The organism is Halorubellus salinus (assembly GCF_020567525.1).
Lineage (GTDB): Archaea > Halobacteriota > Halobacteria > Halobacteriales > Natrialbaceae > Halorubellus > Halorubellus salinus.
This window is the reverse complement of the sequence record NZ_JAJCVI010000002.1, coordinates 1-56,493: the sequence shown is the minus strand read 5'-3', so window position 1 is coordinate 56,493 and position 56,493 is coordinate 1. Positions and strand designations below refer to the sequence as shown.

Sequence of the window (56,493 nt, the reverse complement as noted above, 5' to 3'; positions counted from 1 at the left end):
GAACGTCGTGTGCGGGCCGCGCTCGCAGACCGCCTCCGCGAGCGCCGGTGCGTCGCCGGGGCCGGGCCGGGTGCCGTCCGCGCCGGGCGTGATGCTCGCGACGTCGAACCCGGCGGCGGCGAGGTCCGCGGGCGTCGCCTTCACGACGTCCGCGAGCGCGAGCACCTGCTCGGTGACGGTCTGGAAGTCGTCGTCGGGCCACGCGGCCGGGCGAGCGTTCGGGTCGAAGACGAGCGTGCAGTCGGCGTCCGCGGCCGCCCGGGCGAGGTCGAGGACCGCAGACCGCGCGGGTTCGCTGGCGAGCGTGACGGCGCCGACGACGACGACGTCGACGTCGTCGAGTGCGTCCGTCGGCCGGGCCGCTGCCGGGCCCTCGCCGAGGTGTCGGTCGGCGCCGCGGTAGAACGTGAACGCGAGGTCGTCGTCGGCCGCGCGCTCGCGTGCCGCGAAAGCGACCGTCGTCTCGCGCTCGGGGTCGACCTCGACGAACCGGTCGGGGACGCCGTGCGCGTCGAGCGTGCGCCGACAGCGCTCGCCGAACCCGTCGTCGCCGACGCGCGTCCACAGCCACGCGGGTTCGTCGAGTGCCGCGAGCCCGGCGGCGACGTTCGCTGGCGCACCGCCGACGCGGGCGTCGAACGCCTCCGCGGTCGCGATCGACGCGTCCGGTGCGACGAGGTCGACGAGCGTCTCGCCGGCGACGAGGACGCGCGGGAGAGCGGTCTCGGTCATCAGTACAGCGAGAGGTGCCCGGTCGCGTTGTCGACGACGTCGTCCCGGCCGGGGCCGACCGCGCACGTCGTCGGCGTTCCCGGCTCCAGCTGGGTGTGGCCGGCGTCCCGGATGACGGCGTGCGGGAGGCCCTCGCGCTCGGCGCGACTCGCGACGTCGAACAGCTCGTCCTCGCCGCTCACCTTCACGACGATCTTCTTCTGTCCCTCGCCCTTCCACTGCTTGCGCGTCCGCGAGTCGGCGTCCTCGTACGCCGACAGCGACGCGTGCGCGACCTGCGCCGCGAGCTTCCCGCGGCCCATGTCGAGGTCCGTGCGTGCGGCGATGACCTGCTTCATACCGTGCCGAAGGCGGTCCTCGTTCAAAGTCACTCCCCTTCGCGTCCACCGGCCCGGGCGCCGTCCCGCGCTCGTGGATGCCGCGGGACTGGACGGCCTCGCCCGGTGCTCGCCCGGCTTACTGGTCGCGGTCGCCGTACCGGTCGTCGACCCAGAGCGACGCGGAGACGGCGTCGCTTCGCTCGAGTTCGTCGGCGAGCGCTTCGCGGACGGTCCGGCCGAGGTCCGCCAGCTCCGACCTGATGAGGGAGACGTCCGAGGAGTCCAGTCCGCCGGTCGCCGCGCGCTCTCGCCAGTCCGATGGGACGGTGGGGACGTCGTGGCGAAGCCGGTCGTCGGCTGGGTCCCAGTAGAAGTCAAGCGCCTGGAACAGCCCGAGCGCGGACGCGGCCTGGAAGTGGTCGTCGGTCAGGTCGGTTCGGTCGAGCCACTCCTCGAACCCGACGGTCCACGCGCTGTCGTGCAGGAGCGTCTCGAGGTCCTCGCGGTGGAAGTCCGGTGGGTCGTCGGCGTCGGTCGTCTCGAAGTCGCGGGGCGTCCCGCGGTTCGTCAGGTCTGGCGGGTCGGGTACCTCGACGTCGAGTGCCATGGGTGTGGATTCGACGGCCGGACGCATAAAGGAATACCGCGAGTTCGCGCGGCGTCGGCTGGTACGACCGCGTGGTTTTAGGAGCGCGCCGTCGTCGTCCCGAACATGATACTGTCGGACGCGGACATCACCGAACGGCTCGACGACGGCGACCTCGTCGTCGAACCGCTCGACGACCCCGAGCTCCAGGTGCAGCCGGCGAGCGTCGACCTGCGACTGGGCGCGCAGTTCCTCGAGTTCCAGCACGCGAACATCCCCTGCATCCACCCGAACGCCGAACAGGAGGTCGACGACTACGTCAGCGAGACCGTCGTCGACCCCGACCAGGAGTTCATCCTCCACCCCGGCGACTTCGTGCTCGGGACGACCTACGAGCGCGTGGAGATACCGAACGACCTCATCGCGCACGTCCAGGGCCGGTCGAGCATGGGGCGGCTCGCGGTCGTCGTGCACGCGACCGCGGGCGTCGTCGACCCCGGGTATCGCGGGCAGATCACGCTCGAACTCTCGAACCTCGGGACGGCGCCCGTCGCACTCACACCGGGGATGCGCATCAGTCAGCTCATCTTCACGGAACTGAAGACGCCCGCCGAGCGTCCCTACGGGAGCGAGCGCGGGTCGAAGTACCAGGACCAGGACGGCCCGCAGGCGTCCCGCATCGGGTCCGACAGCGAGTTCGGCGGCGACCAGCTCGCCGGCGACGACCGCGCCACCGGCGCGTCGGGTTCGTCGACGGACGACCGCGGGGCGCGGGGTGGCGAGCGATGAAGTTCATCGAGGAGGTCGTCGTCGACGAGTTCCTGCCGACGTACCGGTCGATGCTCGCCGCGGACCTCCGCGACCGCGGGTTCACGCAGAGCGAGGTCGCGCAGGCGCTCGGTATCTCGCAGTCGGCGGTGTCGAAGTACGCGCACGGCGACGTCGCACGGAACGACGCCATCCTCGACGACGACCGCGTCCAGGAGCTCGTCGGGACCGTCGGCGAGGGGCTGGCGTCGGGCGACATGAGCCCGGTGCAGGCGCTCGTCGAGGCGGAGGTCCTCATCCGGCGGCTGGAGCGCGGTGACCTGCTCGCGACCATCCACCGCGACGAGGTCCCGGAGCTCGCGGAGTACGGGAGCGACTTCGCCATCCACGACCCCGAGAGCGACCTGCGGACCGCCGAGCGCGTGCTCTCGTCGCTCCGTCGCGGGCTGCGCGTCCTCGAGAACGCGAGCGGGTTCGCGCGCCTCATCCCGAACGTCGGCACGAACCTCGTGGCGTGCACGCCGGACGCGGACTCCATCGACGACGTCGCGGGCGTCCCCGGCCGCATCGTGGACGTGAAGGGGCGGGCGACGGTGCCGGCGGAGCCCGAGTTCGGCGTGAGCGAGTACGTCGCGAGCGTCCTGCTCGCGGCGCGCGCGGCGGGTTCGGACGTGACCGCGGCGATCAACGTCCGGTACGACGAGGACGTGCTCGCGGCGCTCGAAGCGCAGGGCCACGAGACGGTGGAGTTCGAGGGCGAAGACGACATCGAGACGGCGGTCGCGGACGCGCTGGGCAAGCGCCCGGACGCGACGGTGCTCTACCAGACGGGGAGTTACGGCGTGGAACCCATCGTGTACGTGCTCGCGGAGGATTCGGTGAGTGCCGCGGAGGCGGTCCGGAACGTCGTGCGATGACGGCTCGTGGCGGCGGTGGCGGGCCGCGAGCCGACGAGCGCGGGGAACGCGCGGCGTCCGTGCAGTCGTTCTACGGACGGTGGGCGACGCTGTACGACGGCCTCGCGCGGTTCACGCCCGGTATCGGGCGACTTCGCCGGGAGGCGGTCGCGGCGCTCGACCTCGCTCGCGGCGACACCGTGGTCGACCTCGGGTGTGGGACGGGCGCGAACCTCCCCTACTTGCGCGAGGCGGTCGGCCCGACGGGGACGGTCGTCGGGGTCGACCTCACCGCGGGGATGCTCGCGCGAGCGCAGCGCCTCGTCGACGCGAACGGCTGGCGGAACGTCCACGTCGTCCAGGGGGACGCGACGCGACCGCCCGTGGACGGGCCGGTCGACGGCGTGCTCGCGTCGTTCGTCGTCGGGATGCTGGATGACCCGGCGAGCGCGGTCGCGGACTGGTGCGAGCTCGTGCGGCCGGTGGCAGGCGGCGACCCGGGCGGGGGCGTCGCGGTCGACCCCGGGCACGTGGTGCTCGTCGACGGCGCGCTCTCGGACCGGCCCGTCGCGCGTCCCCTGAACGCCGCGTTCCGCGCGCTCACGGTCGTCTCGACGCCGCCGACGTTCAAGTTCCGGTACGACCCCTCGCCACACGACGTCCTCCGCGACCGCGTCACCGCCGCCCGCGATGCCCTCAGAGAGCGTGCGAGCGCCACGTTCCACCGCGAGCACCTGCTCGGCGTCGTCCGCGTCACCGGCGGCCGTGTCCCCGCCGACGCCCAATCAACTTAGGAAAACGACAGGTCCGATGGGCTTTTGTGCACTGGGCCGCGAGCCGTAACCATGCGAACCATCGCCGTCCTCGCGGTGGCCGCGACGCTCGTTCTCGCCGGCTGCGCCGCCCCGAGCGGGCCCGGGACGACCGACGCCGAGCCCTCCGCGTCCGCGCCGGCCGCGGACAGCGAGTCCGTCACCGAACCGTCGACGGCATCGACCGACGCGACGACGGCCACGGCGACGACCACCGCCGCACCCACCACCTCCGGGAACGACTCCTCGTGGGACACCGACGACGCTCCCACCGGCGACGGGCTCCCCGCGAACGACACGGCGACGTTCCGGAACCTCACCGCACTCGTCGGCGTCGACGCGGAGCGGCCGGCGCTGACGGTGCTCGACGCGTCGCAGGACTACGGGACGCCGTTGACGCGGTACGTCCTACTCGGACTCGATGACGTCGACCCGCTGGGGTTGAACGAGACCTACGGGTACGCGACCCCCGGCGAGATCTACGTCGCACCCAAGGCCGCCTCCGAGCGCGCGGTGGAGCGCGTCCTCGTCCACGAGCAGTTCCACGTCGTCCAGTTCCAGCAGGGCTGGGTCGACCCCTACGGCGACCCGCCGACGACCGACGGCCGGGTCGCGTGGCGCGGCGTCGTCGAAGGGACCGCGGTCTGGGTGACCGACCGCTACGTCGACCGCCATCACGCCCCCGGCGCGACGGCCGGCCGCGAACGCCACGCCGCTGTGGTCGAAGACGGCCCCAGCTACAATCGGCTGTTCAGCGCACCGTACCTCTTCGGCGCGCGCTGGACCGACCACCACGTCGACGACCCCGCGAACGTCTCGTGGGCGTACGAGAACGTCCCGACCACCAGCGAGCAGTTGATGCACAACCGGACGCCAGCCGAGGAACCGATCGACGGCGTCGACCTCGCGATCCGCTCCGAGGACTGGTTCGACCGCGACGCCGACCGCCTCGGCGAGCTGTACGTCTGGGCGACGCTCCGCGGTGAGCTGTCCGCGAACCGCTCCCGGACCGCCGCCGCGGGCTGGGGTGGGGACGCGTTCACGATGGTCGCCGACACGAGCGGACGCACCGAGACCCTCGCGTGGGCGCTCCGCTGGGACGGCGAGCGCGACGCCGACGAGTTCACCGCCGCGGCGCGCGACTGGGCGGCCGCTCGCGACGACGACGTCGCGATCCGCGTGCTGCGCGTGAACGCGACCACGTCGGTCGTGCTCGCCGGCCAGGACGCGTTCGTCGGGAACGCGACGGCCGACGTCGAGGGCGGGACCGTCGTCGTCGCGCACGGGAACGCGACCGCCGCGACCGACGCCCGCGGCGTCGCGTAGCGACGGAACCGCGCAGGTTTTTTGTGGCGTGCCAAGAAGCGAATCGTATGCGAGGCCTCCCCGCGCTCGCGGTCGCCGCCCTCCTCGTCGTCGCCGGGTGTGCCGGCCCGACGACGCCGACGGACGCGCCGACCGCGACCACCGATGCGACCGAGCCAGAAGCGACCAGCGACGCGACGACCACCGCGGAGACGACCGACGCACCCTCGAACGTCGACGAGACGTCGACGAGCGCCGACGCGACCGACGACGGCGACGGCGTGCCCGACCCCGAATCACTGGCCGTGAACGACACGCGGACGTTCCGGAACCTCACCGCGATGCTCGGCGTCGACGCCGACCGGCCGACGCTCGATACGCGGAACCTCAGCCAGTTCTTCCGGAGCCGCGACACCCCGCGCAAGCGCCTGCTCGGCCTCGAGGAGTACGTCGAAGACCCGGCCGAGGATCCCCACGGGCTGGCGACGGGGAACGGCCGCATCTACGTCCAGCCGGCGGGCGCATCGCCCGGGGTCGTCGAGCAGGTCGTCGTGCACGAGCAGTTCCACGCGGTCCAGTTCCAGCAGGGCTGGACTGCGCCCAGTCGCCCGACCACGACCGACGGCCGGCTCGCCGTCGGCGGCGCCGTCGAAGGGGCGTCGGTGTGGATCGCGGGCGAGTACGCCGAGCGCTACCAGCGCGACGGCGTCGACCGCCAGGTGCGGATGGTCCGGGACGCGGTCGTGAACGGTCCGGACGGCTGGCGGGTGTTCCGTGCACCGTACTACTTCGGCGCGCGCTGGACCGAGCACCACCTCGACGACCCCGCCAACGTCTCCTGGGTGTACGCAAACCCACCGGAGACGACCGAGCAGCTCATGCACAACCGCACCGCGAGCGAGGAACCCGTGCGGCCGGTGTCCGTCGCGGTCGAGGGCGAGGGCTGGGTCGAGAGCGCGGGCGACCGGCTGGGCGAGGCGTACGTCTGGGGGACGCTCCGCGGGGAACTCGACGCGAACGCGTCCCGGAGAGCGGCGGCGGGCTGGGGTGGCGACGAACTCCGGATGGTCTCCGGGCCGGGCGGCGACACGCGCAACCTGACGTGGGCGATGCGGTGGGATACTGCAAGCGACGCCGACGAGTTCGCGGCGGCGTTCGCGGACTGGCGCGGTGAGCGCGACGCGAACGCGTCGTTCCGACTCGTACGCGTGAACGAGACGGTGACGCTCCTGCTCGCCGGCGACGCCGCGTTCGTCGACGCGGCGGTCGCGTCGATGGGCGACGGGAACACCGTCGTCGTCGAACGGTCGACGACGCGGAACGCCAGCAGCGGACGGTTCACGTCGGCGTCGGGGTCGCGCGCTGTCGCGACGCCCACGACCGTCGCCTGACGCGTTCGAACGCGTCGACCGGGGCCGTCCGCTCGGGGGAAGGCCTAAGCGGGACGTCCTCGTCGTAGGTCCATGTCATCGAATCGACGCGTCGTCGGCGTGCTGGTCGCCGCGGCGCTCGTCGCGCTCGCGGGCTGTTCGACCGCGGGCGTCGACACGCCGACGTTCGCACCGACGTCGACCGACGCCGTCGCGCCGACGACCACCGCCGGCGACGACACGTACGCGCTCGGCGAACGCGTCGCACTCGACGGGGAGAACGCCACCGTCGAGGTCCGCGTCGTCGACTACGAGTTCGTGGACTCCTACGAGCGAGCGAGAGACGACGGCGGGACCGAGACCGTGACCGCGCCCGCCGGCCAGCAGTTCCTGTTCGTGAAGGTCGGCGTCGAGCACGTCGACGGTGCGGCGACCGCGACGCCGTCCGCCGGCGTGCGCCCGTCCAACGACTCCGTCGACGTCTCCGACAGCCTCCCCGCGTCGTTCGACGATGGCGTCTATCGGAGCGTCCGCGAACTCCCGGTCGACGGGTCGTCGACCGGCTGGCTCGCGGTGCAGGTCGACGCCGAGGTCACCGCGAGCGACGTCCGCGTCGCGTTCTCGCCGGACGTCCTCGTCACCGAGGACGAGTACGCGTGGACGCTCGTCGACGAGGACGACTGACGCCGCTCACCCGCCGAGTTCGGCGATGGCGGCGTCGAGGTCGCGGTAGCGCGTGTCGTCGTCGCGGGACTCGAGTTCGACCTCGCCGGTCTCCGCGTAGTGATTGCCGAGCACGACCTTCGTGGGGGCGCCGAGGAGGTCGCTCTCCGCGAACCGTTCGCCGATCGTCTGCTCGCGGTCGTCGAACAGCAGGCAGTCGACGCCCGCGGCCTCGAGCTCGTCGTGGACGCGGTCGGCCGCGTCCTTCGCGTCGCCCTCGTACGACAGGGGGACGACCGCGACCTCGTAGGGCGCCACGGTTCCGTGGTCCGTGACGGGCCAGCGGCAGCCGTCGGCGTCGGCGTGCTGGAGGCAGAGCGTCTGCACGATACGCGTCACGCCGATGCCGTAGCTCCCCATCTCGACCGCGGTCTGGTCGCCGTCGGCGGTGTCCACGCGGAGGTCCATCGCGTCCGAGTAGCGCGTGCCGAGCTGGAAGACGTGCCCGACCTCGACGCCCTCGGTCGCGCGAAGCGCGCCGCCGCAGTCGGGGCACGCGTCGACGCCGTCGCCGTCCTCCCGTCGGTACGCGCCGAAGTCGCGGTGTTCGTCGGTGACGCCGAACCGACAGCCCTCGCGCTCGCACGCGACGACGTCGAGCGTCCCACCCGAGTCGACGGGCGCGACGAACTCCTCGCTCGTACTCCCGCCCATCGCGGCGTTGTCGGCCTCGCAGACCACGACGTCGAGCCCGAGCGCGTCGAAGATCCGCTCGTAGGCCGCGCGGACCTCGCGGTACGTCTCTCGGAGCCCGGCTTCGGTCGCGTGCAGGCTGTAGGCGTCCTTCATCGTGAACTCCTTCGTCCGCAGGAGGCCGTTGCGCGCGTGGTCGTCCCGGTGCTTCGATTCGACCTGGTAGAGGAGGAGGGGGAGGTCGTCGTACGACCGGACGAACCCGTCGACGAGGTGGACGACGCCCTCCTCGTGGCTGGGCGCGAGACACATCTCGACGTCGTCGCGGTTCTCGAGCGTGAACATCTCGCCCTCGAAGCTCCCCCAGCGCCCGCTCGCCTCCCAGACGTCCCGGTAGTTCAACTGGGGGAGTGAGACGCGCTGACCGCCGATGGCGTCCATCTCCGCGGCGACGACGTCGATGACGTTCCGGCGGACGCGCTCGCCAGTGGGCGCGAAGCCGTACAGGCCGCTCCCGAACTGGCGGACGAGTCCGGCGCGGACCGCGAGCCGGACGTCGTCGCGCGCCTCTCCGCGGTCCTCGCGGCTCGTCGCCAGGAACGCGTCGCTACGACGCACCCCGACCACCTCCGAGAAGCCGCGACGTTCGACCGCCAGCGCAGCCGCTGGATAGCGATTCGACTACACAGAACAGCAGGTTCTCAGTGCGTTCGCGGAACCCGGCCGCGGGCCGCACCGGACCCGCGGTTGCCACCGCAAACGCTCAGTGTTCGACGCATAGCACGTGGACTGAGAACGCCACCCGGCAAATATGTGTCGGTGGCGTGTCACTCCGTCGCGAGGTGGGCTCGGACACCGACCGCATCCCCCAGAACGGCCATCGGCGTCAGCGGAGCGCCGAGGTCCACATCTCCTGTAAACTCCGTGGGCGGTCAGACGGGACCATCAGTCGTCGTCGGCGGGCGGAGCCTGCGAGCGGGAACCGTCGAGTTCGACGTCGGGGGCGTCGACGTCGAGTTCGTCGAGCGCGACCTCGGCGGCCTTCTTCCCGGAGACGAGCATCGCGCCGAACGTCGGCCCCATGCGGGGGAGGCCGTAGGCGGTGGCGACGGCCATCCCGGAGGCGACGAGGCCGTCGTGGACGAGGCCGGTGTGTTCGACGACCTCGTCCTCGCTGCGGCCGACCCACATCGAGTCGTGGCCGGGCGAGTCGTGGCCGGGTGCGCCGTAGGCGTCGGCGTCCGAGGAGTCCATCACGTCGCCGCGTTCGTTCGCCGCCTGGATGCCGGGGGCGTCGAGGACGCCGCGCTCGTCGAGCTTGTTGATGGCCATGGCGTCGTGGCCGGTGGAGTCGATGACGAGGTCGGCTTCGACGGCGACCGGGTCGACGCACGTGATCTCGCGGGGAAGCGCGTGGACGGGCGTGTAGTTCATGACGATGCCGGCGACGCGGTGGTCCTCGCGGACGACGATGTCCGTGAACTCGGTCATGTTCTGGATCTTCGCGCCGGCGTCGCACGTCGCCTCGATGAGCGAGGACGCGGCGTGCGGCCCGTTCGCGACGAAGAGGTCCTCGGTGTCGCGCGCGGCGTCGTACGGCACGTCGAGCTCGTCGAAGACCTTCTGGGCGGGGTCGCGGACGGTGACCTTGTTCATGAGGAAGCCACCGAGCCAGAACCCGCCGCCGAGGTAGTTGTTCTTCTCGACGACCATCACGTCGACGTCGCGCTCGGCGAGCTCCTTCGCGGCCATCAGGCCGGAGGGGCCGCCGCCGACGACGATCACCTGGCAGTCGGAGTAGTCGAGGAACTCCTCGCTCCACTCCTGGCCGATGGCCTGGGTCACCTGTGCCTCGCCGACGTCGCTGAACGAATCGAAGTCCTGCATACCACCTAGTGATATATCTAAGTGGTAGAAATGGGTTTCGGTACGTGCGGCTCTCGGATCGACGACGCCAGAAACGCCCTCCGTCCGGCTCACCCGCGGTTCACGCCCTCACTCGACGGTCCGGATCGCCTCCAGGAGCTCGCGACGGTACCGGCCCGGCTCGACCTCGACGCCACCGACCGGGCGCGTGACGTACGCGCCGCCGGCGAGCGACACGTCGCCCGCGTCGTGCCAGACGCCGAGCCACCCCTCGCAGTCCACGCGCACGCCGTTCACCGGGACCGTCGCGTCGTACTGTCGGAGCGCCACGCGAACGCCCTCGTCCGTCCGCGTCCGGTCTCGCCGCCCGCGAGACACCGACTCGAACCCGCGCTCGCGGAGGTCCGCCGCGAACTCGCGCTCCGCGGACTCCCGGACCGTCGGGAACACCGACGCGACGCCCGCACCCGGCGGCAGCGGCGGTTCGAACGCCAGGTGCGTCGCGAACGCGAACCGCACCGGATGGTCGACCGCGCCGTCGGTCGCCGCCCGCACCGACTCCCGCAACCCGACGTCCTCGTACACGACGGTGTGCCCGCGGACGCGCATCGTCGGCAGCGAGAACACGACCGACTCCTCGTCGTTCACCTTCCGCCAGTTCCCCGGCAGCGACAACGTCGGCTTCTCCGGCATACCCCACGGTACGGGCGCCTTCATGAAAACGATACGCCGGATTCGGGACGACGCCCACGCCGTCGACCCCGCATCCCACCCTGCGCGACGTAGCGGAGTCGACCGCACCGACCGTCAGGCGATGTAGCGGAGCGTCGAGCCGTGCTCGCTCTCGCTGTACCGTTCGCGGTCCGGCCAGTTCGCGAGCGTCGACGGCGTCGCCTCCACCGCCGTCAGCAGTCGATCCGTCGTGACCTCGGCGCTCTCGCGGAGTGCGGCGCGCGCGGCGTTCCCCGCGGCGAGCCTGAGGTCCGCGATGGCGTACCCCGTCGCGGCCGCCGCGACGCGCTCGTAGTCGATCGTCGGCGCGGCGAGCGCGTCGTCGACCGCCGCGTCGAGCGCGGCAGCGCGCGTCTCCGCGTCCGGCGGCGGTACCTCCACGCGCTCGTCGAACGCCGCGGCGTGCAGGACCGCGTCGTCGACGTCGCTCAGGAGGTGCGTGGCGCCGAGGACGAGCACGTCGTGGTCGACTACCGTCCGGAGCTCCATCGTCAACTGGTCGTGCAGGCGGCGTTCGGCGGCGGTCCCGCGACCGCGGTCCGCGGCCGCGAGCGTGTCCAGGTCGTCGAGGAAGAGCACGCTCGGTGCGTTCGCCTTCGCGAGCGCGAACGCGTCCGCGACGTCCTCGGCGGGCGACCCCGGCCAGTCCGTGACGAGCTTCGACGGCGTCACCGACAGGAACGGGACGTCCAGTTCGCCGGCGACCGCGCGAGCGAGGTACGTCTTCCCGCAGCCCGGCGGGCCGAACAGGAGCGCGCCGTCGAGTCCAGGGATGCCGTGACGGTCGTAGACGTCCGCGCTCGCGACCGGATGGACGACGCGCTCGTCGATCTCGCGCGTCGTCCCCGTCATCCCCGGTACCGCCTCGAAGTCCCGCGACACGTCGGTGTCGACGACGTCCGTGGCGGGCAGCTCGACGTCGCCGGGGACGGAGAGGTCGCCGGCGCGCGACGGTGGCGTGCCGACGTCGTACTCGTCGAGCCAGTCGCCGATGCTCGTCTCGAGGTCGTCGACGGCCGCGAGCAAGCGGTCGGTCCCGATGGGGGCGTCATCGTCGAGCGCGGCGCGTGCGGCCTCCTCGACGGCGAGCTCCAGGTCGCTCGCCGCGAACCCCGCCGACCGGCGGACGACCGGGCCGAGGTCGAGGTCGTCGCTCGTCGGCCGCCCGCGCAGGTGAACGGCGAGTATCTCGCGTCGAGCGTCCGCGTCCGGCGGCCTGACCTCGACGTGCTTGTCGAACCGCCCCGACCGGAGGATGGCGTCGTCGACGTCCTGCACGTGATTCGTCGCCGCGACGACGACGACGTCGTGCTCGGCCGCGTCCTCCAGTTCGACGAGCAACTGGTTGACCATCTGCTGTTCGGTGTTGGTCATCTGGCGGTCGCGGTCGCCCGCGACCGCGTCGAGTTCGTCGACGAACACCACGCAGGGCTTGTTCGCTCTCGCGACCGCGAAGACGTCCGCGACGTTGTCCGCGGCCTCGCCGACCCACTTGCTCGCGAGGTCCGCGGGCGTCACCGCGCCGAACGCACGGCCGAGTTCGCCAGCGAGTGCTCGCGCCAGGTACGTCTTCCCGCAGCCCGGCGGTCCGTGCAGGAGCACGCCGTTGACCGCACCGAGCCCGTACTCCTCGTAGCGCTCGGGCCTCGCGAGCGGTGCGAGCACGCCCTCCTCCAGTTCGGCCTTCAGGTCGTGCATCCCGCCGACGTCCTCGAAGCGCCGGTCGGGGGTCGCGTCGAACGCGGCCGCCGCCGCGTCGCTCACACCGTCTGGCGTCCGCACGCCATCGCCAGCCGACCCACCTCCGCCGCTCTCGCCCGCCACGCCACTGCCGGGAGCGGCGTCACCGACCGCGTCCTCGTCACCGTCCCCCTCGACGACGTCGGCGAGCGAGTCGTCGCCCGACTCGGGGTCCACGCCGGACTCGTCGTTGGCCCCGTGACCGAGCGGGTCGACGCGCCGGTACGCGTCGCCGTGGTCGTCGACGACGAGATGCGCGACCCACGGGTGACGGGTGACGCGGCGGTCGTCGACGCGAACGCCGAGCAGCCACGTCTCGTCCTCGCCCTTCGTCGTGTACTCGACGCACCAGAACGGCAGGTAGATACGCGAGACGTCGACCACGCCCTCGAACCCCGCCGGGTCGAGGTCGTCCGGGAGCCCGAGTCGCTCCGCGATAGCGTCGGCCACCCGACCGCTCGTCTCGTCGCTCGCGTTCGCCCGCCGCTGCCACTCGTCGGCGCGTTCGCGGAACGCGCGCTCGGCGTCCGCGTCGCCGACCTCGTACGACAACGGCATCGCGGTGCCCGCGCGACCGTCGGTGCCGAGGTCGAGTCGGGACGCCTCGAGCGGTACGGGGTCGCGGACGGTCTGCCGGTACCGCGTCAGTTCCCGCTCGCTGTCGCCCTCGCGGCCGTCGAGGACCGCCACCGACGTCCGCCGGTCGTCGCCCGTCACGCCCCCGGACTCGCCGTCCGAAGCGGACTGGTACCCGTACTCGACGCGGTACGCGGGATAGAGCACGCGCCGCAGCCGCCGGACGCGCTTGTCCTCGAACCACGAATCCAGCCCCGTGAGCGCGTCGTACGCGTGCCCCGGGTCGTCGAGTCGGCGGTCGACCACGTCCGCCGGCAGGTCCGTCACTGCGACCGCACCTCCCGTTCACGCCGTCCGAGATACATCTCTATCCACCGAACTACTGTCTACAAACTAACGCCTTTCGACTCCCGCCGTCACCCCCGCTCGCGGGTCGACGCGCCGTGGCGCTCGGTCAGTCGATGCTGCCGTCGCCGCCGTCCCGGATGCGGGCCTCGGCGTCCGCGAGCGTCGCCTCGGCGTCGAACGCGTCGACGATCTCGCGCAACTCGTCGTCGGTCGCACCGGCGAGGTCTCGTGCGTGCCGCGTCACGTTCGGGACCGCACGCACGACGTTGTCGATGATCGGGACGGCTGCGGTCTGGGGCGAGCGCGACATCGGGTTCAGGTCGACGACGACGTTCGTCTTCCCCATCGCCGACAGCGCCTCCGCACGGTCGCCGTCCTCCAGCGGGACGAGCACGACGTCCGCGTCGTAGATGCCGTCCGCGTCAACCTTCGCGCGCTCGTGAGAGAGTCCGGGAATGCGAGCGTCCGCCGCCAGCCCCTTCACGTCCTCGGCACCGTGAGCCTCCAGGTGCTCGACGATGGCGCGCATCCGCTCCTCGGTTCGATTGAAGAGGTTCACCTCCAGGTCCGCACCAACGACCTCCGCGAGCTCGACGAGTTCGCCCGGGCACAGCGCCGCGACGTTCCCGTTCACAGACAGCACCGCGTGCTCGGCGAGCAGGAGGTGCGCCGCCGCGACGCGCTCGGCCGCGTCCGCACTCGCCGTCGTCTCCTCGCCGAGCAGGTAATCGAACGCCTCACCGCGTCCCTGCGCGATCAATCCCTGCTGGCTCGTGATGCCCTTCGCCACCCCGTCCTCGATGCGGTGCCGAGTCAGCAACGACTCGTACCGCGGATGATCCTCCGGCACGTCCACCTCGCTCATACCACTCCTCGACGGTGGACGCGTGAAAAAATACCGGAACGGACGTGCACTGGAACGATACAGGAGCGCCCGTACGCTGGAACGATACCGGAACGCTCGCGTGCCGGTCTACAGGCGCTGCCGTTCGGCGAAGTTCACCCAGCCGTCCGGCGCGGTGTCCTTGACCGTGTTCATCGCCTCGCGCGCCTCCACGCGCGTCTCGTAGACCTGCGTGCTCGTCGCCATCGGGTCGCCGTTGTCGTCGACGAGCTTCCACCGCCAGCCGTCGTCCTCGGCGTGCAACTCGAACGCGGCGGAGTCGATCTCGAGGATGCTCGCACCCCCGATGAGGTCGCGGACGTCGTCGAGCGCCTCCCGGGCCGCGCGCTCGCTCGGGTACGACGTCGCGCCCTCCGTGACGACCGTCCGGCCGTCGTCGAGGAGCCGCCAGCGCCACGACGGCGCATCGCCCTCGGCCTCGGGGTACACCTCGAAGCTCGCGACGCCGAAGTCGACCTCGCCGGCCTCCGGCGCGAGCCGCTGCACGCGCTCCAGCTGGTCGACGACCTCCGAACTCGACCGACGCGCTTCGGGGCCGGTCGCGAGCGACTCCCGGTCCGCCGACAGCAACTCCCACTGCCAGCCGTCGTCGTCCTGGGTCACCCACATCGCGGCGTCCTCGACGAACACCGGCGCGTCCGACGCGTCCACGCGGAGGTCCTCCACGACCCCGCGCACCGCGTCCTCCGTCTCGTAGGACTGCTCGCCGTCCGCGAGCACGTCGCGGTCCCGGTCGAGGAGCTTGAACCGCCACTCGTCGGTCTCCTGGAGCTGTACCGACAGCTGACCGACCGTGAACACCGACGCGGCCGTCGCGTCGTCGCGCAACTCCGACACCGACTGGTGGAGGTCGTCGCGCGTCGGATGCGTGGTCGCCGACGCCGCCACCGTCCGGTTCTCCGGGAGCACGAACCGCCACCGCCAGTCCTCGCCGTCCGTGTACGTCTGGAACGCCGGTGCGTCCATCGTCCGAACGTCCGCGTGGAGGTCCGACGTCAGTTCGTTCATCGCCTCGCGCGCACCAGCCCGGGAATCGTGGACGTGCGGGTCCTCCGCGATGAGCTTCCCGGCTTCGTCGATGAGCCGCCAGCCCCAGCCGCCGCGGTCGTCGTCCCGGAACAACTCGAACGCGGCCGTGTCTATCTCGATGATGTCCGCGTCCGGCGCCTTCTCCTTCAGCGTGAACATCGCCTCGGTCGCCTCGCCACGGGAATCGTGCTCCGCGCCCGAGTCAGCCATCACCGCACCGTCCTCGTCGATGAGCCGCCAGCGCCACTCGCCGGTGTCGGCCTCGTACACCTGGAACGCCGCCTCGTCGAACTCGATGAGGTCCGCCTCCGCGGCCTGGCTTCGAACGCGCTCGATGCCCTCGCGCGCCGCCTCGTCGGAGTCGTGCGGTTCCGTGCTGTCCGCGACCACCGACCGGTCCTCGGTGACGAGCCGCCAGTGCCACTCCTCGTCCTCGGCCGTCGACCCGGCTCCGGGGTACGTCTCGTACGCCGCCCCGTCGACCGTCACGACGTCCGCCTCCGCCGCCCCGGACTTGAGTTCGCGCGCCGCCTGCTCCGCGCTCGCACGGTCCCCGAGCGGCTCCGGGTGCCGTGCGATGACGTCGTCCGCGTCGTCCACCAGCCGCCACTCCCACGCGTCCTCGTTCTCGTACACCTCGTAGGTCGGGTCGCCCGCGACCGTCGTCCCCGCGTCGCCGAGGTCGTCGAGCACGCGCTCGGCCGCGGCCTCGGCCGACCGTCGCCCGTCGAACGCCTCACGGGACGTCACCAGCTCGCGCTGCTCCGGGTCGACGATACGCCACCGCCAGCCGTCACCGGCCTCGTGGAGCTCCACGCCGAAGGACTCGACGACGATGGTGCGGCCAGCCCCGAGCAGGTCGCCCGCGCGCTCGGCCTCGTCGACCGACGACGACCGACTGTTCGCCGCCGCCACGCCCGACGCCAGCGTCCGGCGGTCGTCGTCCAGCAGCTCCCAGTGCCAGCCGTCGTCGTCCTGCAGGTAGTTGAACGCCGCCCCCTCGATGTCGACGACCTCCGCGGTCGGCGCACGGTCCTTCAGGAAGCTCACGTCGCCCTCCGCGCCGTCGCGCGCGTCGAACTCGCCGTGACTCTCCGCGACGACGCTCCCGTCGTCGCGCATCAGCATCCACCGCCAGCCGTCGGCCGCGTTCTCGTACAGGCGGAACGCCGCGGTCGTTATCTCCAGCAGGCGCGCGTTCCCGATCTGTTCTTTCAGCGCGTCGATCGCGTCCTCGGCGTCCGGGCGCGTCTTCGCGCTCTCGGTCGCCGCCGCCATCGCCTCCTCGTGGACGACGTTCCACGTCCAGTCGCCGGCGTCGTCGCGATGCACCGCGAACATCGCGTCCTCCTCGGCCTCGCCGAGCATGATGGGTGGATGCTCGTCGATGCCTTCGTTCTCCACGAGCATCGCGCGCTCCCCGGTCAACACCGGGACGAGTGCGGTGATGCCCGCAAGGCCACCGCACCCGACCGCGTACACCGCCATCACCGCGGGATTCCCCTGATTCGGCGCCCAACTCCCCGGGTACGCGAGCACGAACCACGTCACGCCACCGAGCGCGATCGCGAGCCCGACGACGCTCGCCTGGATACCGCGCTGTCGCACCGGCAACAGGAGCACGATACCGAACAACGCCACCGCGAGGCCACTCGAAGCGATCGTGATGGATATCTCGCGGAGGAGGAACTGCTGGCCCGACGCCTGCGCCGGGCCGAGGATGTAGATGAGCACCCCGAGCATCCCCGAGAGGTACCCCACGATGAACACCCAGTACCCGTAGACGTCCTTCGCCGAATCCGCCTCACCCACGTACTGCTCGTACAACCGGAACAGGCTGTTATTGACGCCCTGAAGTCCAGACATTGTCTAACACACTTGGCCAGAAGGACTATCTACCGTAATAATATTCGGATACTAATCGCTAGTGGTTATTCTTCGATGGGAACACGTTCCGAGTCGTCCCCGCATCGAACCCGCAGCGATTCCAGCGTCGGTCAGCGCACTGTCGCGCCCGCCGGATGCGAGCGCGTCACCACCGGGTCGTAGCCCGCGTCCGACAACCCCGTGCCGAACGCGAACACCGTGTCGCCGAGCATCGCCATCGACGCCTCGCCGTCGACGTCGTTCACGTCCAGTATCGCCTCCCGCACGCGGTCCGTGAGCAACCCCGCTTCGCGAGCGAACGCCCGCGACGCGTACACGAACGACCGCAGCGTCGGCTCGCCGACGACGCGGGACAACGCCGTCTTCCCGGCCTGACTCAACTGGTCGGTGTTCCCCGCGAGCACCTCCTCCGTCGACACCTCCCCGAAGGAGACGTACTCGACGCGCGCCGGCGCCGGGATCGCGTCCAGGAGGTTGTGCTGTGGGCCGCCCGGCTCCAGGCGGATGGGGACGCCGCCTTTGGCCTGCGCGACCACGTCACCGAGCCCAGTCCCCGACTGGACCTCCGCGCCGTGCGCGATGGTCACGAGCTCGTTCTCCGAGAGCCGCCGGTCGAACGCGCGGTTCGCCGCCAACGCAGTACCGAGCGCCATCGCACCCGACACACCGAAGCCCGCCCCGAGCGGGAGGTCCGTCTCCGCCGACACCGTCCCCGCCACCTGGAGCGCGTCGAGCACGCGCCCGACCGGCTCGACGTCTATCGTGCTGTCGTTCAGGTAGACGGTCGTCTCCGACGCCGGCCGTACCGTCACGTCGACGCCCTCCGCGAGCGTCACCCCCGCACCACGCGACCCGGCCTTCGTCGGGTCGTCGTCCGGATGCGAACTGAAGAACCCCGTGACGTGCCCCGGGACGAACGCCGTCGCTTCCTCGACCATACCTCCGACACCTCGCCCGCGGTTCAAGGACCTATCGTCTCGCGCCCGTCTTCGGGCTCCCGAGCGCCAGATACGCGACCAAGCCCGCCGGTCCCGTACACAACACCGTCACCCCCCACTTCGCAGCCGACCCCGGTCCCGACGCGGACGCCTCGCGAGCTACCCACGCCGCGACCCCCGACCACGCCACGATGACGACCACCGCCAGCACGAACGACACCGTAACGAGTTCCACACCACCCCACACGAACCAATTACACAAAAACACTAATGAAATAAACTCTGGTGCGCACGGAACGAAGTTCTCGACGAAGAGATACCCACCACTGACAAGTCACACAACACGACCGAAAAAACACCCCACCAGCGTCGTCGCCTACGTCGACAGACGCTGACGGTCACCGCGAGACCGTCGGTCTCGCTGGCCCGCTAGGTCTTCGCCTACGGACTCAGACGCTGGCGATCACGCGGGAACACGATCACTCCACTCCGTTCCGTTCCCTGCTCCCGCTCGCCTGTCAGCGTCGTCGCCTACGGACTCAGATGCTGGCGATCACGCGGGAACACGATCACTCCACTCCGTTCCGTTCCCTGCTCCCGCTCGCCTGTCAGCGTCGTCGCCTACGGCGACAGACGCTGACGGTCTCGCGGGAACAGAACAGCCTCTCGAATGTTCCCGAGGCCGAGCATCGTCATGACGAGGCGCTCGGCGCCCAGGCCCCAGCCGGCGTGAGGCGGCATGCCGTACTTGAACATCTTCGTGTAGTACTCGAACTCGTCGGGGTCCAGGCCCTGCTGCTCGAACCCTTCCACGAGCGGGTCGTAGCGGTGCTCGCGCTGCCCACCGGAGACGAGCTCCATCGACGGATGCATCAGGTCGAACCCGGTCGACGTCTCCGCATCGTCGTCGTAATCCTTGATGTAGAACGGCTTGATCTCGCTCGGCCAATCCATGATGAAGTAGTGACTGCCGATCTCCTCGCCGAGCGCGCGCTCCGCTTCCGTCGACAGGTCGTCACCGTACACCAGGCGCTCGTCGAGCTCGCCCGTCGCGTTGATACGGTCGAGCGCCTCCTCGTACGTCAGCCGCGGGAACCCGCCCTCGGGCACCTCGAACGCGTCCGCCATGTCCAGCGCCTCCAGCTGTTCCTCGCAGTTCTCGCTGACGGCCTCGTACGCGGCGACGACGATCCCCTCGACGACGTCCATCGCGTCCTCGTGGTCGCAGAACGTCCCCTCGAAGTCGATGGAGGTCGCCTCGTTCAGGTGCCGCGGCGTGTTGTGCTCCTCCGCACGGAAGATCGGGCCGATCTCGAACACGCGCTCCAGGCCACTCCCCGCCATCAGCTGCTTGAACAGCTGCGGGCTCTGGTTCATGAACGCCTCCTCGCCGAAGTACGAGATCGGGAACAGCTCCGTGCCGCCCTCGGTCCCCGTCGCGACGATCTTCGGCGTGTTGATCTCCGTACAGCCCTCCGAGCGGAAGTACTCGCGAGCGGCACGCAGGACTTCAGCGCGGATCTCGAAGATCGCCTTCACCTCGGGCTTCCGGAGGTCGAGCGTCCGGTTGTCCAGGCGCGTCGGGAGCTCCGCGTCGACCTTCCCGCTCGGGTCGAGGGGCAGTTCGGTGTCCGCGGGCGCGACGAGCTCGAACTCCTCGGGGACGAGCTCCACGTCCGTCGGCGCGCGCGGCTCCTCCTTGACGTCACCAGTGAACGAGACGACGCTCTCGCGAGCGACGTCGAGCGAGCTCTCGACGAGCTCCTCGTCCATCTCGTCCTTCTCGATCTTCACCTGGAGCTTCCCCGTCTTGTCGCGAACGATCAGGAACGCGATGCCACCGAGGTCACGGACCTCGTGCACCCAGCCCGCAATCGTCGCCGACTCGCCGGGTGTGACCTCGGCCGTGTACGTCCGGTTCTCGAAACTCATACCTACTCGTTCCCGAGGGTGGCAAATAAAGACAGTCTTTCGTCGGTACGCGCTATGCTCACATGCGACGCCCGAGAGGTACGGGCGACCGTTCGCCGCTCACTCGTCGCTCGTCGAGTTCGCGTCGTCGGCAGCGGCCGTGACGACGACCGACTCGATGCGTGCACCGTCGACCGCCGTCACCTCGATGTCGAACCCGCCAGCCCGGACGCTGTCACCGGCCGCGGGCGGATGTCCGAGTCGGTCGAAGACCAGTCCGCCGATCGTTCCGTACGCGCCCACCTCGAAGTCGGAATCGAGGACGTCGTTCACCTCTGGAATCGGCACCGACCCACCTGCGACGTACGCGCCGTCGTCGCGACGACGGATCTCGCGTTCGGCCGTCGCCTCGTCGAAGTCGTCCCGTATCTCGCCGACGACGACCTCGACGGCGTCCTCGACGGTCGCGATACCCGCGAGCGACCCGTACTCGTCGACGACCGCGGCCATCTGCCGCTGCTGGGACTGGAACTCGCCGAGCAGGTCGTCGACGCCCATCGTCTCCGGGACGACGGGCATCTCGCGAGCGACGTCACCCACCGTCACCGACCCGTTCGCGTCCCCGTCACCGGCACGCAGCACGTCCTTCACGTCGACGTACCCGACGGGTTCGTCGCCGGTCTCCGGGTCGACGACCGGGTACCGGGTGTGTCCGTGTTCGACGACGAGCGGCCGCACCGCCGACAGCGGTTCGTCCGCCGGGACGGAGACCAGGTCCGGGCGTGGCACCATCACGGACCGAGCAGTGATGTCGTCGAGGTCGAACACGCGCTCGATCATCTCGACCTCGCCAGCGTCCACGTGACCCTCGTCGCCCGACCGCGCGAGCACCATCCGGATCTCCTCCTCGGAGAGCGTCTCCTCGGTCTCCGACGCGGGCGGCACCCCGATCAGGCTCGTGAACCAGTTCGCCGTGCCGTTGAAGACGTACAGTCCCGGGAGGAACACGTAGTAGAAGACCTTCATCGGCGGCGCGCAGAGGATGGCGATGCGTTCCGCGTCCGCGATGGCGAGCGTCTTCGGCGCGAGTTCGCCGAAGACGACGTGGAGGAAGGTCACGACGCTGAACCCGATGACGACCGCGATGAGGTGGGTCGTCCCCGCCGGAAGCACCGACCCCAGTAGGGGCTCCAGGAGCGCGGCGACCGCGGGCTCCCCGATCCAGCCAAGGCTCAGGGACGCGACCGTGATACCCAGCTGGGTCGCCGCGAGGTAGTCGTCGAGGTGCTCGAGGGCGTCCTGGAGGACGCCCGCCCCGGCGCGTCCCTCCTCGACCATCTGGTCGACGGACGTCGACCGGACCCGGACGAACGCGAACTCCGACGCCACGAAGAACCCGTTGAGGACCACGAGGAACAACGCGGCTGCGAGGCGGCCGAGCGAGAACAGGAGTTCTACCATCGACTCACCCGACCGAGCGTAGTCGTACCTCGATGCAGGACCTGAACGGGTTCCAGCGGAGAGCGCGTCATGCGCCGGGGTACGCCGCCACCGTATTAAGGGATGGTGCTGTCAGTTCGCGGCGAGTACCTTCCCCTAGGCGTCTTTCGCGCCGTTGACGGTCTCCGTGACCGCGTCGACGCCGTGGTCGTGGACGAGGTCGCCCACGACGACGACGTCCGCGTGCTCGCCCATCGTGTTCGAGGACTCGTAGTCGTGGATACCGCCGCCGTAGAAGAGCGTGGACTCCTCGAGCGCGTCCTGGGCCGCTCGAACCTTCTCCGGGTCGCCGAGCGTCCCCGAGTACTCGACGTAGACGACGTCCTGCCCGAACATCTGCTCGGCGACCTCCGCGTACGCCGCCACGTCGTCCGCGGCGAGGTCGCAGTCCGCGTCCGTGTACTCCGCGACGCTCGCCTCGGGATTCATCACGATGTACGCCTCCGTCGTCGTCCGGTCCCAATCCATCCCGTTCTCGATACGCACCCACTCCTTGTGCGCGCCCGTCACCCAGAACACGTCGCCCGCGTTGAACACCACCGGCACGAGGTAGCCGTCGAGCGCTGGCGTATCCACCACAACGCTCGGGTTCGACGGCTCCTGGTAGATCGGGACGTCGTACTCCGCGGCCGCCTCGATGTACGACACCATCTTCTCCTCGGTCATCCCGAGCGTCCCACCGATCTCGAGCGCGTCAGTCCCACACGCCGCCACGTCGGCGAACGTGTCGTCCTCGTACAACTCCTTGTCCGGGTCCAGTTTCAGGACGTGGTCCCAGTCCGCCCACGGCTCGCTCATACCCCCAGAAGTCCCGCGAGAGCGTAAAGCACCTTCGGAACGACGAAACCCCGGCTGGCCGGGGAATCAGGCGTTCGCTTGCCAGTTCCGGACCTGGTCGGGGCTGACGCCGTCGACGCTGCCAGCGATCTGGTCGGGGTCGGCGTCCGCGAGCGCGTCGAGGCTTTCGATGCCGGCGGCGGCGAGTTTCTCGGCGGTCTTCGCGCCGATGCCGTCGACGGCTTCGAGGCCGGTTCCGGACTCCGACTCGCGTTCCTGGTACTCGCGGTAGTTGCAGATGGGGCACCCGAGCTCCCAGGGGTCGTCGTCGTCCTCGCCGTCGTGGATCTCGATGTGCGGGAGGTCGTGTTCGTCGCAGCGCTCGTCGGTGATCTCGATGTCGCCGCGGCGCGGGAGCGGGAGCGAGTACTCGCAGTCCGGGTAGCGCGTGCAGCCGACGAGCCGCGACCCGGCTTCGAGCGTCTTCACCGCCAGTTCGCCGCCGTGCTCCTCGCCGCAGTCGGGACACGGCCCGATGACGGGGCCTTCGCCGGCGGCTTCGCTCGCACACAGCGGACAGCCGTGAACGAACGTCTGGCGGCCCGCGAGCATCTTCACCTCGCGGAGCCCGTGCTCCTCGCACTCGCGGTCCATCAGGAGCGGTTTCCCCTGGCTCGGGAGCGGGAGCGTGTACTCGCAGTCGGGGTACCCGTCGCAGCCGACGAAGTAGCTGCCGCGACGCGACCGCCGGAGCAGGAGCGCGTGCCCGCTCTCAGGGCACTCGCCGAGGGTCTTATCCGCCTTCAGGGACTCCTGGAGGTGCGTCCCGATCTCCTCCTGTTTCGCGCGGAGGTTCTCGAACACCGATTCGAGCATCTCCCGGGATTCGTCGGTGACGTCCTCGAGCGTCGCCTCGCCGGCGGCGATCGCGTCCATGTCCTGCTCGAGTTGCGCCGTCATCGCCTCGCTGACGACGCGGTCGGCGTACTCCTCGGCCGCTTCGACCACGGCCTTCGCGAGCGCGGTCGGCACCGGCGGGTCGTTCTCCACGTACCCGCGGTCGTAGAGCTTCTCGATCGTCTCGTGACGCGTCGCCTTCGTCCCGATACCCATGTCCTCCATCGTCTCGATGAGCCGGCTCTGGCCGTACCGCCGCGGCGGCTGGGTCTGCTTGGCCTCCAAGCGGGGGTCGGTGAGCGCGAGTTCGTCGTCGACGCTCACGTCCGGCACGTAGTTCTCGCTCGTCGAGTAGTACGGATAGACGTCGTGATAACCGGCTTCGACGAGGCGCTTCCCGTTCGCCTTCAGGTTGTGGCCGGCGGCGTCGGCGACGACCTTGAGGTGCTCCCACTCCGCGGGCTCGGCGACCGTCGCGTAGAACCGACGGACGACGAGTTCGTACACCTCCCACTCGTCGTCGTCCACGTCGCTCCCACGCACGGGTATCTCGCCGGTCGGATGGATCGGCGGGTGGTCGGTCGTCTCCTCGTCGCCCTCGGTCGCGGTCAGTTCCTCGGCTTCGAGGAGCGACTCGGCGCTGTCACCGAGTTCGCTGTGATTGACGAACTCGTCGAGGAGCTCCTCGGGGTCGAGGTCCTCCGGGTACACCGTGTTGTCCGTCCGCGGGTACGTGACGTACCCCGCGGTGTAGAGGTCCTCGGCGATACTCATCGCGCGCTTCGCGGAGTACCCGAGGCTCCCGGCGGCGCGGATGAACTGCGTGGTGTTGAACGGCGCGGGCGGCTCGTCGATGCGCGTCCGACGGTCGACGTCCGTGACGGTCGCCGACGCCGCCGACTGCAGGGCCTCGAGGACCGCGTCCGCCTCGTCCTCGTCGAGGACGCGCTCGGCCTCGTTCCCGTCCTCGTCCAGGTAGTAGTACTGCGCTTCGAAGGACTCGTCGTCGGTCGCGAGCTGCGCGAACAGCTCCCAGTAGTCCTCGGGGTCGAACGCCTCGATCTCGCGTTCCCGGTCGACGATGAGGCGGAGCGTCGGCGATTGCACGCGCCCGACGCTGATGAAGTCCTCACCGAGCTGGCGCGCGGACAGCGAGAGGAATCGCGTGAGTGCCGCGCCCCACACGAGGTCGATTATCTGGCGGGCTTCGCCGGCGGCGGCGAGGTCGAAGTCGATGTCGTCGGGTTCGGCGAACGCCTCGGTGACCTCGCGCTCGGTGATCGACGAGAACCGGACGCGCTTGATGGGGACGTCGTCGTTGACGTCGCGCACGATCTCGTACGCCTCCTTCCCGATGAGTTCGCCCTCGCGGTCGTAGTCGGTCGCGATGGTGACGACGTCCGCGCGCCGTGCGAGCAAGCGCAGCGTCGCGACGATGTTCTGCTTCGTCGGCGTCTTCTCGACGCTCGCGTCGATGAGCTCGTGCGGTTCGACGTCCCGCCAGTCGCTGTACTCGGGGGGGAAGTCCACGCCGACGACGTGCCCGCTCAGGCCGACGCAGCGCTTGCCGCCCCACTCGTAGACGTTCACGTCGTTCTCTCGCGTGGCGGTCGCGCTCTCGCCACTGAGGATGTCCGCGATGCGTCTCGCGGCGTTGTCCTTCTCCGTGACGATTAGCTCCATGCCTCACCCCCAGAGGTCCGGGTCGCTGTCATTGAGCGTGGATACGGTGGAGGCCCGTTTCAACGTTTCGGGGCGACGAAATCGCAGGACTGCGACGACCCAAGGCGGGGGCGTGCGAGCGTGCTCGACCGCGCCCGCGCCGTCGCGTGCTCACGCGAGCGAGTGCGCACGACAGGTGTGTGCGACGGCGTCGCAGGTCGCGCGCGAGCCGAGCGCTCGGGTCGCGAGTGACCCGGCTTGCACGTCAGGCGACGAGGTCCACGCCGGTGAACGCGAACCGGGTGCCGCCGTCCGCGCTCTCGGCGACCGTCACCGACCAGCCGTGGGCGTCCGTGACGGCCTTCACGATGGCGAGCCCGAACCCGGTGCCGTCGTCGCCGGAGTACCCCTGCTCGAACACCGCGTCTCGCTCGCTCGCCGGGATGCCGACGCCGTCGTCGGCGACGAAGAACCCTCTGTCGTCGTCGGTGAGACTCCCGACGCGCACGTGCAGCTCGCCGTCGTCGGCGCCACCGTCGGCACTCCCCACTCCTCCGGTGCCGTCGGCCGTCGCAACGTCGCCGTGGGCGACGTCGTCCGCGGACTCCGGTCGACTGCTCGCCGAGCCGTGCTTCACGCTGTTCGCGAACAGGTTCTCGAACAGTTGCCGGAGTCGGCTCTCGTCCGCCCGGACGGCTGCGCCGCCGGTCGTGACCGAGAGCGTGGCGCTGCCGGTGTCGACGCCCGCCCACGCCTCGCGCGCGACCGTCTCCAGGTCGAGGAGTTCCCGGTCCTGTGCGGCCGCACCTTGCTGGGCGAGTGCGAGCAGGTCCTGGATGAGGTCGTCCATCCGCTCCAGGGCGTTCTCGACGGCGTCCAGGTCCTCGTCGTCGTATCGCTCCCCGAGGAGTTCCGTGTACGTCATCGCGACCGAGAGCGGATGTCGGAGGTCGTGACTGACGACGCCCGTGAACGCTTCCAGACGCTCGTTCTGTGCCTCCAGGCGGTCGGTTGCCTCGCGTAGTCGCGCTTCGCGGTCGCGCTGGAGCGTGATGTCCGTGTATATCGCGTAGCCACGCATCAGGTCGCCTTCGACGAGCGGGACGTCGCGGAGCAGGAACTCGCGGTCGCCCTCCGTCGTCGACCGACGAACCTCGGTGTCGAGGTGCTCGCCGTCCGCGATCCGGTCGTTCAATCCCGCCGCCTCCTCGCGACGGTCCTCGGGCACGATGTACTCGTCGACGACGTCCCCGCGCACGGTCTCCGCGTCGTACCCGAACACGTCCTCGAACGCCGGATTCACGTCCAACGCGACCGGGTCGTCGTCGTCGAGTTCGTAGAACACGGTCGGCTCGGGGATGTTCTCGAACAGCGCCGCGAACCGGTCGCGTTCCGCGCGTAACGCCGTCGCCTGCTCGTTCGCGCGCGACCGCGTTCGCGTCACCGTCACCGCACGCACGATGCGGTCACAGAGCACGTCTATCGCGCCGCCGTCGCTCGCCGGAACGACGTCGGTGTACCCGGTCGCGAGCGCCTCCAGGAGCGCGCCCGTCTCCTCGACCGGCCCGTACGCGAGACACGGCAGTAACTCGTCGCGGACGCGGACCGCCGCCAGGAACTCGTCGGCGTCCGCGTCGTTCACGGGCCCGGCCCGAACCACGCAATCGACGTCCTCGAGCGCGGCGAGCGCCGCCGTCCGGTCGCTCGCCACCGCGACCGACGCGGCCGTCACGGAATCGAGGCGTGACTGGAGGCGCGCCGCGAACTCGTCGTCCCCACCGACGACGAGCACCGCGACGGGTTCGTCGACCATGCCTACGTCACCATCGGCCCCGGACCCACCGTTCATCAGTACCTACGACGAGAGCGAGCGAGAAAGCATTGTTGGCAACATCTCGACACTGACGTTGGACGAACGGGGGGGACCAGGTCGGGTCGTTACTCGTCGAGCGCCGCACGGAGCTTCTGGTTGACCGTCCCCGGGTCCGCGCTCCCACCGGTCTTCCCCATCACCTGCCCGACGAGGAAGTTGATCGCGCCGTCGTCGCCGTCCTCGTAGTCCGCGACCGCGTCGGGGTTCTCCTCGATGGCTTCCGCGACCGCCGCCGCGACCGCGTCAGCGTCCGTCTTCCCGAGGTCCTCGCGCTCGACGATGTCGTCGGGGGCGTCGCCGTCGTCGAGCATCCCGCGGAGCACGACCTCCTTCGCGTTCTTCGCCGTGATGTCGTCCGCCGCAACCAGCTCGACGAGGCGCTTCACCTCGTCGAGACGCCCTTCGACGTCCGTCACCGCCATGTCGCGGTAGTTCAGTTCGCCCAGGAGTTCGTCGGCGACCCACGTCGCCGCCAGGTCCGCGTCGTACTCGGACGCGACGTCCTCGTAGAAGTCCGCGACCTGCTTCGTCGACGTCAGCTTCGACGCCGCCTCGTCGCTCAACCCGTACTCGTCCTGGAAGCGCTCGCGGCGCGCGTCCGGCAGCTCCGGGATCGATATCTCGTCCTTCCAGTGGCTCACCTGGAGCGGCGGCAGGTCCGCCTCCTCGAAGTACCGGTAGTCCTTCTCCTCCTCCTTCGACCGCATCGACACCGTCGACCCGTGGGTCTCGTTGAAGTGCCGGGTCTCCTGCTCGACGGCCTTCCCGCGCCGCATCAGGTCCTTCTGGCGGCCTTCCTCGTACTGGAGGGCGGTCTCGGCGCCCTTGTGACTCGAGATGTTCTTCACTTCGGTGCGGTTCGCCGAATCGAGCACGTCCGTGCCGATGGAGCCGTCGTCGTCCACCTCGTCGCTCGGGACGAGCGAGAGGTTCGCGTCGATACGCAGGCTGCCGTCGCGGCTCGCGTCGAACACGCCGAGGTACTCGAGGACCTCCTCGAGCTTCTCGAGGAACGCGCGCGTCTCCTCGGGCTCGCGGAAGTCCGGCTTCGTCACGATCTCCATCAGTGGCGTGCCCGCGCGATTGTAGTTCACGAGCGTGTAATCGGCGTTGTCGATGTTCCCACCGACGTGCTGGAGACTCCCCGGGTCCTCCTCTAAGTGCGCGCGCCGGATGCCGACCGTGCGACGCTCCCCGCCGACGCTGATCTCGAGTTCGCCGTCCGCACACACCGGTTCGTCGTACTGCGTGATCTGGAAGTTCTTCGGCAGGTCGGGGTAGAAGTAGTTCTTCCGGTGGAACCGCGTCTCCTCGGGGATGTCCGCGTCGATAGCCTTCCCGACCTTGACCGCCGCCTCCACCGCCGCCTCGTTCAGCACCGGAAGCGCACCCGGGAGCCCCAGGCAGACGGGGCACGTCTGGGTGTTCGGCTCGTCGGTCGGCTCCGTCGGACAGCCACAGAAGATCTTCGTGTCCGTCTCCAACTGGACGTGGACCTCCAGCCCGATGACCGTCGTCAGGTCCGCGTTCTTCGCGCTCTGGGCACTCATTGCGCGCTGATTCGGTTCGCGGTGGTTAAAGGCTAACGAACACCCTCGCCACAGCGCGAACCGAGCGTCGTTCACGCCCTCGTCGTCCGACGCACACCCACTCCCAGCGCGGCCGCACGCCACTGGCCCCAGCCAGTGCTCTCACGCTCGATTCCATCCACCATCCGGCCGCGAGCAGCGCGCGCAGCATCGCGCGCACGCGCGCTGCGAGCAGGGGAAGGGCAGGGCGCGGTGCGGTAGCTGGTGCGGTTGCGGTGGCGGTCCTGTGGCGGTGCGGTCGCTGTCGCGGTTGCGGTCGCTGTGGCGGTGCGGTCGCTGTGGCGGTGCGGTCGCTGTGGCGGTGCGGTCGCTGTGGCGGTGCGGTCGCGGCGTCGTCCAGCGCACTCACCGAGCACGAACGCAGTGAGCGCTCGGGAGGTTTTTCGCCCACGTTTTTCCAAGGAAGGTCGCCGAAGGCGACCCGACGCAGGAAAAAGGTGGTGCGTTAGTAGAACTCGCGGACGAGGTCCATGCCGTCTTCGGGGGCGCCGTCGGGAATCTCGCTCATGTTGGTGTCGACGTTGTGGGTGTCTTCGTAGGAGGATGCGTCTTCGTCCTGCCAGATGACGCCCATGTACTCCTTGTCCGCTTCGAGGATCTTCTCTTTGGCAGCTTCGCGGTCGGTGGGGTCGTGGCCTTCGTCCTGGAGGTCGACGAGGGAGTCGCGGAAGTAGTCGTAGGTGTCGACGTCGTTGAACGTGACGCACGGACTGAAGACGTTCACGAACCCGAAGCCGTCGTGCTCGATGGCCTTCTGGACGATCTCCTGGTGGCGGAGTGCGTCACTGGAGAACGATTGTGCGATGAACGTCGCACCGGACGCGAACGCGAGTGCGAGCGGGTTCACGGGTGGCTGCTGGGGGCCGCCCGGCGTCGTGCTCGTCTCGAAGTCCTCGCGGCTCGTCGGCGACGCCTGGCCCTTCGTGAGGCCGTAGATGCGGTTGTCCATGACGACGTACGTCATGTCGACGTTCCGGCGGACGGCGTGCACGAAGTGGCCTGCACCGATGGAGTACCCGTCGCCGTCGCCGCCGGCGACCATCACTTCGAGGTCGGGGTTCGCGAGCTTCACGCCCGTCCCGACGGGGAGTGCGCGACCGTGGACGCCGTGCAGCGCGTACGCGTGCATGTACGTCCCGATCTTCCCCGAGCACCCGATGCCGGCGACGACGAACGTGTCGTCCGGCGAGTTCCCGGTCTCCGCGAGCGCTTTCATCATGCCGTTCATCGTCCCGAAGTCACCGCATCCGGGACACCACGTCGGTTGCTTGTCGGACTTGAAATCAGTGAATCTGACGTCGCTACTCATGCTTGACCCTCCAGTCGCTCCGTGATGTCCGCAGCCAGCTCGTCGGCCTTGTACCGCACGCCGTCGTACTTGTTCACGCGCTGGACGCGCTCCAGGACGTCGTGCTCGATGAGGTCCGCGAACTGTCCGGTCGCGTTACATTCGACGACGATCGTCTCGTCGGCGTTCTGCACGTCCTCCGTGAGGTCCGGTCGCGGGAAGATGTACGGGACCGAGAGGACGCGCACGTCCAGGTCGTCGTCCATGAGGTCGAGCGCTTCGACGAGCGCGCCCTCGTTGGACCCCCACGAGATGACGAGGTTGTCCGCGTCCGCGTCGCCGTACTCGCGGACGTCCCAGTCCTCGCGCTCCTGTGCGGTCTCGACCTTCCGCTGGCGCTTCTCGACCTGCTCCAGGCGCACGCTCTTCTCTTCGGTCCGTCGCCCGAGCGCGTTGTGCTCCAGGCCCGTGCTCATGTGCGCGCCCTTCTCGGTGCCGGGGAACGCGCGTGGACTGATGCCGTCCTCGGTGGCGGCGTGCGGCTGGAAGCGGCCTTCCTCGTCGAGCCACTCATCGATGTCGTCCTCGTCGACGACGCGGCCGCGGTCGACCTCGACCGCGTCCATGTCGAACGCCTCCGGGGAGAACGTCTGCTCGGTGACCGCGAGCGCGAGGTCCGCGAGCAGGTAGACGGGCACCTGGTACTTCTCCGCGAGGTTGAACGCCTCGACGGTCTTCCAGAAGCACTCGTCGATCGTCGTCGGCGCGACGACGAACCGCGGGATCTCGCCGTGGCCGCCGTACAGCGCCATGTTGAGGTCGCCCTGTTCCTGCTTCGTCGGCATCCCCGTCGACGGCCCGCTACGCATCACGTCCGCGATGACGAGCGGCGTCTCGGAGGTTGCGACGAGCCCGAACGTCTCCGTCATCAGGTCGATACCGGGACCGGACGTCGCAGTCATCGACCGTGCGCCGGCGCGCGCCGCGCCGAGCGCCATGTTGATCGCGGAGAGTTCGTCCTCGGCCTGCACGACCTGCCCGCCGAAGTGCTCGATGCGGCCCTTGAGGTACTCCATCACGTCCGTCGCGGGCGTGATCGGGTACCCGGCGTAGAACCGGCAGCCGGCGGCGATGGCGCCCATCCCGATGGCCTCGTCGCCGTTCAGGAGGACGTAGTCGGCGTCGGTCGTCTCGAGCGAGAAGTCGAAGCTGTCCGTGGAGACGTTCGCGTACTCCTCCTGTACGTACTCCTGGCCGAGCCGTGCAGCTTCCTTGTTGTTCTCGACGATCTTCTCGCCTTTCCCACCGAACCGCTTCTCGAGCGCTTCGTCGAGGTTCTCGATGGGGAAGTCGGCGAGCTCGCACGCCGCACCGAGCGCGACGATGTTCCGCATGATGGCGCCCCCGGCCTCCTCGGCGAGGCTCTTCAGGGGAACGTCGATCGCGAACATCTCCTCGGGGACGTCTGCCTCCCAGGAGCGTTCGCCGTCGTAGATTATCGCGGAATCGTCGTGGAGTTCGTCGAGGTTCTCGTCGATGGTCCGCTGCGTGAGTGCCACGAGGAGGTCGAGGCGGTCGACGACGCTCTGGACGTCGTCGACGCTCGTTCGAACCTTGTACGCGGTGTACCCGCCGCGGATGCGCGACGCGAAGTCCTTCGAGGTGAATACGTGGCGCCCTGCTCTCGAGAGCGCCTGGGCGAATATCTTACCTGTGGAGTTGATGCCGTCGCCGGCTTCGCCTCCGATAGCCCAGTTGAAGTCCTCAGCCATGTTGTGGTGGGGCTACCGTGGGAGTTGGCAAAAGGCTTCTGAAACACCCGGCAACCCGCTGGATAATCCGGTGCCGGGCGGTGATGGTCGCTGGTCTTGCGAGGTGGTGGCGACGGCGACGAGCGGTGGGCGTTCGGGCGCGAGTGAGAAGGCCTTTGGTCCGACCATGGAACGTTCGGGTATGGACGAGTACGAGGTCGTCGTCGCGGGCGTCCGCGACGTCGGGCAGGATACGATCGCGATTGACGTGGAGACGCCGGCGGGTTTCGACGCGCTCCCGGGACAGTTCGTGGTCGTGCAGGCGCCGGTCGACGGCGAGCTGGTGGACCGGTACTACACGATCTCGTCGCCGAATACCGAGGGGACGTTCGAGATGACGGTCGAGATCGACCCCGACGGTGACGTGACGCCGTGGCTCGCGGACCTCGAGGCTGGCGACGAACTCTCGATGAAGGGGCCGCTCGGGGAGACGTGCTACGACGACGAGGGGGACGTCCTCGCGGTCGCGGGCGGCCCGGGCGTCGGGCCGGCGGTCGCCATCGCGGAGCGCGCGGTCGAGCACGGGCACGAGGTCGCGCTCGTCTACGAGGACGACGGGTTCGCGCACGAGGACCGCCTCGACGCGCTCGCTGACGCGGGTGCGGCGGTCGAACTGCTCGACGAGACCGCCGAGGGTCGCGAGAGCGCGCTCGCGGACGCGGTCGCCACGCACGTCGACCTCGGGGACGCGTTCGTCTTCGGGTTCAACGAGTTCTGTGGGACGGTCCGGGACGCACTGCGCGACGCGGGCCTCGACGACGACGCCATCCACGTCGAGAGCTTCGGGTAACACGGAGACGGCGCCGGGCGACGCGAAATCGAAGCGGCTTAGTCCCGGGCTCGTTTCAGGACCTGTTCCATGCCGCCCGAGTACGTGAACCGCGATGCGGTCCGCGAGCGCGTCGACAGGCTGCTCTCCGAGTACGGCCGCGACGGCGTCGCGGTGACGACGACGCGCGAACCGCCCGACGAGGACTTCGAGACGCTCCGGGGGTACGCCGAGGACGGCTACCTCGGTGGCGGGTACTGCGTCGTCGTCCGCGAGGAGACCGACCACCCTGGGTTCTCGGACACGATGCCGGCGGACGCGAGCACGGAGGGGCCGCGCGCGCTCCTCGCGCTCGGTCGCCACGGCGAGACCTGGGGGCCAGCCGGCGGCGGTCGCGAGGCCGGCGAGACGTTCGAGGCGGCGGCCGAGCGCGAGGTCCGCGAGGAGGCGGGCGTCGACTGCACGGTCACCGACGTCCTCCTCGTCCGCCGAGTCACCGTCGTCGACCCCGACTCGAGCGACGAGATACATCTCGTGTACGTCGTGTTCGAGGCCGATTACGACGGCGGGAGCATCGACATGCAGGAGACGGAGGTCGCTGGCGCGGCGTGGTTCGACGCGCTGCCCGCGAACCGGCATCCGTACGTGCGGCCGTTCGCGTGGCGGTGGTCGGCGTGACTGTCCGCGACCGCGTGGAGCGGGGGTGGTCGGCGTGACGGCCCGCGACCGCGTGGAGCGGGGGTGGTCGGCGTGACGGGCGTCGGCGGCGACGAGCTCCTCGGTGGCGTCGTGTCCGCGGCGGACGTCGCGGTGCGCCTCGCCGCGCTCCACGAGCGATTCGGCGACTTCCCGGTGCGCGAGACGGACCGCGAGAACGCGCCGGAGTACTTCGACGCTGGCGTCGACCGCGCGCTGTCCGGCTGGCGCGGCGACGCTGGTGCGTTCGTCACCGACGCCGACGGGCGCGTCCTCCTCGTCCGGCACGCGGACGCCCCAGAGCGCTGGGGGACGCCCGGTGGCGGCCACGAGGCCGGCGAGGACTTCGCAGCGACCGCGCGCCGAGAGGTCCGCGAGGAGACGGGCGTCGACCCCGAACTGACTGGCGTTCACGAGGCGGTCCGGACCGAGGTCCGCCACGAGGACGACGCCGAGCGGACGTTCACGATGCTCACCGTGCACTTCGAGGGCGTCGTCGGTGCCGCCGAACCCGCCCTCGTCGTCGTCGACGACGAGATCCTCGAAGCCCGCTGGTTCGAGACCCCGCCGGACGCGCTCCACGAACACTGCCGCGAGTGGGTTCGCGAGACGCTCGACGAACACGCTGGCCGCTGAGTCGAAGCCGTCTCTGGTGCTCGCGATCGCTCCTCGCGCTGGCGGGGAACGATTCAAGTTCCGGCGCGCTGTAATCTAGCGTATGCCAGACGCAGCAGACGACGAGCGGGACGTGGACTTCGTGCTCGTCGAACCGGACGACGCCGAGGACGGCGAGGAGGAGGAGACGGGGTTCGTCATCGTTCGCGACACCGACCTCGTGCCCGTCGACGAGTCGGACGCGGACCGGCCCGCGGTCGTCAGCGGCGAGGAGACCGGGTTCGTGGTCCGAGACCCCGAGACCGAGGAGACGGGGTTCGTCATCGTCCGCGACACCGACCTCGTTCCCGCGGGCGACCCGACGCGGAACTATCCGGCCGTCATCGAGGACGTCGAGACGGACTTCGTGCTCGTCGAATCCGACGACTCGGAGACCACCGATTTCGTGCTCGTCGACCCCGAGGACGCCGACTTCCACCGGGACACGGGTCTCGTTCCCGTCGACCCGGACGACTACGCGCTCGACACGCGCCAGCCGAACCCGAAGCGGAACGGCCAGCACTGACCGCTCCCACGCTCGCCGGCGGTGGTCGTCGCCAGCGAACCGGTTCTCTCAGTGCTCGACGAACTCGACGAGGACGCCGCCCGTGGACTTCGGGTGGCAGAACGCGACGTCGTGCCCCCACGCGCCCGGTCGTGGTTCCTCGTCGATGAGGTCGACGCCGAGGTCGCGAGCGTTCGCGAGCGCGGCCTCGACGTCGTCGGTGGCGTAGGCGACGTGGTGGATGCCGCCGTCGCGGTCCTGGAGGTACTTGGCGATCGCGCCCTCGTCTCCGAGGGGTTCGAGGAGTTCGAGGTAGCCGTCGCCCGTCTCGATGAAGACGACGAGCATCCCGTCGAACTCCTCGCGGTGGACGCGTTCGGCGTCGAGGAGGTCGACGTAGAGGCTCGCGAGGTCGTCCGCGTCGGTCGTGGCGATGCCGGCGTGGTCGAAGTGCATGTGCGAGCATGCGGTCGGCGAGGAATTAAGTCCGGGGGGTCCACGAGACCGGGCGGGACCGGCCGGGCCGAATCTCTGCGCGCGGGAACCGACCCACAGGGATTTGTACGAAGCGTGCAACACTGCGGGCATGGACCCCGCCGACATCCGCGCGGACACGCCAGCGCTCCGGGAGACGACGTACCTGAACACGGGCGCGAGCGGCCCGAGCTCGCGGCGCGTCGTCGACGCCGTCGAGTCCTGGTACGAGCACCACGAGTACGAGACGCCCGCCGGCGACGGCATGTACGTCCCCGCGTTCGAGTTGTTCGACGACGTCCGCGAGACCGTCGCCGGGCACGTCGACGCCGACCCCGTCGAGGTCGCACTCACCGGGAGCACGACCGACGGCATCAGTCGCCTCCCGCTCGCGATGGACTGGGACGAGGACGACGTCGTCGTCCGCACCGACGCCGAGCACGCCGCCGGTATCCTTCCCTGGCGACGGCTCCGCGACGAGTACGGCGTCGAGGTGCGCGTCGTCGAGACCGACCGCGGCCGCATCGACTCCGACGAGTGGGCCGACGCCGTCCAGGGTGCGACGCTCGCGACGTTCTCCTCGATCTGCTGGACGACCGGCACGCTCGCACCCGTCCGCGAACTCACCGAGATCGCGCAGGACGCCGGCGCCAGGGTGCTCGTCGACGCCGTCCAGTCCACCGGCCAGCACGACTTCTCCGTCCACGACTGGGGCGCGGACGTCGTCGCCGGGAGCGCGCACAAGTGGCTGCTCGGCCCGTGGGGCGCCGGCTACATGTACGTCGACGAGGCGTTCGCGGAGACGCTCGAACCCGCCCAGCTCGGGTACCGGAACCTCGTCGACCCCTACGCCGACCACTACGAGTACGAGGCGGGCGCGAAGCGCTTCGAGTTCGGGACCGTCGCCCCCGCACCGTACGCCGGCCTCGCGGAAGCCATCGAGATGATGGAATCCGTCGGGCTGGATACGGTCGAGTCCCACAACGCCGAACTCACGGATTACCTCAAGGCACACCTCGGCGACGACCGGCTCGTCTCGCCCCGCGAGTACCACTCCGGGCTCGTCTCCTTCTCCGACCCGGACCCGGAGGCGACCGTCGAGCGCGCTGCCGACGCCGACGTCCAGATTCGCTCCATCCCCACCGCCGGCGTCGTCCGCGCCAGCCTCCACGTCTACAACACCCGCGAGGACGTCGACGAACTCCTCGCCGTCCTCGACGCGAGCGAGTGAACGTCCGGGCGACCGACTGAAACGCCGACCGACCGACTGAAACGCCGACTGACCGACTGAAACGCCGGTTTCAGCTACCCGAAGAAAGTCACCCGTGGCCGTCGACCACTCGTGCATGAAGCGACGCACGCTCCTGGCGTCCCTCGGCGCGGCCAGCGGTGCCCTCGGAACCGCTGGCTGCCTCCAAGGAATCGGTAGTCCGACGACGACCGCCGGAACGACCGACACCACCACGCGCAACGGCACCGACACCACCACGCGCGACGGCACCGATACCACCACGCACGATGACGAGCCGACCACCGACGGCGAACCGACGACGGACGACGAGCCGACGGACGACGATGCGACCACCGACGACCGCGAGGACTGGCCGCGGTCGGGCGACCCCGTCGAGACGCTCGCGATCAACGACCGCGACGGCCTGTCGTTCCCCGAGAACAACCGTCCGCACTCGCTCGTCCTCTGGAACGCGGTCGACCGCGAGCGCGACGTTCGCGTCGAGTGGACCGACGGCCGCACCGAGGAACTCGAACGACTCGACGCCGTGACCGTGCCCGCGGACGGCCTGCTCCAGGTCGACCTCCAGGTGCCGACGCGGTACGTCGTCACCGTCCGCGCCGACGACGGCCGCCTCGGCGAGATACGCGTCGGCCGCGACCTGTTCGACTGCAACGAGTCCGCAGGGCGGTACGCGCTCCGCGAGTCCGAGCTCGAGGACTACGGCGTCGTCAGCACGGCCGCGGGCTGTCCCGCACCGAGCGTCGCCGAGACGTCGCTGACCGCGGGCGACGGGGAGTGTGGGAACCGCGAGGACGAGACGGCGGTCGCAGGCTACGGCGACCAGGTCATCCGCGTCGAGGGCACCGTCCCCGCACCGGACCCCTGTCACGACCTCGCCATCGCCGGGCTCGGCTACGACGAGAAGACCCGAACCGCCCGCGTCGTCGTCGCGGCGACCGCTAGCGACGACGGCTGCGTGCAGTGCGTCGGCGCCATCGACTACGAGGCCACCGTCGCGTACGAGCACGACTTCCCGGACCGCGTCGAGGTCTACCACCGGAGCTGGGACGAGGAGCGCCGCGTCGCCACCGCCGCCTGGAACGACGACGTCTGAGTTCACATGAACAGACGCACCCTCCTCGCCGCGCTCGCCGCAGCAGGTGGCGCGGCCGGCACCGCTGGCTGCCTCCAGGGCTTCGGCGCGGACCCTGGCACGGAACCCGCATCGAGCGCGACCGACCGACCGGCCGACGACGGCACGACCGAACCCGCGACGACCCGCGAGGGCGACGCGCGCGAACCGAACGCACTCGACCCGGACTGGAACCCCAGCGGCGGTCCCGTCGAGTCGTTCGCGGTCGGCGACCGCGACGCGGTCGCGTTCCCGGACGCGAACCAGCCGCACGACGTCACGTTCTGGAATCGCGTCGACCGCGAGCGCGACGTCCGCATCACCGTCGTCGACGGTGCGACCGACACCGGGCGGACGCTCGGCCCCGTCGCCGTCCCCGCCGGCTACACCGTCGAGCTCTCGCTCCAGGAGCCGACGCGGTACGCGCTCGCCCTCGCGGTCGACGACGAACCGTTCGGGACCGTCGTCGTCGGCCGCGAGTGGTTCGACTGCAACGACTCCGGCACCAGTTACGGCCTCGGGAAGACCGACGTCGTCGACTACGGCACCGCGAGCACGCTCGTCTACTGCGCGCGACCCGAGGTAGCGACCACGAACGTCGACGTCACCGACCGTGGGTGCGCGACCGACAGCGACGCGAGCGCGACCCTCGCGTACGACGGCGAGCGCGTCCGCGTCGACGGTACCTTCATTGCGTCCAACCCCTGCCACGAGCTCTCGATAGCGACCGCGACGTACAGCGACGAGCGCAGGACCGCGACCGTCGTCGTCGACGCCACCCACCCCGACAAGGCGTGCCAGGACTGCATCGGCGCACTCGACTACCAAGCGACCGTCGACTTCGACCACGACCTCCCCGACCACGTCCACCTCCACCACCGCGACGCCGACGGCGACACCGAACGCGTCGCCACCACCACCCGGAACGACCACTGAACAACGACAAAACGAGACCACCAGAAACGGCGACCTAGGGGTCGCCGTATGCTGGAGGAGTCAGTTAGAGCGCACTCCCGGGTTGGTATTCGCCGAAGACGTCGCGCATGACGTCGCAGATCTCGCCGACGGTCGCGTACGCCTTCACGGCGTCGACGATGTACGGCATCACGTTCTCGTCCCCTTCGGCTGCGTCCTCGAGTGCCGCGAGCGCCGCGTCGACCGCCTCGTCGTCGCGCTCGGTTTTCACCGATTCGAGGTTCCGGACCTGCTTCTCCTCCTCCTCGGGCGCGACCTCCTCGATGTCCATCTCGGGCTCCTCGTCGACCTGGAACTCGTTCACGCCGACGATGACGCGTTCCTTCTCCTCGATCTCCTGCTGGCGGTCGAACGCGACGTCCTGGATCTGGCGCTGCACCCACTGGGACTCGATGGCTTCGCGCATCCCGCCGCGCTCGTCGACCTCGTCGAGGATGGCGAACGCGTCCTCCTCGACCTCGTCCGTCAGGCTCTCCACGTAGTAACTCCCCGCGAGCGGGTCGATGGTGTCCGCTGCGCCGGACTCGTGTGCGAGGATCTGCTGGGTCCTGAGCGCGGTCCGCACCGACTTCTCGGTGGGGAGCGACAGCGCCTCGTCCTTCCCGTTCGTGTGCAGGCTCTGGGTGCCACCGAGGACGGCTGCGAGCGCTTGGTACGCGACGCGGACGACGTTGTTCTCCACCTGCTGTGCCGTCAGCATCGACCCCGCGGTCTGCGTGTGGAACTTGAGTTGCTTCGACTTCTCCGACTCGGCGTCGAAGCGCTCCTCCATGATCGTCGCCCACATCCGGCGGGCCGCGCGGAACTTCGCCACCTCCTCGAAGATGTTGTTGTGTCCGTTGAAGAAGAACGATAGCTGCGGCGCGAACTCGTCCACGTCCAATCCCGCGTCGAGCGCGGCCTTCACGTACTCGATGCCGTCACCGAGCGTGAACGCGAGCTCCTGAGCCGCCGTCGACCCCGCCTCGCGGATGTGATAGCCGGAGATGGAGATCGTGTTGAACTTCGGCGTCTCGTCCGCGCAGAACTCGAAGATGTCCGTGATGATGCGCATCGACGGCTCCGGCGGATAGATGTACGTGTTCCGCGCGATGTACTCCTTCAGGACGTCGTTCTGGATGGTCCCCCGGAGCTCCTCGCGGTCCACGCCCTGCTGGTCGCCGACCGCGATGTACATCGCCAGCAGGACGCTCGCGGGCGCGTTGATCGTCATCGACGTCGACACCTCGTCGAGCGGGATGCCCTCGAACACCGTCTCCATGTCCGCGAGCGTGTCGATGGCGACGCCGGACTTCCCGACCTCGCCGGCGGACATCGCGTGGTCGCTGTCCCGCCCCATCTGCGTCGGCAGGTCGAACGCCATCGACAGCCCCGTCTGGCCCTCGTCCATCAGGTAGTTGAAGCGCTCGTTCGTCTCCTCGGGCGTCCCCATCCCGGCGTACTGGCGCATCGTCCACAATCGGCCACGGTACCCCGTCGAGTACACGCCGCGCGTGTACGGGTCCTCGCCGGGGAACCCGAGGTCGTCGTCGTAGTCGAGGTCGGCGACGTCGTTCGGCGTGTACAGTCGCTCGACCTCGTGGCCGCCCGTATCGGTCGTGAACTCGTCCTCTCGTTCGCCGAAGCGCTCCAGGACGGGGTCGACTTCCGACTCTTCCCAGTCCTCGCGTCCCTCCCGGATCGCTTCGAGGTCGTCCTGGTCGAACATACCAGAACCGTCGGTCACCCGCATCATAAATCACCGCGATTACGGCACGACGACGAGTTCCCGAGCGTTCACGGGCTCGTTCACCCGCCGAGGACCGACGCCTCCTCGCGTCGGGTCGCGGCCGCGACCAGCGTGCTTTTGGAACTCCACCCCTGAGCGTCCAGTATGGACGCGCTGCCATCGGAGGGGAAGGACGTCAACCGGCTCCGGGCCGTGCTGTACATCCTCCCGTTCGTCGCGATCGGCGTCGCCGACGTCGTTCTCCTCCTCTTCTGGGGACTGGACCCCCTCTGGGGGTTCCTCATCCTGCCGCCCATCCTCGCCATCTCCCTCCTCGGCTACATCGGGTTCAAGCACGGGTTCATCCGCGACATCGGCGAGGACTCGTACGGCGAGGAGGACGACGACCCGCCGCGAGACACCCAGTTCTGAACGCATGCCGGACATCGTCTGGCATCGCGCCGACCTGCGCGTTCCCGACAACCCGGCGGTCGCGGCCGCCGGCAGCGACGCCGTCCCCGTGTTCGTGCTCGACCCGGCGTTCCTCGCGGACGGGCTGGCGTGCGACGCCCGCATCGAGTTCCTCCTCGAGTCGCTCGCCGACCTCGACGCCCAGTACCGCGAGCGCGACGGCGGTCTCCTCCTCGCCCACGGCGACCCGCTCAGCGTCCTGCCAGCGCTCGCGGACGCCCTCGACGCCGACGTCCACTACAACCACCACACGACCGCCCGGTACGGCCGCGAGCGCGACGAGCAAGCTCGGGCGGCACTCGGCGACCGCCTCGTCGGGCACGTCGCGGACGCGATACGGCGCGACGCCGACGACCCGCGCGACGGCTGGAGCAGTCACGCCGAGGCGTACATGGAAGCCGACCGGTTCGCGGGCCCCGAGCGCGTCGTACCGCCAAAGGAGGCGCTGGACGCCGCAATCGACGACGAACAGACGCTCAACGACGACCAGGCGCTCGACGACGACGCCGTCGAACTCGACGTGTCGCTCGACGAGATACGGGACCGGTACGACGTCGACCCCGAGAAGACCGGCGTCCAGCGGGGCGGTCGCACCCCTGCGAAACGACGGCTCGAGCACTTCGTCGCGAACCTCGACGCGTACCCCGAGAGCATCTCCTCGCCGACGGCGGCGCGCGAGCGCTGCTCGCGGCTCTCGCCGTACCTCGCGATGGGTTGCCTGAGCGTCCGCGAGGCCTACCAGGCCGCACGGGACTCCCCGCACGGCCAGGGCCGGGAGCGGTTCGTCGAACGCCTCTACTGGAACCAGCACTTCCGCCAGAAGCTCCAGGACTGGCCGCGAGCGACCGAACGAGCGATCAACCCCGTCATGCGTGGCCTCCACCGCGACCGCCACGACCCCGACCTCGTCGACGCCTGGAAACGCGGCGAGACCGGGTATCCGCTCGTCGACGCGTCCATGCGGTGTCTCGTCGACACCGGCCACCTGAACTTCCGGATGCGCGCGCTCGTCGCTACGTTCTACTGTCACGTCCTCCAGTGCTGGTGGAAGCCCGGCGCGGACTTCATGTACTACCACCTCGTCGACGCCGACGCCGGCATCAACTACGAGCAGTGGCAGATGCAGGGGAACCTCACCGGCATCCACCCCGTCCGCGTCTACGACCCCGCGAAGAACCAGCGCGAGCACGACCCCGACGGCGACTTCGTTCGCGAACACGTCCCCGAACTCGCGCCCGTTCCCGACGCGTATCTCGCCGAACCCTGGACGATGTCGAGGGCCGAGCAACGCGAGTGCGGCGTCGAACTCGGTACGGACTACCCGCGTCGCGTCGTCGACTTCGACGCGCGCGCCACCGACACCCGCGACCGGTTCTCGCGACTCGCCGACCGCGCTCGCGAAGCCCTCGAGGACCCCGCAATACGACGGCGCGCAAGCCTCTCCCGACGGCACGAGACCGTCGACGACGACCCCGACGAGACCGGGCAGGCGAGCCTCGGCGACTTCTGACCCTCTCGCAGGCGAAGACGCGAGAAGCGGACGCTAGCGGCCCGTGTCGTACTTGTACGTCGCCGTCTCCTCGTCGATGCCGAAGTCCTCCGCGGAATCCTCCGCGTCCGGCGGCTCCTCGTCCTCGTTCGCGGTCTTGAACCGCTCGCGGAACCGCGGCGGCACCGAGAACGACTCGACCGCGAGTCGCATCGGCGTCGCATCCGGCGCCACCGCCTCGCGCTTCTCCTCCAGGCGCTCCGCGAGCGCCGCCGGTAACTCGTCGGCGGACATCGTCTCGAACCCGAACTGCGCGAGATACGTCGCCTCGTCCGTCAACGCGTACACCACGTCGAACCCTTCGTCGCTCGCGTACTCCACGAGGCGCTCCACGACGTGCGCGCCCACGCCCTGCTCGCGCCACCCGTCGAGCACGCCGATGCTCGTCATCTCGCAGACGTCCTCGGGCGCCCGGTCGGTCCGCCCGCTCTGCGTGCGCTCGCGCTCCTCGGCCTTGTGCACGCGGATGCGACCGAACCCCGCCTTCGCGTTCGAGCCCTCGTCGACCGCGATGACGTAATCGCGCGACCGGAACGCCGTGTCGTCGAGCCCCATCTCCTCGATGCGGTCGAGCAACCAGACCTCGTCCCTGTTCTTCGCGTCCCGGACGTACATGCCAGTCCCTACGCTGTCGGCGACAATAGAAGTTGTCCCACGCGTGGCACGTCCCCGAGTGACCCGCACGCCGTCGCGTCCGCCGTGAGACCGACTCCCGCCTGCGGGTCCGGCGAACGCGCGTTCCGCGCTCCGCGAAGGGAAAAGTAAAGGAACGCCCCTCCTTCCGTTCGCGTATGGACTTCAGTCTCTCCGCGGAACAGAAACAGATCCGGGACATGGTCTCGGAGTTCGTCGACGAGGAGGTCGTGCCCCAGGCCGCCGAGATCGACGAGACCGACGAGTTCCCGCGCGAGCTCGTCGACGAGATGGGCGACCTCGGCCTGATGGGGATGCCGTTCCCCGAGGAGTACGGTGGTGCTGGCCTCGACTACCACAGTTACGCGATCGGTATCGAGGAGATCTCGCGAGGGAGCGGTGGCCTCGGGACGGTCGTCGCCGCGCACATCAGTCTCGCCGGGAACATGCTCTACGAGTTCGGCGACGAAGCCCAGAAGGAGGAGTACCTGACGCCGCTCGCGGAGGGCGACGACATCGGCGCGTTCGCGCTCAGCGAACCGCAGGCCGGGAGCGACGTTCCCGCGATGGACACGACCGCGGAGAAGGACGGTGACGGGTACGTCATCGACGGCGGGAAGCTCTGGATATCGAACGGCTCGGTCGCGGACACCATCACGGTGTTCGCGAAGACCGACCCGGACGCCGGCAACAAGGGCATCTCGAGCTTCGTCGTGCGCCCCGAGGAGGACGACGGGTTCATCGTCGAAGGCACGGAGGACAAGCTCGGTGACAAGGGCTGTCCGACCGCGGAACTCCGCTTCGACGGCTGCTACGTTCCCGAGGACCGCCTCATCGGCGAGGAAGGCCGCGGGTTCGTGCAGGCACTGAAGACCCTGAACGGCGGCCGCATCACGATCGCCGCGCGCTCGGTCGGTATCGCTCGTGCCGCACTCGACGAGGCGCTCGACTATGCGCAGGAACGCGAGCAGTTCGAGCAGCCCATTGGCGAGTTCCAGAGCATCAAGCACAAGCTCGCGGACATGGACACGAAGGTCCAGGCCGCGAAGATGCTCATGCACAAGGCCGCGGACAAGAAGATTCGCGGCGAGGACTACATCAAGGACGCCGCGCAGGCGAAGCTCTACGGGAGCGAGATCAGCCGCGAGGTCGCGAACGAAGGCATCCAGATCCACGGCGGCTACGGGTACACGAAGGACTTCCCCGCCGAGCGCTTCTACCGGGACGCGAAGCTCAACGAGATCTACGAGGGGACGAGCGAGATCCTCCGGAACACCATCGGCGACCACCTCCAGCAGTAGCGACGGAAGGTAACCCTCTTTACGGTCCACGCGGAACGTCCGACTGCAGTCCCGTGGTGTAGTGGCCAATCATAATGGCCTTTGGAGCCATTGACGGCGGTTCGAATCCGCCCGGGACTATCCTGCTGCGAACGAACGTGAGCAGCAGGTCGTCCACCGGGTGGATTCGAACCAGGGAGCAGTTTGCTGCGACCGTGGTTCGATATCCGCCGGGGACTATCCTGTTGTGAACGAACGTGTGGAGTCGAGTCGTCCATGGTGCGATTCGGGGCAGGGGGCGTCGTGCTGGGACCGTGGTTCGATATCCGCCGGGGACTATCCTGTTGTGAACGAACGTGTGGAGTCGAGTCGTCCATGGTGCGATTCGGGGCAGGGGGCGTCGTGCTGGGACCGTGGTTGGGGTTCGGGGTTTTCTGGAGGTTGGGAGGAGCGTGAGTGAGTGAGTGAGTGCGTCTGGTTCTGGTTCGGCGGGTTGGTGGGGTGTGGAATCGGTTGGGGGTTGGTGCTGTGGGGTGGTTCTGCCGTGGCCGGAAGGCCTATACGGGGGTGTGTCATGCGTTGTGGTGTACCGTGTTCCAATCGTGCCAGAACTGTCAGGCGACCATCGACGAGTACCTGTTGGACAAACAACTCGAAGGGCTGCGTGATCTCACGGTCGACGACTTCAACGTCTGTACGGACTGCGTGACAGTGGTAGCGGACGCGTGCGGGGAGTGCGGCGGCGCGGTGTACGTTCCGCGAACGGAGAGCGAGGAACCGGACATCTGTCCGGCGTGCCGGTCCGAGCTCCTCCAGGAGACGGGATGCGACCCCGGCTGGCAGTGCGATACGGTATCGACCTGAGGCGGGTCGACTCGCGGTTCTCGATTCTCGCCGCCCGTCAGCGGTGCGTTTAGGCGGCGGGCGGCGTAAACGTGTGACATGGCTTCCATCGCGGAGTTCACGCTCGAGGCGGACGCGTTCCCGCTCGGTGCGACGTTCGAGGTGGCGCCGGCGGCGACGCTCGAACTGGACCGCTTGGTGCCGGTGGGCGACACGGTGATGCCGTTCTTCTGGATACACGTTGCCGGCGAGGAAGTGGACGTAATCCGGGAGCGGTTGGCGTCGCTCGCGGAGCTGCGGTCGGTGTCGGTCCTCGAGCGGTTCGCGGACCGCGGGCTGTTCGAGGCGGAGTGGCACCCGGGGCACCTGGGGCTCATGCAGGCGATCGCGGCGGCGGACGTGACGGTGGTGTCGGCTTCGGGGACTGCGGACGGGTGGGTGTTCGAGTTGCGGGCGGCGAACGCGGACCGGCTGCGGGCGTTCCGCGACAACTGCGAGGCCGAGGGCATCCCGGCGTCGCTCCAGCGCGTGCAGCGGTTGGCGTCGGCGTCCGGTGGCGAGTTCGGCGTCACGGCACCCCAGCGCGAGGCGCTCGTGTTGGCGTACGAGCGTGGTTACTACGACTCGCCGGCGAGGACGTCCCTGAGCGACCTGGGTGCGGAGCTCGGTATCACCGGGCAGTCGGTGGGGTCGCGGCTGCGGCGCGGAACGGCGACGCTGCTCTCGAACACGCTCGTCGACGGTACTTGAACGCGTTTCACTTGAAGAACGAACGGTCAACCCCCGGTGGTCCTAACGTATCGCATAGATGCATTCTGGTGAACGACCGGACGCGACCGCTGCCCCGAACGGCGACGACGCGGAACGGCTGCTCGGTGTGGCGTCATCGGGAGGTGGTGGGGGTGGCGACGTACCGCCGTCCCAGCGGGTACTGCGGACGGTGGCGTCGCTCCTGAACGTGGACTCGCTCGAGTTGCCGCCGCTGTACGAGTCGGTGGACCCGGACGCACTGGACGCGTTGTTCGCGGAGCCCGACGGGCTCTCCGGGACGCGAACCGGGACGCTCTCGTTCGCGTACGCCGGCTGTACGGTGTTCGTCGACGGTGACGGTAGCGTGACCGTTCGAGAGGGCGGCGTGGAGAGCGGGACGTAACGGCGTTTCTCGGGTGTCGTGGTCAGGTGTCGTCGACGCTGGCGACGTGGTCGTACGCGATGGAGCTGGCGATGAGGAGGACCTCGAGCGCGAAGAGCGCGAGCGTCAGCCGGAGGAGGCCGCCGCCGAACGTGGCGGCGTTCCCACCGCCGGCGAACGCGAAGAACGCGGCGACGGCGCTCGCGCCGAGCGTGTACGTCGCGAGCGTCCAGAGCGTCCGGCGGGCGCCGTAGAGCGGGCCCTGTGGGTCGAACCAGCTGTCGGGGAGTGCGTTCTCGCTGTCGTCGACGTCGTCGCCGCGAACGGTCTCTAGCTGCATGTTCCCGCAGCGGTCACACGGCGGCGTGTGCTTCGGGACGGTCTTCCCGCAGTTCGGGCAGCGGAAGGCGACCGCGTCGATGCTGTAGTCCTCGCCGTCGTCGTCGTCGACGTGGCGGACGTCTTCGCTCGCGCACTGCAGGCACGGCGTCGTCTCCTCGTGGTAGGTTGCACCGCACGTCCGGCAGACCCACTCGTCCATGCGCCGACTAGGGGGTGGTGGCGAATACGTCCTGCGTTCCCGGGGGATGCGTGGTGGTGCGAGCGCGTCACGGGTGGGTCGTGAGCGCGTGTCGTGGTGGCGACGATACCGGGGTGCTTTTCCCGCGGCCTCCCCCACGTTGCTGGTATGGGTTTTGGTAGCTACGACGAGTCCGAACAGAAGGACGACGACACAGACTTCGACGACGACGACGCGGTGAACGTGCACGAGTCCGAGCACGACGGCGACGTCTCCTTCGAGTCCGAGCTCTCCAACGAGGAGCTCGTGGACCAGCTGTCCCAGATGAAGGGCAGCGACGACGACTGACGTCCGGGCGGTCGCGTCGACGACCGAGGCCGACGATTCGAGCGAATCTTTCTCGCGGGTGCGTGGACGACGGCGACGAGCAGGGCCACAATCGACGGAACAGGACCGCTGCGTGCGACCCGGGTTACGGCGTCCAGAAGGCGTCGGGCCCGTGGTCGTCCTGCCACGCGAACGCGAACAGGCGCCGAGCCGGGAGGCGTTCGAGCGTCCGGCCGTCGTCGCTCGCGCCGGTCGCGCCCGTCCAGCGGGCGTCGTCGGCGACGTACGTGTCGGGTTCGACGGTGCGTTCGAACGCGAACCCGGGGTTCTCGTAGGCGTGCACGCCGTCGCTCGTCGCGAACGCGACCACGTCGACGTCGCCGACGGTCGCGTGCGCGACGCTCCCGTTCGCCGCCAGTCGGTCGAGCGGGAACCCGAGCGCGTCGCCGTCGCGTTCCACGCCGAGGACGACCTCCTTCGGCGCGATGTCGTCGCGGTCCCACTCGCGTTCGTCGCCGGTCCCGCGGTGCGCGCCCAGCCCGAACCCGTCCATCTCGAAGTACGACTCGTAGGGCGCTTCGTCGTAGTCGACGGGCGCCGGGTCGTCCGTGTCGCTCGCCGCTTCGCTCTCGCCACCCGGCGCGGCGAGCACCTCGCCGTCCGGGTTCGCGTCGCGGAACGCACCGACGGTCGTCATCGCCGCCGGGAGTACCTCGAGGGCCGTGCCTTCGAGCGGCCCGGCGATGGCGGTCCCCGTGGACTGCTTCCACTCGCTCTCGGTCTCGCGGTCGTACATCACGAGGTCGTCGTCCGCGAGCTTCCCGCTCACGCCGAACTCGAGCACGCGCTCCCCGTCGTCGCTGTCGACGCGTCGTTCCCGCGAGCGATGCGAGCGGGAGCCCGTGGCGGCTTCGCCGACACGACGGTCGTAGACGACCGCGCTCCCGCAGAGCGGACACCACGTCACCGCAACCGGGTCGTCGCCGACGACCGCGTTACAGATCTCGTGGTAGTGCAGGTAGCGGATGGGGAACGCGCGCGCCGGGTCGCCGTCGACGGAACCGCCGCTCGCGGTTCCGTCTGCTCGTCGCGTCGGCGACGCGACGGTGTCGACGACGACCACCTCGTCCCCGGGGTCGCCAGCGTACTCGCTCACCGGTTCGTACGTCGGGTCGTCCACGCTCGGGATGGCGTCCCGCGGGAGGACGTCCTTGATGTCCATACGCTGGCGTGCACCCTGGGACCGTGAAAACGTTCGGATGTGCGAGCTGGCCGCACGAGGGAGCGTCCGGGCGCCGTCGTGAGTGCTCGCTCAGTCGAGTTCGAACCGGACGCGTTCCTCGCCCTTCCCGGCGGTCTCGCGGCCCGTCACGGTCACCGCGCCGACGTCGCCGGTCCCGGTGACGTGCGTGCCGGCGCACGCCGTCCGGTCGATGGGGTCGCTGGCCGCGTCGACGCGCTCGCAGTGCCCGCGCGGCCCGTCGCCGCCGATCTCGACGATGCGGAGTTCGGTGATGCTGTCGGGGAGCAGGTCGATGCGCGTCCGGTCGGTGTCGAGCTCGTGCTCGGCGGTGTCGCGGTCCATCGTGTACCAGCGGACGGGTTCGTCCGCGTCGACGAGGTCGCGGAGTCGCGATTCGATGGTTGCGAGGTCGTCGTCGTCGAAGCGGTCGTACTCGCAGTCCAAGCGGGCGCGGTCCTCGTAGAGCTGGTTCCCGGTCGTTCGCGCGTCGAACTCGTCGAGGAGGACCGCCGAGAGGAGGTGTTGGGCGGTATGGTACCGCGAGTGCGCGGTCCGGCGCGCGTCGTCGACCACGCCGACGACGTCGTCGCCGACGGCGAGGTCGAGCGCCTCGTCGGCGTCCACGGCACCGTCGCCGTCCAGGTCCAGATCGAGATGGTGTTCGAGTTCGTCGGTCAACTGGACGTCGACGACGTCGAACTCGTCGGTCTCGGTGCGGAGGACGCCCGTGTCGTGGGGTTGCCCGCCGCCGGTCGGATAGAACTGCGTCGCGTCGAGCACCACGCGGTCGCCGCGGACGTCGGTCACGGTCGCCGCGAACTCCCGGACGCTCGAATCGTCGAGGTAACGTCGCTCGGTCACGGTCGCTCGGAGGGCGTCGTGGAAGATAAGTGTGGGGTGTCGAAACGCCTAAGAGTTGAACGGGCGTTTTTAGAGACAACAATGACCAAGCACAGTTCGATTGCGGTTCTTCTTCGAGGTGGGAACGCGTGGGCGTCGAAATAAAGGAAGGGCGCGTCACCGACGAGGAGTTCGCGGACATGAAGCAGTTCGTGTACGACTACCTCGCGGCGAGCGTCGAGAACGAAGAGGAGGGCGGCCGGATGCGGTGGTATCCGTGGCACTCCGCGGAGTACCGCTACAATCACATCCTGAACGTCGTCGAGCTCTCCGGGAAGATCGCGGAACGGGAGGGCGCGGACGTGGACGTGACGAAGGTCGCGGCGCTGTTCCACGACATCGCGAAACTCGACGCCGACCAGGACGTGCACGCCGAGGAGGGCGCGCGCGTCGCTCGCGAGTACCTGGAGACCCGCGGGTCGTTCCCGGCGTCGTTCGTGGACGAGGTCTGTCGGAGCATCGAACTCCACTCGTACCAGGACGAACTCGGTGACCTCCCGATGGAGACCCAATGCCTCATCGAGGCGGACATCCTCGACAAGGTCGGCGCGAACGGGACGGCACTGATGCTCCTCCGGATGGGGTACGAGGCGCGGACGCACATGGATAGCGCGGAGATGGTCGAACGCGTGCTCGACCGCGGCGAGGACGCCGTCGAACGCATCGAGTCCGACACCGCCGAATCCATCGCGCACCAGCGGCTGAAGCGCGTGAAGTGGTTCCGCGAGTGGCTGCAGGGCGAGGTCGCGGAGATGGACGTCGAGGAGCACGACGTCGACCTCCGCTGAGCGTCGAAGAGTACGACGTCGACCGCCGCTGAGCGTGAGCGGTCGTCGCTGATTCTCCCGGGGAGCGTTCAGAGGAGGGTGCTGGCGGCGTCGTAGAGGAAGACGACGCCGAAGCCGGCGAGGACGACGGCGCTGGCGGCGGCGACCGTGGGCGCGAACTCGTCGACGCGTCTACCGGCGGCGACGAGCGAGGCGGGGAACCCGCCGACCCAGCAGAGGATGCCGAGGAAGAACCCGGCGATGAGCGCTGGACTGCCGGTGGTGACGACGAGCACGCCGTCGAGCGCCCCGCCCACGTACGGCGTGTGCGAGAGGACGTCGACAGTTCCGGGCTGGAGCATCCTGACGCCGACGGTCAGCCAGAACACGATCTGGTAGGGATTCGTGATGGCGAGCGCGAACGCCTTCGTGAACCCGCGTTTGTCGGCGTCGACGCGCGACGCGGGCGTCTCTGTGGCTGCCGGCGTCGTCGCGTCGCCCGGCGCGTCGCCGGCGGTCGCGGGGTCGACGCCGAACGCGGCGCCGTCGCGGACGTCCCCGAGCGCGCCGTACGCGAAGTACAGCATGAGGACGCCACCGCCGGCGACCATCGCGGCCTTCAGCGTCGGTGCGGTCTCGACGAACTCGACGACGCCGACCGCGGCGAGGACGAAGAACGCTGCGTCAGCGGTGAACGCGCCGAGGCCAGCGCTCGCACCCGCTCGCCACCCGCGGACGACGCTCTCCTGGGCGATGACGGCGTTCATCGGTCCCGGTGGCGCGGCGAGCGCGAGTCCGAACACCGCGCCGAGCGCGAGCGTCGCGACGAGAGACACCATTCTCGTTCGTCTATGACCGACCGCCCGAAAAGTCCGTCGTCGTCGGCGACCCGTGCGCGAGCAGGCGTCAGCCCGCGGACGTCAGAGCGCGACCGCGAGCGCGGCCGGAACGATACCTGCGACCGCGTCGACGAGCGGTGCGAGCACGGCCGTGACCGCGGCGACGAAGCGCTCCCAGAGCGAGACGCCGACGACGAGCGAGAGCGCGGTATCGAACGCGAAGAACGCGAACACGCCCGCGCCGACGAAGTGGGCCTTCCGGACGTCGAACCGATGACTGAACGTGTAGAAGAAGTACGCGTTCGCGATACTCACGGGGATGATGGCGAGCATCTCGCCGACCCAGATGCCGGCGCGCGCACCGTACTCCGCGGCGAGCGTGATGGTGATGATCTGGGTCTTGTCACCGAACTCGCCGGTGAGCATCATCGCGAATATCGGGACGAACCCGCCGAGCGCGTTCGGGACCTGGCGGCCGAACACGGTGACGTCGTCGACGTCGCCCGCGAGCAGGCCGCCGGCGTCGTCGGCGTGCACGACGCCGCCGTCGGTCTCCGCGCCGACGGCTGCCTCGCTCGCGGATTGCCCCTTCTCGGGGGCGGAGCGCACGAGAAGCACGGCGAACAGGAGGAACATCGCGCCCGTGAACACGCTCAGCCAGACGCCCGGGAGGACCTGCTGGACGAGGCTCCCCGCCTGTATCTCGACGACCGTCCAGAGCGCGAACGCGCTCCCTGCCGCTGCGACCACCACGAGCGGGTTGTACCGCGTGGAGAGCCCGGCGATGATGAACTGGACCTTCTCACCCGGCAGGACCGTCAACTGCGCGACGAGCGCGATGACGACGAGCTCCCAGAACGGAACCGCCGTCACGCATCGAGCACCTCGTCGTTCTCCGCGTCGTCGCCCGCAGCGTCCTCCTGTCGGCCGTCGCCAGTAGCGTCCTCCTGTCGGCCGTCGCCAGTAGCGTCCTCCTGTCGGCCGTCGCCCGCAGCGTCCTCCTGTCGGCCGTCGCCAGTAGCGTCCTCCTGTCGGCCGTCGCCCGCAGCGTCCTCCTGTCGGCCGTCACCAGTGTCCTCGGGGTCGCGGACCTCGATGGACGCGGCGACCGCTTCCGGGAGGCTCTGTTCGGTGTCGCCGACCGCGACCGTCACCATCCCGAACGGCGCGACCGACAGGACCTCCACGACGGTCCCAGGGGTGATGCCGGCGTTCTGGAGGTACCTGAGCTCCTCGTCGTCCCGGTCGCTGACGCGCGCGACCTCCACGACGTCCCCGGCCTCGTGGTCCGCGAGCCGCGTGTGGCCGCTCGCCTCCGGCTCGCTCAGGTCCGCGCCCGGGATCGGGTCGCCGTGCGGGTCGACCGTCGGTTCGCCGAGCGCCGCCGCGAGCCGCCGCTCGAACTCCTCGCTGATGTGGTGCTCGAGGACGTCCGCCTCGTCGTGCACCTCCGTCCAGTCGTACTCCAGGTGCTCCGTGAGGTACGTCTCCAGCAGTCGATGATGACGGAGGACCTCGAGCGCGACCGTCCGCCCTTCCTCGGTCAACTCCACGCCCTTGTACTTCTCGCGGTCGACGAGCCCGCGCTCGGCGAGCTTCTCGACCATGCTCGTCACCGTCGGCGAGGTGACGTCCAGATGCTCGGCGATCGCGGACGTCGCCACCGGCGGGTCGTGCTCGTCCTGGAGCTCGTAGATCGCCTTCAGGTAATCCTCCATCACGTCACTCAACATTCGCTCACGGGAATTTAGACGCGTCTAACCCAAAAAAGAGTCGGTCGCGAAAGGAACGACGAGGGCGTCAGAAGTCCTCGTCGAGTATCTCGCCGACCGCGAAGTTCGACTTGACCTCCGTTATCTCGACCTTGACGCGCTCGCCGACGTCGGCCCCTGGCACGATGATGACGTACCCGCGTTCGACGCGAGCGATACCGTCACCTTGCTTCCCGATGTCCTCGATCTCCACGTACCGGGTCTCGCCGCGCTCGACGGGCGGCTGGGGCTCGGACGGCGACGGCTCGTCGCCGTCGTCGGTCGACGAGGACCGTTCCCGTTCGATGAGCGCGACGCGATACGTGTCGCCGGGGGCGACGGTCCCACGTTCGACCTCTCGCTTCGGAATCTCGACCGTATAGGAGTCGCCGTCGTCGGTCACTTCGGCGCTGAACAGACACAAGAGCTTATCAGATATTTCCACAGTGAACCCTCGTCCGTACCTGGCAGCGGCGACACCTTAGAACTACCGCCAACGACGGCGTAACTTTGCCGGAGACCCACCCACGCGGGCTCCATCCCCGATACCGTGGAGTCGGTGGTCGCGTGTTCCGGAGTTTCGCTCCGGTCAGGGCGAGGGCTGGCCGTGGCGCGCGGCGTCGTCGACCGTCGCGAACCCCTCCAGGCCGACGTCGGCGTCCACGGGCAGGTCGTCGGTCGACTCGTAGGGACGGTTCACGACGACGTCGCCCGCGGTCCCCGAACCGATGCCGGGAATCGCGGTCAGCTCGTCCATGCTCGCGGCGTTCACGTCCAGCGGGTACGGGACGCCCGTCACGGAGCGATACCCGTGGTCGACGATGACGACGTCGCGGACCGCGCCGAGTTCGCGCTCGCCGGGAATCCCCACGAGGAGCGGGTACGTGCCGAGCTGGCGGCCGAACGTCCGCCCGTCCTGATGGTACTCGAAGTGGACGTCCGGGAGCACCGTGCCGACGGGCGCGACGCGCTGGAGCATCGGGTTGTCGACGGTCTCGCGGACCTCGCGCTTGTACGCCTTGAACTGGCGCTTGTGGTCGAGCGCGATGCTCGCACCCGTCTCCGCCATGTCGGTGCCCTCGAACGCCATCACCTGCCGGATGTTCACGCGACGCAGCATCAGACCGGCGTCCAGTACGCGTTCGAGGAACTGCTTGTTCAGCTCGTAGGTCTCCTCGGTCTCCCCGTCCAGGCCGTGCAGGAGGTTGATGCCGGGGAGGAGCTTCGGGAGGTGCGGGCTCGACGCTCCGCTCCCGTCGCCGTACGCGCCGGCGTCCGCGCCGGTCGGAACGTCCGTCGACGGCCCCGTCCCGGGTTCCTCGCCCGGCCGCCACCCGCCCTCCTCGTTCACGATACGGACCGCCTCGAAGCACTCCTCGGCGGTGACGTTCAGCTCGTTCTGCTCCTGGACGACCGGGTCCGCGGACTCCAGGCCGAACGCGGCCGTGTCACCGGGCGTGTTGTGCTTCGCGATGATGCGGATGCCCTCGCGGGACAGCTCCGGCCACTTCACGACCGTGATGGGGTTCATGTTGTCCAGGTGCAGCGTCTCCAGGTCGGGCGCGACCTCGCGGATACCCGCGTAGAGCTGTCTGAGCGCCGTTGGATTCGGCTTCTCGCCGTCGCCGCCGTACGCGAGGATGTCCGCCTGCCGCCCGATGCGGAAGTGCTTCACGCCGCGGTCGCTGAGTGCGTCCACCTCGCCCACGACGCTCGGCGGCGTCCGGAAGTCCGGGTCGCCGTACATCGGTTCCGTACAGAACGAGCACCGGTACGCGCAGCCCCGGGACGTCTCCAGCTCCGCGATGAGGTACTGGGGGTGATTCGGGTGCTGTTCGACGACGAACGCACCCTGGCTCGCCCACCGGTCGACCTCCGCGACGTCCCGATACCGGTCGTTGAACCCCTCCAGTCCGTTCCGGACGAGGTCGTACGCGGCCGCCTCGACGTCCGCCATCGCGAGGAAGTCGAAGTCGAGGTTCTTGCGCTCGGTCTCGGTCGCACCCGCGTTCTCCTCGCCGACCCCGAACCGGACGGGGCCACCCATGACGCTCGTCCCGTTCGCCGTCCACGCGAGCTCGCGGACCTCGTCCGGCTCGGCGGGCGTCCCACCGACGTACTTCCCCGGGACGGTCATCCCGCCGATGTACACCATGAGGTCCGCCTGCTCGACGTCCAGCCACTTCGAGCGGTCCTCGCGGAGCTCGTCTATCGTGTGGTACGTGACGTTCTCCTCGGGGACCCCGGCGTCGACGAGCGCGCCAGCCGTGTACCGCGGGTACGTCGACACGTACGGCGGCACCCCGAAGTGCGCCGGTTCGTCGACGTAGCCGTCGACGAGGGTCACGTCGACGTCAGCAGGGTCGGTCATACACCGTGATTGACGGCCGAACGGTAAAACGCGTGCGGAACGAGCGCTCGGGAGCGAGCGACCGGGGCCAGACGGGAGCCAGCGTCGGTCGACGGGTGACCCCACCGACCGCACCGACGACACTGCTGCCTCCGAAAACCCCTTTCCCGTCGCCCCCGTAGCGACCGACATGCCCGCCACGAAGGAGGTCCGCTGCACGAGCGACGGTTGCGAGCTCGACATGTTCGAGAACCACTACACGTACGACATCGCGGACGACCACACCGTCGGGGACCTCGCGTGCCCGCTCTGTGGCGGGAGCGACTGCCTGGAGGAGATCGAGGTATGAACTTCGGCGAGGTGTCGCGGTCGGTCGGGAACCGCGTGCTGGAGACCGTCGGTCGTGCCGCGAGCCGCGTTCAGGAGTCGAAGCCGCTGCCCGCGGACGTCCTGGAGAGCGACGACGCGTACCTCGTGGTTTTCGACGCGCCCGGCGTCGCCCAGACGGACGTCCAGGTGCGGTACGTCGACGGCGCGGTCGAGGTCCAGATAGACCGGTTCCGCGAGTTCTACGACGACCACGAGATGCGCGTCCCCGGCCGCGGCATGAGCCTCGACGGCCGCGCGGACCTCCCCGCGGACGCGCTCGTCGACGCCGACGCGTCCACGGCGACGCTCCGCGCGAACGGCACGCTCGAGGTCCGCGTCCCGAAGCGCGAACCCACCGAGGGCGAGCGCGACGCGAGCGCCGGCACCGTCGAGATAGCGACGCCCGACGACGACGCCGAAGCGGGCGACGACGATCCCGAAGGCGACGCCGGCTTCGACGAGGACTCCACGGACGTCTGACCTGCTCCCAGATTCGAGGAGATCATACAACGGGTCGCAAAGATTCTACACAAGATTTAGAAATTACCATCCGTTGTTTGCTGTCATGTCGCCCTCCAGTCGTCGGTCGGTGCTCCGAGCAGCGGCAGTGGGAACGACCCTCATCGTTCCGGGGTGTAGTTCGATAGGTGGGTCCGCAAAGCCACCCGTCGATATCAACGTCTTGAATTCGACACCCGTCCCGGTGAGGATTGAGCTGTCGGCGCGGACGCAACCAGAACCTGATGGCGAGGTCTTGTTTTCGGACGTGTTCGAGTTGTCGCCATACAAGCCGGGGACGCAGACGAAGGGGTCGTCCATGGAACGAGTGAACGCGTTTGCGGCGAACGAGGCCCTGATAGTCTGCCACTCTCCGAACGACGAGCGGTTTTTCAAATTCGAGCCATCTTGCCAGAACACGGACGAACTCGATGAAGGGTTCACCGTCGAATGGGCAGACAACGGGGACACAGGTGACGAACTCCGATATCGTCAGTCAACCTGTTCTGGCTGAATTATGGAAGTCTCAAGGCTAAAACCCCGCCCTTCAGGGCGGGGATACAGCCGACAATTCCTACACAACCAGCCGTCGATGGCACGGCAGGATATTCCACGTCTCTGTCGTTAATCTTAATACTAGAGTCTTCATAAGTGCTTATGAACACAGTGCGATGCTGGAGACAACCCGTACCTATCGAGCGAAAATCGTCAACCACCAACAGGTGAGTGGCGACCTCGATGACTGCGGGCACTCAGCCTCGAAACTGTGGAACGTCGCTCGCTACCACATCCAACAGGAGTGGGATGATACTGGTGAGATTCCGTCCGAAGCCGACCTCAAGCGCGAATTAAAAGACCACGAACGCTACAGTGACCTACATTCTCAGTCAAGTCAGCGCGTTCTCGAAGAACTCGCTGAGTCGTTCAACGGTTGGTTCAATAAGCGCAAGAACGGCGACACAGACGCGAATCCACCGGGATACCGAAAGCGAGGCGACAACCATCCACGCTCCACCGTGACGTGGAAGCAGAACGGCATCAAGCACGATTCCAAGCACAACAAACTCCGTCTAAGCAAAGGATTCAACCTGAAGAACCACCGCTCGGACTTCATACTCGCAGAGTACGAAACACGACCGGACGTGGCCGTGGAGAACATCCAGCAAGTGCGAGCCGTGTGGAACGGCGATCGTTGGGAACTACACCTCGTCTGCAAGGTCGAAATCCCCGTCGAGGACGCTCCCGGCGACAACACTGCTGGAATCGACCTCGGAATCAGCAACTACCTCACCATCGCCTACGATGATGGTGATTCGGAGTTGTATCCGGGGAACGTGCTGAAGCAGGACAAACACTACTTCACCCGTGACGAGTACGATACGGAAGGCAAAAAGGGCCCGT

54 protein-coding genes, 1 tRNA gene and 1 pseudogene (1 of these 56 only partly in view) are annotated in these 56,493 nt (G+C 69.1%); 26 read left to right on the top strand and 30 right to left on the bottom strand.

The genetic code is table 11. The features are described from left to right. The 3 genes from LI336_RS04730 to LI336_RS04720 all read right to left on the bottom strand — a co-directional run. Positions 1–732, bottom strand: partial view of a carbohydrate kinase family protein gene (locus LI336_RS04730; protein ID WP_227131494.1) — the 5' portion only. The gene continues 312 nt to the left of window position 1, outside the view; only the first 732 of its 1,044 coding nucleotides appear in the window; the start codon lies at positions 730–732; its stop codon lies beyond the left edge, outside the window. After that, positions 732–1,070 carry a peptidyl-tRNA hydrolase Pth2 gene (gene pth2 / locus LI336_RS04725; RefSeq protein ID WP_227131493.1) on the bottom strand — a complete coding sequence of 113 codons (339 nt, stop codon included), beginning with the start codon at positions 1,068–1,070 and terminating at the stop codon, positions 732–734. Before pth2 ends, LI336_RS04730 begins: the two co-directional genes overlap by 1 nt. Positions 1,071–1,188: 118 nt before the next feature. Then, positions 1,189–1,659 carry a DUF7992 family protein gene (locus LI336_RS04720; RefSeq protein WP_227131492.1) on the bottom strand — a complete coding sequence of 157 codons (471 nt, stop codon included), beginning with the start codon at positions 1,657–1,659 and terminating at the stop codon, positions 1,189–1,191. A 105-nt stretch (positions 1,660–1,764) separates the two neighbouring features. Between LI336_RS04720 and dcd the strand changes: the two genes are divergently transcribed. The 6 genes from dcd to LI336_RS04690 all read left to right on the top strand — a co-directional run bounded on the left by dcd (position 1,765) and on the right by LI336_RS04690 (position 7,473). Continuing rightward, the gene (gene dcd / locus LI336_RS04715; protein WP_227131491.1) at positions 1,765–2,427 is read left to right on the top strand and encodes a dCTP deaminase; all 663 of its coding nucleotides are present in this window, start codon (positions 1,765–1,767) and stop codon (positions 2,425–2,427) included. Then, positions 2,424–3,323: a thiamine-phosphate synthase family protein gene (locus tag LI336_RS04710; protein ID WP_227131490.1), complete on the top strand. Its 900-nt coding sequence runs from the start codon at positions 2,424–2,426 to the stop codon at positions 3,321–3,323. Before dcd ends, LI336_RS04710 begins: the two co-directional genes overlap by 4 nt. Further along, on the top strand, positions 3,320–4,096 hold the full coding sequence (locus LI336_RS04705; protein ID WP_227131489.1) for a class I SAM-dependent methyltransferase: 777 nt from the start codon (positions 3,320–3,322) through the stop codon (positions 4,094–4,096). Before LI336_RS04710 ends, LI336_RS04705 begins: the two co-directional genes overlap by 4 nt. A 51-nt stretch (positions 4,097–4,147) precedes the next feature. Beyond that, positions 4,148–5,440: a hypothetical protein gene (locus LI336_RS04700; protein ID WP_227131488.1), complete on the top strand. Its 1,293-nt coding sequence runs from the start codon at positions 4,148–4,150 to the stop codon at positions 5,438–5,440. Between the two features lie 47 nt (positions 5,441–5,487). After that, positions 5,488–6,810, top strand: coding sequence for a hypothetical protein (locus LI336_RS04695; protein WP_227131487.1), 1,323 nt, complete (start codon positions 5,488–5,490; stop codon positions 6,808–6,810). Between the two features lie 72 nt (positions 6,811–6,882). Further along, positions 6,883–7,473, top strand: coding sequence for a hypothetical protein (locus tag LI336_RS04690; protein WP_227131486.1), 591 nt, complete (start codon positions 6,883–6,885; stop codon positions 7,471–7,473). Positions 7,474–7,479: 6 nt separating this feature from the next. Here LI336_RS04690 and LI336_RS04685 read toward each other — a convergent pair whose 3' ends face one another. From LI336_RS04685 to LI336_RS04610, 16 genes are all read right to left on the bottom strand, one after another. After that, positions 7,480–8,763 carry an aminoacyl--tRNA ligase-related protein gene (locus LI336_RS04685; protein ID WP_227131485.1) on the bottom strand — a complete coding sequence of 428 codons (1,284 nt, stop codon included), beginning with the start codon at positions 8,761–8,763 and terminating at the stop codon, positions 7,480–7,482. Positions 8,764–9,090: 327 nt separating this feature from the next. Then, entirely contained in the window at positions 9,091–10,032 is a 942-nt protein-coding gene (locus tag LI336_RS04680; protein WP_227131484.1) for a thiazole biosynthesis protein, read from the bottom strand. Positions 10,033–10,140: 108 nt separating this feature from the next. Then, positions 10,141–10,704, bottom strand: a complete 564-nt coding sequence (locus LI336_RS04675; protein WP_227131483.1) for a DUF6517 family protein — start codon at positions 10,702–10,704, stop codon at positions 10,141–10,143. Positions 10,705–10,818: 114 nt separating this feature from the next. Beyond that, entirely contained in the window at positions 10,819–13,386 is a 2,568-nt protein-coding gene (locus LI336_RS04670; protein WP_227131482.1) for an AAA family ATPase, read from the bottom strand. A 127-nt stretch (positions 13,387–13,513) separates the two neighbouring features. Further along, entirely contained in the window at positions 13,514–14,272 is a 759-nt protein-coding gene (locus LI336_RS04665; RefSeq protein WP_227131481.1) for a 4-phosphopantoate--beta-alanine ligase, read from the bottom strand. Between the two features lie 108 nt (positions 14,273–14,380). Further along, positions 14,381–17,206, bottom strand: a complete 2,826-nt coding sequence (locus LI336_RS04660; RefSeq protein ID WP_227131480.1) for a DUF1508 domain-containing protein — start codon at positions 17,204–17,206, stop codon at positions 14,381–14,383. Positions 17,207–17,337: 131 nt separating this feature from the next. Continuing rightward, entirely contained in the window at positions 17,338–18,165 is an 828-nt protein-coding gene (locus LI336_RS04655) for a pantoate kinase (protein WP_227131479.1), read from the bottom strand. A gap of 31 nt (positions 18,166–18,196) precedes the next feature. Further along, complete coding sequence (locus LI336_RS04650) at positions 18,197–18,400, bottom strand: hypothetical protein (protein WP_227131478.1); 204 nt, start codon at positions 18,398–18,400, stop codon at positions 18,197–18,199. A gap of 386 nt (positions 18,401–18,786) precedes the next feature. Continuing rightward, positions 18,787–20,097 (bottom strand): aspartate--tRNA(Asn) ligase, encoded by a 1,311-nt coding sequence (aspS, locus tag LI336_RS04645; RefSeq protein ID WP_227131477.1) that lies wholly within the window; start codon positions 20,095–20,097, stop codon positions 18,787–18,789. Between the two features lie 99 nt (positions 20,098–20,196). Then, entirely contained in the window at positions 20,197–21,537 is a 1,341-nt protein-coding gene (locus LI336_RS04640) for a hemolysin family protein (protein ID WP_227131476.1), read from the bottom strand. Positions 21,538–21,672: 135 nt separating this feature from the next. Next, a complete protein-coding gene (locus LI336_RS04635) occupies positions 21,673–22,374 on the bottom strand; it encodes a phosphoglycerol geranylgeranyltransferase (protein WP_227131475.1) in 702 nt (233 codons plus the stop codon). A gap of 66 nt (positions 22,375–22,440) precedes the next feature. Next, the gene (locus LI336_RS04630) at positions 22,441–24,933 is read right to left on the bottom strand and encodes a DNA topoisomerase I (protein ID WP_227131474.1); all 2,493 of its coding nucleotides are present in this window, start codon (positions 24,931–24,933) and stop codon (positions 22,441–22,443) included. Between the two features lie 244 nt (positions 24,934–25,177). After that, positions 25,178–26,761: a sensor histidine kinase gene (locus tag LI336_RS04625; RefSeq protein ID WP_227131473.1), complete on the bottom strand. Its 1,584-nt coding sequence runs from the start codon at positions 26,759–26,761 to the stop codon at positions 25,178–25,180. A gap of 89 nt (positions 26,762–26,850) precedes the next feature. Continuing rightward, on the bottom strand, positions 26,851–28,335 hold the full coding sequence (gatB, locus tag LI336_RS04620) for an Asp-tRNA(Asn)/Glu-tRNA(Gln) amidotransferase subunit GatB (RefSeq protein ID WP_227131472.1): 1,485 nt from the start codon (positions 28,333–28,335) through the stop codon (positions 26,851–26,853). Positions 28,336–28,819: 484 nt separating this feature from the next. Then, positions 28,820–29,683: a 2-oxoacid:ferredoxin oxidoreductase subunit beta gene (locus LI336_RS04615; protein ID WP_227131471.1), complete on the bottom strand. Its 864-nt coding sequence runs from the start codon at positions 29,681–29,683 to the stop codon at positions 28,820–28,822. Then, positions 29,680–31,434, bottom strand: a complete 1,755-nt coding sequence (locus LI336_RS04610; protein WP_227131470.1) for a 2-oxoacid:acceptor oxidoreductase subunit alpha — start codon at positions 31,432–31,434, stop codon at positions 29,680–29,682. Before LI336_RS04610 ends, LI336_RS04615 begins: the two co-directional genes overlap by 4 nt. A 181-nt stretch (positions 31,435–31,615) precedes the next feature. Between LI336_RS04610 and LI336_RS04605 the strand changes: the two genes are divergently transcribed. From LI336_RS04605 to LI336_RS04590, 4 genes are all read left to right on the top strand, one after another. After that, on the top strand, positions 31,616–32,263 hold the full coding sequence (locus tag LI336_RS04605; protein WP_227131469.1) for a ferredoxin--NADP reductase: 648 nt from the start codon (positions 31,616–31,618) through the stop codon (positions 32,261–32,263). 69 nt (positions 32,264–32,332) lie between these two features. Next, positions 32,333–32,920, top strand: a complete 588-nt coding sequence (locus LI336_RS04600) for an NUDIX hydrolase (RefSeq protein WP_227131468.1) — start codon at positions 32,333–32,335, stop codon at positions 32,918–32,920. Between the two features lie 63 nt (positions 32,921–32,983). Further along, on the top strand, positions 32,984–33,574 hold the full coding sequence (locus tag LI336_RS04595) for an NUDIX hydrolase (RefSeq protein WP_227131467.1): 591 nt from the start codon (positions 32,984–32,986) through the stop codon (positions 33,572–33,574). Positions 33,575–33,656: 82 nt separating this feature from the next. Then, positions 33,657–34,118 (top strand): hypothetical protein, encoded by a 462-nt coding sequence (locus tag LI336_RS04590; RefSeq protein WP_227131466.1) that lies wholly within the window; start codon positions 33,657–33,659, stop codon positions 34,116–34,118. Positions 34,119–34,166: 48 nt separating this feature from the next. On the opposite strand, the gene mce is transcribed toward LI336_RS04590, so the two are convergent. Next, positions 34,167–34,553, bottom strand: a complete 387-nt coding sequence (mce, locus tag LI336_RS04585; RefSeq protein ID WP_227131465.1) for a methylmalonyl-CoA epimerase — start codon at positions 34,551–34,553, stop codon at positions 34,167–34,169. Positions 34,554–34,683: 130 nt separating this feature from the next. Here mce and LI336_RS04580 point away from each other — a divergent pair, with 130 nt between their 5' ends. From LI336_RS04580 to LI336_RS04570, 3 genes are all read left to right on the top strand, one after another. Continuing rightward, a complete protein-coding gene (locus LI336_RS04580; protein ID WP_227131464.1) occupies positions 34,684–35,802 on the top strand; it encodes an aminotransferase class V-fold PLP-dependent enzyme in 1,119 nt (372 codons plus the stop codon). A gap of 115 nt (positions 35,803–35,917) precedes the next feature. Next, a complete protein-coding gene (locus LI336_RS04575; protein ID WP_227131463.1) occupies positions 35,918–36,919 on the top strand; it encodes a hypothetical protein in 1,002 nt (333 codons plus the stop codon). Positions 36,920–36,925: 6 nt separating this feature from the next. Beyond that, positions 36,926–37,873 carry a hypothetical protein gene (locus LI336_RS04570; protein WP_227131462.1) on the top strand — a complete coding sequence of 316 codons (948 nt, stop codon included), beginning with the start codon at positions 36,926–36,928 and terminating at the stop codon, positions 37,871–37,873. A 64-nt stretch (positions 37,874–37,937) separates the two neighbouring features. On the opposite strand, the gene LI336_RS04565 is transcribed toward LI336_RS04570, so the two are convergent. Then, a complete protein-coding gene (locus LI336_RS04565) occupies positions 37,938–39,620 on the bottom strand; it encodes an acyl-CoA mutase large subunit family protein (protein WP_227131461.1) in 1,683 nt (560 codons plus the stop codon). Positions 39,621–39,785: 165 nt separating this feature from the next. Here LI336_RS04565 and LI336_RS04560 point away from each other — a divergent pair, with 165 nt between their 5' ends. Beyond that, positions 39,786–40,052, top strand: a complete 267-nt coding sequence (locus LI336_RS04560) for a DUF8142 family protein (RefSeq protein ID WP_227131460.1) — start codon at positions 39,786–39,788, stop codon at positions 40,050–40,052. 4 nt (positions 40,053–40,056) lie between these two features. Continuing rightward, the gene (locus LI336_RS04555) at positions 40,057–41,601 is read left to right on the top strand and encodes an FAD-binding domain-containing protein (RefSeq protein WP_227131459.1); all 1,545 of its coding nucleotides are present in this window, start codon (positions 40,057–40,059) and stop codon (positions 41,599–41,601) included. 33 nt (positions 41,602–41,634) lie between these two features. On the opposite strand, the gene LI336_RS04550 is transcribed toward LI336_RS04555, so the two are convergent. Then, positions 41,635–42,255 (bottom strand): GNAT family N-acetyltransferase, encoded by a 621-nt coding sequence (locus LI336_RS04550; protein WP_227131458.1) that lies wholly within the window; start codon positions 42,253–42,255, stop codon positions 41,635–41,637. A gap of 176 nt (positions 42,256–42,431) precedes the next feature. On the opposite strand from LI336_RS04550, the gene LI336_RS04545 reads away from it, so the two are divergent. The 5 genes from LI336_RS04545 (at position 42,432) to ddfA (ending at position 45,549) form a co-directional block, all read left to right on the top strand. After that, the gene (locus LI336_RS04545) at positions 42,432–43,574 is read left to right on the top strand and encodes an acyl-CoA dehydrogenase (protein WP_227131457.1); all 1,143 of its coding nucleotides are present in this window, start codon (positions 42,432–42,434) and stop codon (positions 43,572–43,574) included. A 47-nt stretch (positions 43,575–43,621) separates the two neighbouring features. After that, a tRNA-Gln gene (locus LI336_RS04540) sits at positions 43,622–43,694 on the top strand. Positions 43,695–44,144: 450 nt separating this feature from the next. Next, positions 44,145–44,417 carry a DUF7571 family protein gene (locus tag LI336_RS04535; RefSeq protein ID WP_227131456.1) on the top strand — a complete coding sequence of 91 codons (273 nt, stop codon included), beginning with the start codon at positions 44,145–44,147 and terminating at the stop codon, positions 44,415–44,417. Between the two features lie 78 nt (positions 44,418–44,495). After that, positions 44,496–45,146, top strand: a complete 651-nt coding sequence (locus tag LI336_RS04530) for a helix-turn-helix domain-containing protein (protein WP_227131455.1) — start codon at positions 44,496–44,498, stop codon at positions 45,144–45,146. Between the two features lie 58 nt (positions 45,147–45,204). Next, positions 45,205–45,549, top strand: a complete 345-nt coding sequence (ddfA, locus tag LI336_RS04525) for a DdfA family disk-determining factor (protein WP_227131454.1) — start codon at positions 45,205–45,207, stop codon at positions 45,547–45,549. 22 nt (positions 45,550–45,571) lie between these two features. Here the strand turns inward: ddfA and LI336_RS04520 are convergent, their stop codons facing one another. Continuing rightward, positions 45,572–46,069 carry a hydrogenase maturation nickel metallochaperone HypA gene (locus LI336_RS04520; RefSeq protein ID WP_227131453.1) on the bottom strand — a complete coding sequence of 166 codons (498 nt, stop codon included), beginning with the start codon at positions 46,067–46,069 and terminating at the stop codon, positions 45,572–45,574. Between the two features lie 147 nt (positions 46,070–46,216). Here LI336_RS04520 and LI336_RS04515 point away from each other — a divergent pair, with 147 nt between their 5' ends. Beyond that, positions 46,217–46,396: a DUF5786 family protein gene (locus tag LI336_RS04515; RefSeq protein WP_227131452.1), complete on the top strand. Its 180-nt coding sequence runs from the start codon at positions 46,217–46,219 to the stop codon at positions 46,394–46,396. A 124-nt stretch (positions 46,397–46,520) separates the two neighbouring features. On the opposite strand, the gene LI336_RS04510 is transcribed toward LI336_RS04515, so the two are convergent. Further along, the gene (locus LI336_RS04510) at positions 46,521–47,597 is read right to left on the bottom strand and encodes a DUF3179 domain-containing protein (protein WP_227131451.1); all 1,077 of its coding nucleotides are present in this window, start codon (positions 47,595–47,597) and stop codon (positions 46,521–46,523) included. Positions 47,598–47,687: 90 nt separating this feature from the next. Further along, positions 47,688–48,479 (bottom strand): alanine--tRNA ligase-related protein, encoded by a 792-nt coding sequence (locus tag LI336_RS20330; protein ID WP_227131450.1) that lies wholly within the window; start codon positions 48,477–48,479, stop codon positions 47,688–47,690. 128 nt (positions 48,480–48,607) lie between these two features. Between LI336_RS20330 and LI336_RS04500 the strand changes: the two genes are divergently transcribed. After that, complete coding sequence (locus tag LI336_RS04500; RefSeq protein ID WP_227131449.1) at positions 48,608–49,306, top strand: HD domain-containing protein; 699 nt, start codon at positions 48,608–48,610, stop codon at positions 49,304–49,306. A 68-nt stretch (positions 49,307–49,374) separates the two neighbouring features. On the opposite strand, the gene LI336_RS04495 is transcribed toward LI336_RS04500, so the two are convergent. The 5 genes and pseudogenes from LI336_RS04495 to LI336_RS04475 form a co-directional block, all read right to left on the bottom strand. Then, positions 49,375–50,124 carry a LysE family translocator gene (locus LI336_RS04495; protein ID WP_227131448.1) on the bottom strand — a complete coding sequence of 250 codons (750 nt, stop codon included), beginning with the start codon at positions 50,122–50,124 and terminating at the stop codon, positions 49,375–49,377. Positions 50,125–50,205: 81 nt separating this feature from the next. Continuing rightward, positions 50,206–50,997 (bottom strand): TMEM165/GDT1 family protein, encoded by a 792-nt coding sequence (locus LI336_RS04490; RefSeq protein ID WP_227131447.1) that lies wholly within the window; start codon positions 50,995–50,997, stop codon positions 50,206–50,208. Between the two features lie 200 nt (positions 50,998–51,197). Continuing rightward, positions 51,198–51,857 (bottom strand): annotated as a pseudogene (locus tag LI336_RS04485) (metal-dependent transcriptional regulator); the annotation flags it as partial. A gap of 67 nt (positions 51,858–51,924) precedes the next feature. Beyond that, positions 51,925–52,320 (bottom strand): TRAM domain-containing protein, encoded by a 396-nt coding sequence (locus tag LI336_RS04480; RefSeq protein WP_227131446.1) that lies wholly within the window; start codon positions 52,318–52,320, stop codon positions 51,925–51,927. 144 nt (positions 52,321–52,464) lie between these two features. Further along, positions 52,465–54,246, bottom strand: a complete 1,782-nt coding sequence (locus LI336_RS04475) for a radical SAM protein (RefSeq protein ID WP_227131445.1) — start codon at positions 54,244–54,246, stop codon at positions 52,465–52,467. Between the two features lie 169 nt (positions 54,247–54,415). On the opposite strand from LI336_RS04475, the gene LI336_RS04470 reads away from it, so the two are divergent. The 4 genes from LI336_RS04470 to LI336_RS04455 form a co-directional block, all read left to right on the top strand. Continuing rightward, the gene (locus tag LI336_RS04470; protein WP_227131444.1) at positions 54,416–54,574 is read left to right on the top strand and encodes a DUF7559 family protein; all 159 of its coding nucleotides are present in this window, start codon (positions 54,416–54,418) and stop codon (positions 54,572–54,574) included. Beyond that, positions 54,571–55,074, top strand: a complete 504-nt coding sequence (locus tag LI336_RS04465; protein WP_227131443.1) for an Hsp20/alpha crystallin family protein — start codon at positions 54,571–54,573, stop codon at positions 55,072–55,074. Before LI336_RS04470 ends, LI336_RS04465 begins: the two co-directional genes overlap by 4 nt. Before the next feature lie 85 nt (positions 55,075–55,159). Further along, on the top strand, positions 55,160–55,606 hold the full coding sequence (locus LI336_RS04460; RefSeq protein ID WP_227131442.1) for a hypothetical protein: 447 nt from the start codon (positions 55,160–55,162) through the stop codon (positions 55,604–55,606). A 157-nt stretch (positions 55,607–55,763) separates the two neighbouring features. Then, positions 55,764–56,493 (top strand): RNA-guided endonuclease InsQ/TnpB family protein (locus tag LI336_RS04455; RefSeq protein WP_227131441.1); only part of this gene is annotated, 730 nt, incomplete at its 3' end.

Excerpts from the sequence above, each read along its gene's own strand:
- pth2 (WP_227131493.1), bottom strand. The coding sequence starts at position 1,070 with ATGAAGCAGGTCATCGCCGCACGCACGGACCTCGACATGGGCCGCGGG.
- LI336_RS04720 (WP_227131492.1), bottom strand. The coding sequence starts at position 1,659 with ATGGCACTCGACGTCGAGGTACCCGACCCGCCAGACCTGACGAACCGC.
- dcd (WP_227131491.1), top strand. The coding sequence starts at position 1,765 with ATGATACTGTCGGACGCGGACATCACCGAACGGCTCGACGACGGCGAC.
- LI336_RS04710 (WP_227131490.1), top strand. The coding sequence starts at position 2,424 with ATGAAGTTCATCGAGGAGGTCGTCGTCGACGAGTTCCTGCCGACGTAC.
- LI336_RS04705 (WP_227131489.1), top strand. The coding sequence starts at position 3,320 with ATGACGGCTCGTGGCGGCGGTGGCGGGCCGCGAGCCGACGAGCGCGGG.
- LI336_RS04700 (WP_227131488.1), top strand. The coding sequence starts at position 4,148 with ATGCGAACCATCGCCGTCCTCGCGGTGGCCGCGACGCTCGTTCTCGCC.
- LI336_RS04695 (WP_227131487.1), top strand. The coding sequence starts at position 5,488 with ATGCGAGGCCTCCCCGCGCTCGCGGTCGCCGCCCTCCTCGTCGTCGCC.
- LI336_RS04690 (WP_227131486.1), top strand. The coding sequence starts at position 6,883 with ATGTCATCGAATCGACGCGTCGTCGGCGTGCTGGTCGCCGCGGCGCTC.
- LI336_RS04680 (WP_227131484.1), bottom strand. The coding sequence starts at position 10,032 with ATGCAGGACTTCGATTCGTTCAGCGACGTCGGCGAGGCACAGGTGACC.
- LI336_RS04675 (WP_227131483.1), bottom strand. The coding sequence starts at position 10,704 with ATGCCGGAGAAGCCGACGTTGTCGCTGCCGGGGAACTGGCGGAAGGTG.
- LI336_RS04665 (WP_227131481.1), bottom strand. The coding sequence starts at position 14,272 with ATGAGCGAGGTGGACGTGCCGGAGGATCATCCGCGGTACGAGTCGTTG.
- LI336_RS04660 (WP_227131480.1), bottom strand. The coding sequence starts at position 17,206 with ATGTCTGGACTTCAGGGCGTCAATAACAGCCTGTTCCGGTTGTACGAG.
- LI336_RS04655 (WP_227131479.1), bottom strand. The coding sequence starts at position 18,165 with ATGGTCGAGGAAGCGACGGCGTTCGTCCCGGGGCACGTCACGGGGTTC.
- aspS (WP_227131477.1), bottom strand. The coding sequence starts at position 20,097 with ATGAGTTTCGAGAACCGGACGTACACGGCCGAGGTCACACCCGGCGAG.
- LI336_RS04640 (WP_227131476.1), bottom strand. The coding sequence starts at position 21,537 with ATGGTAGAACTCCTGTTCTCGCTCGGCCGCCTCGCAGCCGCGTTGTTC.
- LI336_RS04635 (WP_227131475.1), bottom strand. The coding sequence starts at position 22,374 with ATGAGCGAGCCGTGGGCGGACTGGGACCACGTCCTGAAACTGGACCCG.
- LI336_RS04630 (WP_227131474.1), bottom strand. The coding sequence starts at position 24,933 with ATGGAGCTAATCGTCACGGAGAAGGACAACGCCGCGAGACGCATCGCG.
- LI336_RS04625 (WP_227131473.1), bottom strand. The coding sequence starts at position 26,761 with ATGAACGGTGGGTCCGGGGCCGATGGTGACGTAGGCATGGTCGACGAA.
- gatB (WP_227131472.1), bottom strand. The coding sequence starts at position 28,335 with ATGAGTGCCCAGAGCGCGAAGAACGCGGACCTGACGACGGTCATCGGG.
- LI336_RS04615 (WP_227131471.1), bottom strand. The coding sequence starts at position 29,683 with ATGAGTAGCGACGTCAGATTCACTGATTTCAAGTCCGACAAGCAACCG.
- LI336_RS04610 (WP_227131470.1), bottom strand. The coding sequence starts at position 31,434 with ATGGCTGAGGACTTCAACTGGGCTATCGGAGGCGAAGCCGGCGACGGC.
- LI336_RS04605 (WP_227131469.1), top strand. The coding sequence starts at position 31,616 with ATGGACGAGTACGAGGTCGTCGTCGCGGGCGTCCGCGACGTCGGGCAG.
- LI336_RS04600 (WP_227131468.1), top strand. The coding sequence starts at position 32,333 with ATGCCGCCCGAGTACGTGAACCGCGATGCGGTCCGCGAGCGCGTCGAC.
- LI336_RS04590 (WP_227131466.1), top strand. The coding sequence starts at position 33,657 with ATGCCAGACGCAGCAGACGACGAGCGGGACGTGGACTTCGTGCTCGTC.
- mce (WP_227131465.1), bottom strand. The coding sequence starts at position 34,553 with ATGCACTTCGACCACGCCGGCATCGCCACGACCGACGCGGACGACCTC.
- LI336_RS04580 (WP_227131464.1), top strand. The coding sequence starts at position 34,684 with ATGGACCCCGCCGACATCCGCGCGGACACGCCAGCGCTCCGGGAGACG.
- LI336_RS04575 (WP_227131463.1), top strand. The coding sequence starts at position 35,918 with ATGAAGCGACGCACGCTCCTGGCGTCCCTCGGCGCGGCCAGCGGTGCC.
- LI336_RS04570 (WP_227131462.1), top strand. The coding sequence starts at position 36,926 with ATGAACAGACGCACCCTCCTCGCCGCGCTCGCCGCAGCAGGTGGCGCG.
- LI336_RS04565 (WP_227131461.1), bottom strand. The coding sequence starts at position 39,620 with ATGTTCGACCAGGACGACCTCGAAGCGATCCGGGAGGGACGCGAGGAC.
- LI336_RS04560 (WP_227131460.1), top strand. The coding sequence starts at position 39,786 with ATGGACGCGCTGCCATCGGAGGGGAAGGACGTCAACCGGCTCCGGGCC.
- LI336_RS04555 (WP_227131459.1), top strand. The coding sequence starts at position 40,057 with ATGCCGGACATCGTCTGGCATCGCGCCGACCTGCGCGTTCCCGACAAC.
- LI336_RS04550 (WP_227131458.1), bottom strand. The coding sequence starts at position 42,255 with ATGTACGTCCGGGACGCGAAGAACAGGGACGAGGTCTGGTTGCTCGAC.
- LI336_RS04545 (WP_227131457.1), top strand. The coding sequence starts at position 42,432 with ATGGACTTCAGTCTCTCCGCGGAACAGAAACAGATCCGGGACATGGTC.
- LI336_RS04530 (WP_227131455.1), top strand. The coding sequence starts at position 44,496 with ATGGCTTCCATCGCGGAGTTCACGCTCGAGGCGGACGCGTTCCCGCTC.
- ddfA (WP_227131454.1), top strand. The coding sequence starts at position 45,205 with ATGCATTCTGGTGAACGACCGGACGCGACCGCTGCCCCGAACGGCGAC.
- LI336_RS04520 (WP_227131453.1), bottom strand. The coding sequence starts at position 46,069 with ATGGACGAGTGGGTCTGCCGGACGTGCGGTGCAACCTACCACGAGGAG.
- LI336_RS04515 (WP_227131452.1), top strand. The coding sequence starts at position 46,217 with ATGGGTTTTGGTAGCTACGACGAGTCCGAACAGAAGGACGACGACACA.
- LI336_RS04510 (WP_227131451.1), bottom strand. The coding sequence starts at position 47,597 with ATGGACATCAAGGACGTCCTCCCGCGGGACGCCATCCCGAGCGTGGAC.
- LI336_RS04495 (WP_227131448.1), bottom strand. The coding sequence starts at position 50,124 with ATGGTGTCTCTCGTCGCGACGCTCGCGCTCGGCGCGGTGTTCGGACTC.
- LI336_RS04475 (WP_227131445.1), bottom strand. The coding sequence starts at position 54,246 with ATGACCGACCCTGCTGACGTCGACGTGACCCTCGTCGACGGCTACGTC.
- LI336_RS04470 (WP_227131444.1), top strand. The coding sequence starts at position 54,416 with ATGCCCGCCACGAAGGAGGTCCGCTGCACGAGCGACGGTTGCGAGCTC.
- LI336_RS04465 (WP_227131443.1), top strand. The coding sequence starts at position 54,571 with ATGAACTTCGGCGAGGTGTCGCGGTCGGTCGGGAACCGCGTGCTGGAG.
- LI336_RS04460 (WP_227131442.1), top strand. The coding sequence starts at position 55,160 with ATGTCGCCCTCCAGTCGTCGGTCGGTGCTCCGAGCAGCGGCAGTGGGA.